This window comes from Streptomyces sp. NPDC005393 (genome assembly GCF_040606675.1).
In the GTDB taxonomy this organism is placed as follows: Bacteria; Actinomycetota; Actinomycetes; order Streptomycetales; family Streptomycetaceae; genus Streptomyces.
In genome coordinates this window covers 1-52409 of record NZ_JBEXFG010000047.1, presented here as the reverse complement: position 1 = coordinate 52409, position 52409 = coordinate 1, and the positions used below count along the sequence as shown (strand labels likewise).

At 72.1% G+C, this 52409-nt stretch carries 38 protein-coding genes and 11 pseudogenes; 23 read left to right on the top strand and 26 right to left on the bottom strand.

Annotation, left to right across the window (positions count from 1 at the left end; genetic code table 11):
- The 3 genes from ABZS71_RS29085 to ABZS71_RS29075 all read left to right on the top strand — a co-directional run.
- On the top strand, nt 1–1576 hold a 1576-nt coding region (locus tag ABZS71_RS29085; protein ID WP_356214842.1), incomplete at its 5' end, for a tetratricopeptide repeat protein.
- A gap of 154 nt (nt 1577–1730) precedes the next feature.
- Nucleotides 1731–4655: a BTAD domain-containing putative transcriptional regulator gene (locus ABZS71_RS29080; RefSeq protein WP_356214840.1), complete on the top strand. Its 2925-nt coding sequence runs from the start codon at nt 1731–1733 to the stop codon at nt 4653–4655.
- 219 nt (nt 4656–4874) lie between these two features.
- Nucleotides 4875–5198, top strand: a complete 324-nt coding sequence (locus tag ABZS71_RS29075; RefSeq protein WP_356214838.1) for a hypothetical protein — start codon at nt 4875–4877, stop codon at nt 5196–5198.
- A 533-nt stretch (nt 5199–5731) separates the two neighbouring features.
- Here the strand turns inward: ABZS71_RS29075 and ABZS71_RS29070 are convergent.
- Nucleotides 5732–5993: pseudogene (locus tag ABZS71_RS29070) on the bottom strand (AMP-binding protein); the annotation flags it as partial.
- Between ABZS71_RS29070 and ABZS71_RS29065 the strand changes: the two are divergent.
- Nucleotides 5994–6188 (top strand): annotated as a pseudogene (locus ABZS71_RS29065) (enoyl-CoA hydratase/isomerase family protein); the annotation flags it as partial.
- Nucleotides 6189–6196: 8 nt separating this feature from the next.
- On the opposite strand, the gene ABZS71_RS29060 reads toward ABZS71_RS29065, so the two are convergent.
- The 4 genes from ABZS71_RS29060 to ABZS71_RS29045 form a co-directional block, all read right to left on the bottom strand.
- Nucleotides 6197–6730 carry a hypothetical protein gene (locus ABZS71_RS29060; RefSeq protein WP_356214836.1) on the bottom strand — a complete coding sequence of 178 codons (534 nt, stop codon included), beginning with the start codon at nt 6728–6730 and terminating at the stop codon, nt 6197–6199.
- Between the two features lie 158 nt (nt 6731–6888).
- Nucleotides 6889–7470 (bottom strand): hypothetical protein, encoded by a 582-nt coding sequence (locus ABZS71_RS29055; RefSeq protein ID WP_356214834.1) that lies wholly within the window; start codon nt 7468–7470, stop codon nt 6889–6891.
- Between the two features lie 193 nt (nt 7471–7663).
- The gene (locus ABZS71_RS29050) at nt 7664–10303 is read right to left on the bottom strand and encodes a PQQ-binding-like beta-propeller repeat protein (RefSeq protein ID WP_356214832.1); all 2640 of its coding nucleotides are present in this window, start codon (nt 10301–10303) and stop codon (nt 7664–7666) included.
- A 196-nt stretch (nt 10304–10499) separates the two neighbouring features.
- Nucleotides 10500–11348, bottom strand: a complete 849-nt coding sequence (locus ABZS71_RS29045; RefSeq protein WP_356214830.1) for a VOC family protein — start codon at nt 11346–11348, stop codon at nt 10500–10502.
- Nucleotides 11349–11691: 343 nt separating this feature from the next.
- Here ABZS71_RS29045 and ABZS71_RS29040 point away from each other — a divergent pair, with 343 nt between their 5' ends.
- Nucleotides 11692–12339 (top strand): TetR family transcriptional regulator, encoded by a 648-nt coding sequence (locus ABZS71_RS29040; protein ID WP_355854253.1) that lies wholly within the window; start codon nt 11692–11694, stop codon nt 12337–12339.
- A 431-nt stretch (nt 12340–12770) separates the two neighbouring features.
- Here the strand turns inward: ABZS71_RS29040 and ABZS71_RS29035 are convergent.
- Nucleotides 12771–13052, bottom strand: a pseudogene (locus tag ABZS71_RS29035) (nitroreductase family deazaflavin-dependent oxidoreductase); the annotation flags it as partial.
- Between ABZS71_RS29035 and ABZS71_RS29030 the strand changes: the two are divergent.
- Together ABZS71_RS29030 and ABZS71_RS29025 are read left to right on the top strand one after the other, a co-directional pair.
- Nucleotides 13048–13533: pseudogene (locus ABZS71_RS29030) on the top strand (acetyl-CoA acetyltransferase); the annotation flags it as partial. The pseudogenes ABZS71_RS29035 and ABZS71_RS29030 sit on opposite strands and share 5 nt — an antisense overlap.
- 61 nt (nt 13534–13594) lie before the next feature.
- Nucleotides 13595–14284, top strand: coding sequence for a pyridoxal 5'-phosphate synthase (locus tag ABZS71_RS29025; protein WP_356214828.1), 690 nt, complete (start codon nt 13595–13597; stop codon nt 14282–14284).
- Between the two features lie 28 nt (nt 14285–14312).
- On the opposite strand, the gene ABZS71_RS29020 is transcribed toward ABZS71_RS29025, so the two are convergent.
- From ABZS71_RS29020 to ABZS71_RS29010, 3 genes and pseudogenes are all read right to left on the bottom strand, one after another.
- Nucleotides 14313–15539 (bottom strand): cytochrome P450, encoded by a 1227-nt coding sequence (locus ABZS71_RS29020; protein ID WP_356214826.1) that lies wholly within the window; start codon nt 15537–15539, stop codon nt 14313–14315.
- A 393-nt stretch (nt 15540–15932) separates the two neighbouring features.
- A pseudogene (locus tag ABZS71_RS29015) lies at nt 15933–16226 on the bottom strand (roadblock/LC7 domain-containing protein); the annotation flags it as partial.
- 18 nt (nt 16227–16244) lie between these two features.
- Nucleotides 16245–16463 (bottom strand): annotated as a pseudogene (locus tag ABZS71_RS29010) (zinc ribbon domain-containing protein); the annotation flags it as partial.
- 267 nt (nt 16464–16730) lie between these two features.
- Between ABZS71_RS29010 and ABZS71_RS29005 the strand changes: the two are divergent.
- From ABZS71_RS29005 to ABZS71_RS28990, 4 genes and pseudogenes are all read left to right on the top strand, one after another.
- The gene (locus ABZS71_RS29005) at nt 16731–17891 is read left to right on the top strand and encodes an NAD(P)/FAD-dependent oxidoreductase (protein WP_356214824.1); all 1161 of its coding nucleotides are present in this window, start codon (nt 16731–16733) and stop codon (nt 17889–17891) included.
- 219 nt (nt 17892–18110) lie between these two features.
- Complete coding sequence (locus ABZS71_RS29000) at nt 18111–20363, top strand: acetate--CoA ligase family protein (RefSeq protein WP_356214822.1); 2253 nt, start codon at nt 18111–18113, stop codon at nt 20361–20363.
- Nucleotides 20364–20462: 99 nt separating this feature from the next.
- Nucleotides 20463–20648, top strand: a pseudogene (locus ABZS71_RS28995) (enoyl-CoA hydratase/isomerase family protein); the annotation flags it as partial.
- Nucleotides 20649–20779: 131 nt separating this feature from the next.
- Nucleotides 20780–21013: pseudogene (locus ABZS71_RS28990) on the top strand (cyclase family protein); the annotation flags it as partial.
- Between the two features lie 301 nt (nt 21014–21314).
- Here the strand turns inward: ABZS71_RS28990 and ABZS71_RS28985 are convergent.
- Together ABZS71_RS28985 and ABZS71_RS28980 are read right to left on the bottom strand one after the other, a co-directional pair.
- Entirely contained in the window at nt 21315–21881 is a 567-nt protein-coding gene (locus tag ABZS71_RS28985; RefSeq protein WP_356214821.1) for an ATP-binding protein, read from the bottom strand.
- Between the two features lie 443 nt (nt 21882–22324).
- A pseudogene (locus tag ABZS71_RS28980) lies at nt 22325–22765 on the bottom strand (acyl-CoA dehydrogenase family protein); the annotation flags it as partial.
- Between the two features lie 238 nt (nt 22766–23003).
- On the opposite strand from ABZS71_RS28980, the gene ABZS71_RS28975 reads away from it, so the two are divergent.
- Together ABZS71_RS28975 and ABZS71_RS28970 are read left to right on the top strand one after the other, a co-directional pair.
- Nucleotides 23004–23387 (top strand): hypothetical protein, encoded by a 384-nt coding sequence (locus tag ABZS71_RS28975; RefSeq protein WP_355856089.1) that lies wholly within the window; start codon nt 23004–23006, stop codon nt 23385–23387.
- A gap of 7 nt (nt 23388–23394) precedes the next feature.
- Nucleotides 23395–23511, top strand: a pseudogene (locus ABZS71_RS28970) (IS630 family transposase); the annotation flags it as partial.
- Between the two features lie 7 nt (nt 23512–23518).
- On the opposite strand, the gene ABZS71_RS28965 reads toward ABZS71_RS28970, so the two are convergent.
- The gene (locus ABZS71_RS28965) at nt 23519–26569 is read right to left on the bottom strand and encodes a protein kinase (protein WP_356214844.1); all 3051 of its coding nucleotides are present in this window, start codon (nt 26567–26569) and stop codon (nt 23519–23521) included.
- Between the two features lie 146 nt (nt 26570–26715).
- Nucleotides 26716–28713 (bottom strand): serine/threonine-protein kinase, encoded by a 1998-nt coding sequence (locus ABZS71_RS28960; RefSeq protein WP_356214819.1) that lies wholly within the window; start codon nt 28711–28713, stop codon nt 26716–26718.
- A 200-nt stretch (nt 28714–28913) separates the two neighbouring features.
- Between ABZS71_RS28960 and ABZS71_RS28955 the strand changes: the two genes are divergently transcribed.
- Nucleotides 28914–30047 carry a serine hydrolase domain-containing protein gene (locus ABZS71_RS28955; protein ID WP_355856083.1) on the top strand — a complete coding sequence of 378 codons (1134 nt, stop codon included), beginning with the start codon at nt 28914–28916 and terminating at the stop codon, nt 30045–30047.
- 19 nt (nt 30048–30066) lie between these two features.
- Here the strand turns inward: ABZS71_RS28955 and ABZS71_RS28950 are convergent, their stop codons facing one another.
- Nucleotides 30067–31773 (bottom strand): glycerol-3-phosphate dehydrogenase/oxidase, encoded by a 1707-nt coding sequence (locus ABZS71_RS28950; protein WP_356214817.1) that lies wholly within the window; start codon nt 31771–31773, stop codon nt 30067–30069.
- 200 nt (nt 31774–31973) lie between these two features.
- Here ABZS71_RS28950 and ABZS71_RS28945 point away from each other — a divergent pair, with 200 nt between their 5' ends.
- Nucleotides 31974–33245, top strand: coding sequence for a nucleotide sugar dehydrogenase (locus tag ABZS71_RS28945; protein WP_356214815.1), 1272 nt, complete (start codon nt 31974–31976; stop codon nt 33243–33245).
- Between the two features lie 403 nt (nt 33246–33648).
- Here ABZS71_RS28945 and ABZS71_RS28940 read toward each other — a convergent pair whose 3' ends face one another.
- Nucleotides 33649–35832: a DUF6049 family protein gene (locus ABZS71_RS28940; RefSeq protein ID WP_356214813.1), complete on the bottom strand. Its 2184-nt coding sequence runs from the start codon at nt 35830–35832 to the stop codon at nt 33649–33651.
- Between the two features lie 373 nt (nt 35833–36205).
- A complete protein-coding gene (locus ABZS71_RS28935; protein WP_356214811.1) occupies nt 36206–37363 on the bottom strand; it encodes a rod shape-determining protein in 1158 nt (385 codons plus the stop codon).
- Nucleotides 37364–37452: 89 nt separating this feature from the next.
- Between ABZS71_RS28935 and ABZS71_RS28930 the strand changes: the two genes are divergently transcribed.
- Nucleotides 37453–37908, top strand: a complete 456-nt coding sequence (locus tag ABZS71_RS28930) for a hypothetical protein (protein WP_355856068.1) — start codon at nt 37453–37455, stop codon at nt 37906–37908.
- Nucleotides 37909–38113: 205 nt separating this feature from the next.
- Entirely contained in the window at nt 38114–38740 is a 627-nt protein-coding gene (locus tag ABZS71_RS28925) for a hypothetical protein (RefSeq protein WP_355856065.1), read from the top strand.
- A 78-nt stretch (nt 38741–38818) separates the two neighbouring features.
- Here ABZS71_RS28925 and ABZS71_RS28920 read toward each other — a convergent pair whose 3' ends face one another.
- From ABZS71_RS28920 to ABZS71_RS28905, 4 genes are all read right to left on the bottom strand, one after another.
- Nucleotides 38819–39946 carry a GuaB3 family IMP dehydrogenase-related protein gene (locus ABZS71_RS28920; RefSeq protein ID WP_355856062.1) on the bottom strand — a complete coding sequence of 376 codons (1128 nt, stop codon included), beginning with the start codon at nt 39944–39946 and terminating at the stop codon, nt 38819–38821.
- A 303-nt stretch (nt 39947–40249) separates the two neighbouring features.
- Complete coding sequence (gene guaB / locus ABZS71_RS28915; RefSeq protein ID WP_356214809.1) at nt 40250–41752, bottom strand: IMP dehydrogenase; 1503 nt, start codon at nt 41750–41752, stop codon at nt 40250–40252.
- A 124-nt stretch (nt 41753–41876) separates the two neighbouring features.
- Complete coding sequence (locus ABZS71_RS28910) at nt 41877–42488, bottom strand: sigma-70 family RNA polymerase sigma factor (protein WP_356214807.1); 612 nt, start codon at nt 42486–42488, stop codon at nt 41877–41879.
- A gap of 290 nt (nt 42489–42778) precedes the next feature.
- Complete coding sequence (locus ABZS71_RS28905) at nt 42779–43390, bottom strand: response regulator transcription factor (protein ID WP_003948568.1); 612 nt, start codon at nt 43388–43390, stop codon at nt 42779–42781.
- 396 nt (nt 43391–43786) lie between these two features.
- On the opposite strand from ABZS71_RS28905, the gene ABZS71_RS28900 reads away from it, so the two are divergent.
- Complete coding sequence (locus ABZS71_RS28900; RefSeq protein WP_355856053.1) at nt 43787–44101, top strand: WhiB family transcriptional regulator; 315 nt, start codon at nt 43787–43789, stop codon at nt 44099–44101.
- Between the two features lie 154 nt (nt 44102–44255).
- On the opposite strand, the gene ABZS71_RS28895 is transcribed toward ABZS71_RS28900, so the two are convergent.
- Nucleotides 44256–45146 (bottom strand): LysR family transcriptional regulator, encoded by an 891-nt coding sequence (locus ABZS71_RS28895; protein WP_356214805.1) that lies wholly within the window; start codon nt 45144–45146, stop codon nt 44256–44258.
- A gap of 79 nt (nt 45147–45225) precedes the next feature.
- Between ABZS71_RS28895 and ABZS71_RS28890 the strand changes: the two genes are divergently transcribed.
- Both ABZS71_RS28890 and ABZS71_RS28885 read left to right on the top strand, forming a co-directional pair.
- The gene (locus ABZS71_RS28890; protein WP_356214803.1) at nt 45226–45933 is read left to right on the top strand and encodes an MOSC domain-containing protein; all 708 of its coding nucleotides are present in this window, start codon (nt 45226–45228) and stop codon (nt 45931–45933) included.
- A 9-nt stretch (nt 45934–45942) separates the two neighbouring features.
- The gene (locus ABZS71_RS28885; protein ID WP_355856044.1) at nt 45943–46716 is read left to right on the top strand and encodes an SDR family oxidoreductase; all 774 of its coding nucleotides are present in this window, start codon (nt 45943–45945) and stop codon (nt 46714–46716) included.
- A gap of 139 nt (nt 46717–46855) precedes the next feature.
- On the opposite strand, the pseudogene ABZS71_RS28880 reads toward ABZS71_RS28885, so the two are convergent.
- A pseudogene (locus ABZS71_RS28880) lies at nt 46856–47295 on the bottom strand (DMT family transporter); the annotation flags it as partial.
- Nucleotides 47296–47515: 220 nt separating this feature from the next.
- On the opposite strand from ABZS71_RS28880, the gene ABZS71_RS28875 reads away from it, so the two are divergent.
- Entirely contained in the window at nt 47516–48157 is a 642-nt protein-coding gene (locus ABZS71_RS28875) for a hypothetical protein (protein WP_355856038.1), read from the top strand.
- Between the two features lie 10 nt (nt 48158–48167).
- Here ABZS71_RS28875 and ABZS71_RS28870 read toward each other — a convergent pair whose 3' ends face one another.
- Complete coding sequence (locus tag ABZS71_RS28870) at nt 48168–48509, bottom strand: hypothetical protein (protein ID WP_355856035.1); 342 nt, start codon at nt 48507–48509, stop codon at nt 48168–48170.
- A 273-nt stretch (nt 48510–48782) separates the two neighbouring features.
- On the opposite strand from ABZS71_RS28870, the gene ABZS71_RS28865 reads away from it, so the two are divergent.
- On the top strand, nt 48783–49691 hold the full coding sequence (locus ABZS71_RS28865; protein ID WP_356214801.1) for an oxidoreductase: 909 nt from the start codon (nt 48783–48785) through the stop codon (nt 49689–49691).
- Nucleotides 49692–49695: 4 nt separating this feature from the next.
- Here the strand turns inward: ABZS71_RS28865 and ABZS71_RS28860 are convergent, their stop codons facing one another.
- The 3 genes from ABZS71_RS28860 to ABZS71_RS28850 form a co-directional block, all read right to left on the bottom strand.
- Nucleotides 49696–50532 carry an arylamine N-acetyltransferase gene (locus ABZS71_RS28860; RefSeq protein WP_356214799.1) on the bottom strand — a complete coding sequence of 279 codons (837 nt, stop codon included), beginning with the start codon at nt 50530–50532 and terminating at the stop codon, nt 49696–49698.
- A 79-nt stretch (nt 50533–50611) separates the two neighbouring features.
- Entirely contained in the window at nt 50612–50824 is a 213-nt protein-coding gene (locus ABZS71_RS28855) for a DUF397 domain-containing protein (protein ID WP_355856112.1), read from the bottom strand.
- Nucleotides 50825–50834: 10 nt separating this feature from the next.
- A complete protein-coding gene (locus ABZS71_RS28850) occupies nt 50835–51686 on the bottom strand; it encodes a Scr1 family TA system antitoxin-like transcriptional regulator (RefSeq protein ID WP_355856029.1) in 852 nt (283 codons plus the stop codon).
- A 163-nt stretch (nt 51687–51849) separates the two neighbouring features.
- On the opposite strand from ABZS71_RS28850, the gene ABZS71_RS28845 reads away from it, so the two are divergent.
- The gene (locus ABZS71_RS28845; protein WP_356214797.1) at nt 51850–52311 is read left to right on the top strand and encodes an ATP-binding protein; all 462 of its coding nucleotides are present in this window, start codon (nt 51850–51852) and stop codon (nt 52309–52311) included.
- The last annotated feature ends 98 nt before the right edge of the window (nt 52312–52409 follow it).

Genomic DNA, 52409 nt, shown 5'->3' with positions numbered 1-52409 from the left:
GGCGGCCTGCGCCTTTCTGCCGCTCGCGATCCGCATAGCGGCCTGCCGGCTCGCCTCGCGCCGCACCTGGACGGTCTCCGTGCTCGCCCGCAAGCTCGCCGACGAGCGCCGGCGGCTGGATGAGCTGCGGGCCGGGGATCTGGCCGTCAAGGCGACCTTCGAACTCGGCTACGGACAGCTCGAACCCCCGCAGGCACGCGCGTTCCGGCTGCTCGGGCTGGTCGGCGGGCCCGATATCTCGCTGCCCGCCGCCGGCGCGGTCCTCGGCCTCGACGAGGAGGACACCACCGGCCTCCTCACCTCGCTCCAGGACATCTCACTGCTGGAGTCGGCGGTGCCGGGGCGCTACCGGTTCCATGACCTCGTACGGCTGTACGCGCGGGCGTGCGCGGAGCGGGAGACCCAGGACACCGCGGAGCGCGACGAGGCGCTGTCGCGGCTGCTGGACTTCTACCTCGCCACGGCGGCGCGGGTGTATGCCATGGAGCGGCCCGGCGACCGGACGGTCGGCCATTTCGAGGCCACCGGCCATCCCGGTCTGTGCTTCGCGACCTCGGGAGCCGCGCTGGACTGGCTGTTCGCCGAGGCCGACGGGCTGATCGCCTGTGTGCTCCAGTGCACCGGGGCGGGCACCCGCCGCCGCGCCGCGGACCTGTTGATGGGCGCCCTCGACCTCGCGGAATCCGGTGCGAAGTCACGCCAGTACGAAACCGCGGCACGGGCGGTCAGCGAGGCGGCCCACACCGCGGAGGACTTCCGTACAGAGGCCCGCGCCCGGTCGGCGCTGGGACATCTGTACAGCTTCACCGGCCGGTTCGACCGGGCCGACCGGGAGCTGCGGTGCGCACTGGAGCTGGACGGCGAGGATCCGGTCGTCGCCAGCCGGGCCGCCAACCAGCTCGGCATCGTCGCCTCCGGCCGGGGGCGGTACGAGGACGCCGAGAGATACCTGGGGCAGGCGCTCGACGCGTTTCGCGCCGAGGCCAATGAGGCCGGGGAGGCGAGTGCGCTGGCCAACCTCTCCCGCCTCCATGTGAACCGGGGCCGCACCCGGACCGGTGTGGAACTGGCCGAGCAGGGGCTCGCCATCTACCGAAGGCTCGGTGCGCCGCTGCGGCTCGCCAACGGGATGTACACGCTCGGGATAGCGCTGACGCGCGCCCACCGTCTGGAGGAGGCACTCGTGCAACTCACCCAGGCGCTCGAACTCTTCCGCGATGCCCGCCAGCCGCTGTGGGAAGGCATGACCCAATTCCGGCTGGCCGAAATTCACCTTGCCGCGAACCGCCCCGCCAAGGCGGTGGAGCACGCCGAACACGCGCTCGCGCTGGGCGGTCTCGGCGGCGAGTGGCGGCGCTTCTGCTTTCTCACGGTGCTGGCGAAAGCCCTGATGGCACTGGGGCGGCGGAGCCGTGCCCAGGAGTGCCGGCGCCAGGCGCGGGCGATCCGGGAACGGCTGGGCTCCCCGGAGCCCGAGGAGGTGCGCCAGTTGCTGTCGGACCCGGCGCCGGGCTTTCCGGCGGAGCCGGACCCGTATCCAGGCCAACGCGGCTCGCTATGGACTCCCGGCCCCTGACCGAAAACCGATCGACCGATCTGACGCCTCGCCAGGATGTCGTCCCCTCCTTACTCTTGCGGGCCTTGTGGAGAGGCCCGGCCCCTACTGACGTAAGGGGTACCGGCAAGGCAAACTGGCCCGTGCAACCGGGAGGCAGAGGCAGGGGGAGACCATGGCCGGCGAGAAGGAGCGCGCGCAGGAGCAGCCCTTGCGCTTCACCGTGCTCGGACCGGTACGGACCTGGCGGGGCGAGCAACAGCTGAGCACCGGCTCACCGCAGCAAAGAGCCCTGCTCGCCGCTCTGCTGCTGCGCGGCGGGCGCACCGCCACCGCGCCCGAGCTCGTCGACGCCCTGTGGGGTGACGATCCGCCGGACGCGGCCATCGCGGCGCTGCGCACCTACGCCTCCCGGCTCCGCAAGGCGTTCACCCCGCAGTCGGACATCCTGGTCAGCGAGTCGGGCGGCTATGCGGTCCGGTTGGGGATGGGGGCGCTGGACACCGAAGTCGCCGAGCGCCTGGCCGTGGAGGCGGAGAAGGCGCGGCATTCTGGAGACCGGGCCCGCGCCCATGAACTCATCGGCAGGGCGCTGGACCTGTGGGACGGCGAGGCGCTGGCCGGCCTGCCGGGGCCGTACGCGGAGACGCAGCGCGCGCGGCTGTCCGAATGGCAGCTCGTCCTCACCGAGACCAGGCTCGATCTCGATCTGGAGCTCGGCCGTCACACGGACGTGGTCTCCGATCTCACCGCCCTCACCGCCGCCCATCCGCTCCGGGAGCGGCTGCGTGAGCTGCTGATGCTGGCGCTGTACCGCAGCGGGCGCCAGGCCGAGGCGCTGGCCGTGTACAACGACACCCGGCGGCTGCTGGCGGAGGATCTCGGTGTGGATCCCTGCCCCGCGCTGTCCGAGCTCCATCAGCGGATTCTGCAGGCGGACGCGGAGCTGGCCGCACCCGTGGACGAGCGTGCGTACGCGGGACCCACCTTCGTACGGCCGGCCCAGCTGCCGGCCACGGTCGCGGACTTCACCGGACGGGTCGCCTTCGTCGGCGAGCTGAGCGACCAGCTCGCCACTGCCGAAGGGCGTGTCATGGCCGTGTCAGCGGTCGCGGGGATCGGGGGCGTCGGCAAGACGACGCTCGCCGTCCATGTGGCCCACACGGCCAAGCATCACTTCCCCGACGGGCAGCTCTATGTCGACCTCCAGGGCGCGGGACCGGTGCCCGCGGAGCCCCGAGCCGTCCTGGGCGCCTTCCTGCGCGCCCTCGGCATCCCGGACACCGCGATCCCCGAGGGCGTCCAGGAGCGCGCCGCGCTCTACCGCTCGGCGCTGGACGGCCGCCGGGTGCTCACGCTGCTCGACAACGCGCGCGACGCCGCACAGGTACGGCCGCTGCTGCCCGGCACCGAGGGCTGCGCCGCGCTGATCACCAGCCGGACGCGCATGGTCGACCTGGAGAGCGCGCATCTGGTCGACCTGGATGTGATGAGCCCCGAGGAGGCGCTGATCCTCTTCACCCGGATCGTGGGCGAGGAGCGGGTCAGCTCGGAGCGGGACGCGGCCATGGACGTGGTGGCGGCGTGCGGCTTCCTGCCGCTGGCCATCCGGATCGCGGCGTCCCGGCTCGCCTCGCGCCGCACCTGGACCGTCGCCACACTGGCGCGCAAGCTCGCCAACCAGCGGCGCCGGCTGGACGAGCTGCGGGCGGGCGACCTGGCGGTGCGCGCCACCTTCGAGCTGGGATACGGCCAGCTGGAGCCGGCCCAGGCGCGGGCCTTCCGGCTGCTGGGCCTGGCGGACGGCCCGGACATCTCGCTGGCTGCCGCGGCCGTCGCCCTCGACCTGGACACCTTCGCCGCCGAGGAGCTCCTGGAGTCCCTGGTCGACGCCTCCCTGCTGGAGTCCGCGGCGCCGGGCCGCTACCGCTACCACGATCTCGTACGGCTCTACGCGCGCGACTGCGCGGAGCGGCACCAGCCGGCCGCGGACCGTGAGGCGGCGCTCTCACGGCTGCTCGACTTCTATCTCGCGACGGCGGCCCGGGTGTACGCCATGGAGCGGCCGGGCGACCGGCTGGCCGACCATCTGGCCCCCACCGACCACCCCGGGCTGACCTTCCCCCACCAGGACGCCGCCCTGGACTGGCTGTTCACCGAGGCCGACTGCCTGCTGGCCTGCGCCCAGCAGGCCGCCTCCGGACCCACCCTGGGCCGGGCGGCGGACGTGCTGGCCGCCGCCATGGACCTCGCGGAGTCCGGCGCCAACGCCCCGCGCTACGAGGCCGTCGCCCATATCGTCAGCGAGGCCGCGCACGAGGCCGGGGACACCCAGGCCGAGGGGCGCTCGCGCACCTGCCTCGCCAAGGTGCGCAATCTGACCGGCCGGCTCCCGGAGGCCGACGCGGAGGCGGAGCGCGCCCTGGCCCTGGGATCCGCGGTCAAGGACTACGTGGCCATGGGCCGCGCCCTCACCGAACGCGGCATCATCGCGCACCTCAGCCGCACCCGCTGGGATGACGCGGAGCGCCACTTCCTGCAGGCCATCGAGGCGTACCGGGCCGTGGACGACCGCCCCGGCGAGGCCAGCGCGCTGTGCAATCTGTCCCGTGCGTACGTCGAGATGAACCGCATCGAGAGCGCGGTCGAACTGGCGCGGCAAGGCGTCCGGATCTACGAGAGCCTGGGACGCACGCTGCGGCTGGCCAACGGGAAGTACGCGCTCGGCATCGCCCTGACCGGTGCCGGGAGCCTCGCCCAGGCGCTGGAGCAACTGACCGAGGCGCTCGGGCTCTTCCGTGAGCACCGCCAGCCGCTGTGGGAGGGCATGGCCCACCAGCGGCTGGCCGAGGCGCAGTTGGCCATCCGGCGCCCGGCGGAGGCGGCCACCCATGCGGAACAGGCCCTGGCCCTGCGCGGTATCGGCGGTGAGTGGCGGCGGGCGATCGTACTGACGCTGCTCGGCAAGGCGCTGCTGGAACTCGGCCAGAACGGACGCGCGGAAGCCTGCTGGCGAGAGGCGCTGTCGATTCACGAGCGGTTGGGTGCGCCCGAGGCGGAGGACGTCCGTAGCCTGCTGACGCCCGCGGCCGCGGCATAACGTCGCGGCCGGCCGCTCCTCCTGACCGTTCATCAATCGTTTATCGCCGTGCGGCAGTCTTAATACCGGTCGATCCGTCCCCGCGGGGGGCAGACGGGTCGGTTGTGAGGTCACACCATAAGGTGGGCGGCCCTTTTGAGCGCCCGTCCGGCGACCCACGGGGGAGTCGCTGGGCGGGCGTTAACGGTCCCCGCCGACCAGCATCCGATGGAGCTCAGCGTGACGAACGAAGACAAGAAGCCAGAGTCCGACGTTTACCGGCCGCTGGAGGCCGACCCGCCGCCCTCTTCCGTGACCACCCAAGGCGAGGGCCACACGCCCGCGCCGCCGCGGCTGCTGACCCAGGGCGAGGGGCACACACCGGCCCCTCCCCAGCTGTCGACCCAGGGCGAGGGGCACACGCCGGCCCCTCCCCAGCTGGCCACGCAGGGCGAGGGCCACACACCCGCGCCCCCGCAGCTGGTCACGCAGGGCGAGGGCCACACCCCGGCGCCGCCCAGGCTGACCGCGGGGGAAGGCCACACCCCCTCGGAACCCCAGTAGGGACACTCCGAACGTCGCCCGCACAGAAGAGGTAACACCGGGGGCCGAGGTCGATGACGTGGAGGGGACGTCATCGGCCTCGGCCCCTCGGCACGCCACCACGCGAACCCCTTTCCGCCAAGCTTCGGCCACTTCAGGCCAGATGACCGAACATGTGTACCCATCATTGGCCTCTTTGCCGTACAAAAGTAGATAATCACCCCCCGTACTGGAGGAACTGGAATGAATCGCGCCACAAAGTACATTGCGACCTTGTTTATTGCGATAGTTGCCACGGCCGGAGCCGCGAGCCAGACGGCCGCCTTCGCTGTGGCGAGCGACAGTCACACCCCGATTGTCGGCGCGGACCGTGGCGCATATGTCACCACCGCCGCCGCGGGCCCGCAGGGCGAGGGCCACGCCCCGGTGGGAAGCCCGAGGTAAGCGCCGCGCACCGGCCCCTCGGGGCCACGGGGGGCCGGGCGGACACCGCCCGGCCTCCCTTTTTTTAGCCGTCACGCCCGGGGCACAGGCTGAGCACGTCGCATTGCGGGATCACCCGTGCGCAGCCAGCCGTCCGGGGTGATCGCCCGGGAGGTGGCGGCGGGGTCCTCGAAGCAGCGGCGTGTGACGTGGTAGCCGCGTACCCAGACCTCGCCCGGCCGCCCCGGGGCACCTCCGCCCCGCCGGGGGCGACGACCTTGAGCTCGGTGTCCGGGATGGGCCGGCCGGACGTGGCCGAGTGGTCTCGGGCGGGTCGCCCCGGCGGCACATGGTGACGGTGCCGGACGCCTCCGTCAGTCCGTATGCCGTGAGCGCGCCGCCTCGGTCATCGCCGCGTACCCGACGGAGGCGGTGCAGGGGACCGTACGGGCGCTGTGGGCGGCGAAGGAGGCGGCGCTGGCCCAGGCGCTCGCGCAGGCCCCGCAGTTGATCGCGCTGGGGAATCTGCCGCCGGAGCGCCAGGCCGGGCTGTTCGCGGCCCGCACGCCCGGCTTCCGTATCCGCTGACTCCCGACTCAGCTGGTGGTGTACTTGGTGGCCAGGCTGACCTGGCAGGTGTACTGGGTCCGCTTGGTGATGGTGTAGCTCGCCGTGGCGGTGAAGGTCTGGCTCTGGCCGGGCAGGACGGTCACATACTGGCTGTCGTAGCCGAGCAGCCCGTCGTCCGCGTAGTCGTTCCACTTGACGCTGACCGCGTAGCGGAAGCTCTGGGTGGAGTCGGTGTTGGTGACCGTCACGTCGTACTTGAACTGGCTGGTCGACTGGTCGTAGCGGCAGTTGGTGCCGCTGGTCTCGCTGGTCGCGTCCGGGTTGTAGGTGGGCGGCGCCGAGTAGGAGTAGGAGGGCGCCGGGTTCTCCGGGGTGTACGACGGGAGTGTGTCCGAGGGCAGACCGCTCGCCAGATCGGTGGGAAGACCGCTGGGGGCGGACGCCGGCAAGTCGCCGCCGCTGCCGCCCGAGGTGAACCCGCCGAGGCCGCTGCTGTGGCTCCGGCCCTTCTTTCCGCATCCGGTCAGCGCCATGAGCCCGACCATGGCGACAGCGAGCATGCGAATGGAGCGGCGTTGCATGGAATTACCCCCGTGGAAAAGACACAATCAAGCCAACCAGGAACCAGTTGACGAGTGCACGCCACCCTAGCAACGGGGTTTCCTACCCCAAGTCACTTCGGGGCCCCGCCTGGCCTGCACCGGCCCTCGCCCGGCCTTCAGAAGACGGAGACGACCTCACACGTCACGACGGTTCCGGACGGCGAGGGATCATCGAGCGGAACCCGCACGCTCTTGGTCTGCCGTGCGGGGACCCGTACGTTGGCGCTGCCCGAGGTCACGGTCGTCCCGTTCTTGTCCTTGAACTCCATATCGACGATGTAGGTGTCGGACGAGCCCGAGCGGTTGCGCACCTTCACGATCGCCGCCGGGTAGCCGCTCTTGTCCTTGCCGGCGCAGGTGACCACGGTCGCCTTGGGCTCGTCCGACGACGAGGAACTGCCCGAGGAACCGCTGCTGGACGCGCTGTCCCCGTAGTCGTCATCGTCGTAGTCGCGATAGGGCGTGCGGTAGCGGGAGCCACCGGAACTCGAACCGGTGCCGGCGTTGTAGTCGTCGGAGTCGGAGTAGCCGCCGGAGCTGGAACCGGAACCGGACCCCGAGCTGGAGCCGGAGCTGGAGCTGGAGCTGGAGTGATGCGAAGCGGAACTGGAACAGCCACCTCCTCCGCCGCCGCCATGACCATGGCTATGGCCGCGCCCCTTGAACCCGGTCAGGGCCACCAGCACGACAGTGAGCACAGCACCCAACCGCAGACCACGCCGCATCACTTACCCCGTTCCCCCGAAGAATTCAGCACTCGACCATCGACCTCCCGGCTCCCGGGAGGTGATGAACGCCCGTCACCGTAGCAGGAGTTGTCAGGGACACGGCCGCCTGTCCCGAGCAGCGCCCCTCCCCACGTGCCGCGCCCCTCCCCGACGTGCCGGGCCCTCAGGACCGGCCGGCCGAGGGGCGCGACTGGCCGGTGCCCTTGACCGCGTCCAGCGCGTAGACACAGCGGTCCTTGCTGCACGCGTACACCACGCCCCCGGCGGCCACCGGGGATCCGGTGATCTCGCCGCCGGTCGCCAGCTTCCAGCGCAGCTGCCCGCCCGCCGCGTCCACCGTGTAGAGGCAGTGGTCGGCCGAGCCGAAGTGCACCCGGCCGTCCGCGACCACCGGCGAGCCGATGACCTCGCCACCCGCCGCGAACCGCCACTTGGGCGTGCCGGTCACCGCGTCGAGCGTGTAGAGGGCGCTGCCGCTGCCCAGATGGACGGAGCCGTCGGCCACCAGCACCGGTTCGATCGACTGCCGCGCCTCGGTGGCGATGCGCCAGCGGTCGCGTCCGTTCGCCGCGTCCAGGGCGTAGACCGTGCCCAGGTAGTCGGCGATGTAGATGCCGCCGCCGGTCACCGCGGGCCCCGGCGCGTACGCGGGGGCGCACAGGAAGACGGCGGGCGCCTCGAAGCGCCACCGCACCTCCCCGCGCGCGATGTCGATCGCGAGCACCCGTGTGCCCGCCGACACATAGACCACCCCGTCGGGCGCCGACAGCAGCCGCAGCGGAACCCCGCCGCACGACGCCGCGTCCCCCACCGGGTACGACCAGCGCTCCGCGCCGGTGCGCGCCTCCAGGGCGCGCAGCCGCGCGTCCGACCACACATAGACCGTGCCGTCGTGGATGACGGGACCGGACTCGGGCGTCTCGAAGTCGGCCTGGAGGCCCTGCATCTCCCACAGCAGCTCGCCGTTGGCCGCCTCCCACGCCTGGACGCCGCCGCCGCGCGTACCGGTGATGACCGTGCCGCGGTCGACCTTGAGGGAGTAGACCCAGCCGTCGGTCGACAGCCGCCAGCGCTCGGCGCCGTCCTCCGCGTCCAGCGCGTAGAGCGTGGGGCCGTCGGAGGCGTGGATCCGTCCGTTCGCCACGGCCATCGCCCAGGCCACGTCGCGCGTCTTGAACTGGCGGCGCCCGGTGGCCACATCGAGCGCGTGCACCTCGAACGAGGTCACATAGAGCAGATCGTCGGCGACCGCCGGGGTGCCCCATACGTCGTTCGACATACGGAACCGCCAGGGGCGCCAGCGGCCGGGTCCGGCGCCGCCGCCCGGCGGCTCGGCGGAGTCGGCCGGCGGGGAGTGGGTCGTCGGCGGAGCGGCGGCCGCGGCGGAGCCGTCGCCTCCGTTCAGCCCGCCGCCCGTCACCCCGCTCGGCGGCCGCACCCAGCCGGTGGCGGGCCCGGTGGCAGGCTGCGGCGGCTGCGGCTCGCGCGCGTCGGCGGCCCGCAGCCCCGGGCCGATCGGCACCTTCGAACCGGGCAGCCGCACCGGCCCGTCCGCCCCGGCGGGCAGCGGGGCAGGCGGCGCGGCGGACGGGGGCCCGGCGGGGGCCGCGTGCCTCCCCGGGCCGATGGAGCCCAGCGCACTCGGCGGGCTCGCGGCCTCCGGCGCGCGCAGACCGCCGCGCGGATCGCCGACGCCCACGGGCTCCCAGCCGCCCGCGCCGGCGGGCGCACCGGCGCCGTGCCGGCCACCTCGGCCGTCCGGGGAGGCGTCGGGGGCGGGGGCGTACGAGGGCGGAGGCGTGGGCGGGCGCTCGGGCGGCAGCGGGGGGGAGGAGTGGCCGCCGCCGCTCCCGGACCCGGGACGGCCGCCCCCGGCCGCGGGGCGGGCGGCACCGCGCACCTGGTTACGGCCGCTGCGCTTGCGCTCGATGAGGGCGACGGCGCCGGCCGGCAGCCAGGCCGAGGCCGTACCGCTGTCGTCGGCGTTGGAGGCGAACAGATGCGGGGCCAGCTGCGACTGGAGATCGGCCGGGGAGGGCCGCCGGTCGGCCTCCATCTGCATGCACGACTCGATGAGCGGCCGCAGCTCGTCCGGCAGCCCGACCAGGTCAGGGCCCTCGCGCAGCAGCATGAACACGGTCTCCACCGGGTTCGCGCCATGGAAGGGGGCGTGGCCGGTGGCCGCGAAGGTCAGGGTCGAGCCGAGCGAGAAGATATCGCTCGCGCCCGTCACACTGCGCGAGTCACGCGCCTGCTCGGGCGACATATAGGCGGGGGTGCCGACGGCGACGTTGGTCATCGTCAGCCGGGTGTTCGAGACGCCGGACGCGATACCGAAGTCGATCACGCGTGGGCCGTCCTCGACGACCAGCACGTTCGACGGCTTCAGATCCCGGTGGACCAGGCCCGCGCCGTGGATGGACTGCAGCGCCTCGGCGACCCCGGCCGCCAGCCACCGCACCGCCTGGGCCGGCATCGGCCCGCACTCATTGATTATTTCCTCGAGGGAGGGCGCCGGTACGTAGGCCGTCGCCAGCCACGGCACCGCCGCGCGCGGATCGGCGTCCACAACCGCCGCCGTATAGAAGCCGCTGACCGCGCGAGCCGCCTCCACCTCACGGGTGAAGCGGACGCGGAACAGCTGGTCCTCGGCGAGCTCGGTCCGGACCGTCTTGATCGCGACCCGTCGGCCCGATGCCGAGCGGGCCAGATAGACCAGCCCCATGCCGCCCGCGCCGAGCCGACCGAGCACCTCGAAAGGGCCGATCCGCCTCGGATCGTGCTGCGTCAGCTGCTCCACCACTTGCCTGCCACCTCCCCGTGGGGGCTTGAAAAAATACAGCCCCGTGCAGCGTCTCACCGACAAACCAACCGGCGGCACGCATCCTGCATTCTCTCTGGCGAAGGCGGCGGTTGCGAACCCGGGGGCGAATCGTCGTGTCATCGGGCGATACGGAGCCGGGGCCCTTCCTGTTCGACGGCGGGCCGCCGAGGAGCCCTCAGGCCCGCCCCGCCCTGCTCTCGCCCGACGATGAGCCCGTCGCCGAGGTGTCGATCACGGCGAAGACCGCGCCCTGATTGTCCGCAAGGACCGCGAAACGCCCGTACGGCGTATCTTCGGGGTCATTGAGAACTCGCCCGCCCAGCCGGTGGGCCGTGCGCAGCGCGTCGTCGCAGTCGGCCACCACAAAGTACGTCAGGAAGTGGGCGGGCAGCTCGGCCGGGTACCGCTCGCCGATCACGACCCGGCCGCCGATCGCGTGGCGCGGGCCGGTGGGCTCGCCGCGCGGCGACCAGAGGACGCGGTCGACGCCGCCCGTCCCGGGGTCGCCGGTCCCGGGGTCGCCGGAGTCCGGGGCGCGCTCCATTCCGTACCCGAAGACCGCCCGGTAGAAGGCGTCCACCGGCCGCGGCTGACGGGTGTGGACCTCGGTCCAGCCGTACGAGCCGGGCGCGCCGCGCCGCCCGAAGCCGGAGTGGCTGCCCGCCTGCCAGAGCCCGAAGACCGCGCCGCCGGGGTCCGCGGCCGTCGCCATGACACAGGAGTCGTCGATCCACACGGGCGGGGTGATCACCCGCCCGCCGGCCTCCCGGATCCGGGCGGCGGTCGCGGCGGCGTCGGCGGCGGCGAAGTAGATGCTCCAGACGGTGGGCAGACGGCCGTCCGGCTTGGGGACGAGCCCCGCGACGTCCTTTCCGCCGAGGAGGGCGCGGGTGTACGTGCCGTAGTCGGTCGCGCTCTCCTGGAAGGTCCAGCCGAACAGCTCGCCGTAGAAGCGCCGGCCCGCCGCGAGGTCGGGGAGCAGCACATCCGCCCAGCAGGGCACGCCTTCCGCGAATGCGGCCATAGCCCGGGTCCTCCCACGTCCTCCTGTTTGCAGCATTTACTGCGTTTGCCACGCTAACGGGCGATCGCCCGGTGCGCCCGCCCCCGAATTCGAGATATTCGGTCAATCCTTGGCGGTCTCGCGCAGGCCGGGCGGGTCATCCACGAAAGTTATCCACAGCCTGTTGATAAGATGATTCACTCGTGTGGGTGAACGGTCATTGCGCGGTTCAACAGAGGCCCGGATCGGTCGGAATCGGCCATTCCGACCAGCTCCGCGAGGCTCACAAACCACCTCATCCCGCGCTAACCCCATTTGCACGCAGCCGAATCGCGCTCCGATCACCCCTCGGTAAGCTGACGGCATGACAGGACAAGTACGCACCGTCGACGGGCGGGTGGCCGGTCGTCGCGGGCAGGCGACGCGGCAGAAGCTGCTCGACTGCCTCAGCGAGATGCTCAGCACATCTCCGTACCGAGATGTCAAGGTCATCGATGTCGCACGTAAGGCAGGCACCTCACCTGCGACGTTCTACCAATACTTCCCCGATGTGGAGGGCGCCGTCCTCGAGCTCGCCGAGGAGATGGCGAAGGAGGGCTCGGTCCTGACCGATCTGGTCGCCGGCCGCTCCTGGGCCGGCAAGTCCGGCGCGGCAGCGGCGGAGGATCTGGTCGAGGGCTTTCTCTCCTTCTGGCGCAAACACGACGCCATCCTGCGGGTGGTCGATCTTGGTGCGGCGGAAGGGGATAAACGGTTCTACAAGATCCGTATGAAGATCCTCAATCCCCTGACCAACACCCTCACGGACGCCATCAAGGAGCTCCAGGCGAAGGGCCGGTACGACAAGGACGTCAACCCGGCGGCCGTGGCGGGCTCGCTCGTCGCGATGCTGGCCGCGGTCGCCGAGCACCAGAGGGGGTTCCAGACCTGGGGCGTCAAGCAGGCCGACCTCAAGCCGAGCCTGGCCCTGCTCGTCCACCTCGGCATCACCGGCCGCAAGCCGCCGAAGTAACCCGCGCCCCACGCCGGCCCGCCCCGGCCGGCGGGCCGGCGGGCCCGCACGTCCTGTCATGCCGCGGCGGATCACTCCCCAGTGATCCGCCGCGACCATTCCCGTGCGTACGCCCACCCACCGGCCCCCGGGCCCGGCCCCCGAGCCCGGCCCCCGGACCTCGGACCCCGGCCCCCGGGGCCGGGGTCACCCCGCCTCGGCCCCACCCACCGTCGGCGGAGGCATGGCCCCCGCCCTCGCCGACGGCCCACCCGCGTCTTCAGCCCGACACCCCGCGCAGACCCGGCAGTGGGCGCCCGACCCGTAGGGCCGAGCCCCGGCACCGCACAGGCCCAGCCGTGGGCAGCCGGGCGGGCGGTTTCGGCCCGGCCGGCGGGCGGGGCCCGAAGGCCGTTCCGGGGTCCAGGGGCGGCCCCCCTGGGACGCCCCGCTCAGGCGTCGGGGCGCCGGTGCAGGCGGAAGAGGCGGATCCGGCGTTCCACCCGCGCCTGATAGGTCGCATACGGCGGCCAGAAGGCCACAACCGCCGCCCAGGCCGCCTCCCGCTCCGCCCCCTCCAGCAGCCGCGCCCGCACCGCGATGTCGCGGCCCCGCCGGCTGATCTCCGCGTCCGGGTGGACCAGCAGGTTCGCGGTCCACGCCGGATGACCGGGACGGCCGAAGTTGCTGCCGATCAGGATCCACGTAGCGCCGTCCTCCTCCGGCATCACGGCGAAGCCCCCGGTGTGGGTGCTGGGTTCGGGCACCGCGCTCTCGCACACCACCCTGTCCGAGTGGGGGGACTTCACGGTCTCGCCCGCGGCGGCCTCGGGGCGCGCGGCCTTCGGGCGGGCGGGGGTGCGGCCGTCGGAGACCGATGTGGCCGAGCTCTATGACGCCTTCACCTATATGACCCTGGTGACCTTCGAAGACCTCGGCTTCTGCGCCAAGGGCGAGGGCGGCGCGTTCGCGGCGCTGGGGCGGCTGACGCTCGGCGGCGAGCTGCCGACGAACACCGACGGCGGGGGCCTGTCCGCCTGCCACCCCGGGATGCGCGGGCTGTTCCTGCTGGTCGAGGCGGTACGGCAGCTCCACGGCGAGGCGGGCGAGCGGCAGGTCCGCAAGGCGGGCGGGCGGCTGCCGGAGCTGGCCGTGGCGTCGGGGACGGGCGGCTGGTTCTGCTCATCGGGCACGGTCGTCCTGGGCCGCGGCTGACATGCCCCGCCGTCCGCCCCGCTTGCCCCGTCCGGTCGCGGGGTGATCGGATGGGGATCCGATGAGCGACGACGAGGATGAAGCCTTCCGCCGACTGCTGCGCGGGCTGCGCGTACCGCACGCGGGCGAGCTGCCCGTCTTCGACCCGGCCACGGCCCCGGACGCCCCGCTTCCGCTGTTCCGGCAGTGGCTCCGGGAGGCCGCCGATGCGGGCGAGCCGGGCCCGCACACGATGATGCTCGCGACGGCCGATGCTGACTGCCGCCCCTCCCAGCGCACGGTCATGCTGCACGACGCCGATGAGCGCGGCTGGCACTTCGGCACCCACCGCACCAGCCGTAAGGGCCGTGAGCTGGCCGAGCGCCCGTACGCCTCGCTCGCGTTCCACTGGATGCGGATGGGCCGTCAGGTGCGGATCGCCGGACGGGTGACGGAGGCGGGGCCGGAGGCGAGCGCGGCGGATCTGCGCGGCCGGTCCCCCGCCGCGCTCGCGGCGGCGCTGGCGGGGGCCGGGCGCCAGAGCGAGGTGCTCGGTTCGTACGACGAGCTGCTCCGGGCCTTCGAGGAGGCGTACGAGCGCGCGGAACGGGAGCCGGACGCGCCCGCCCCGACCTGGACGCTGTACGTCCTCGCGGCGGACGAGGTCGAGTTCTACCAGGAGGAGGCGCGGCGCCGGCACGTACGGCTCCGCTACCGCCGCGCCCCGGGGGAACGCGGCGGCGACTGGCACCGCGAACTGCTGTGGCCGTAAGGCCCGAGCCCTAAGGGCCGGGACGGGCCTAGCCCAGCCGGACCGGAAGCGCCCGGTGCCCGTTGACGATGACCGACGGTGAGCGCTCCAGCGGGGCGTCCGGGTCGGCGAGCCGGAGCCCCGGGAAGCGGGCGAACAGCTCGCGCAGGGCGATGGTCGTCTCCAGCCGGGCGAGCGCGGAGCCGGGGCAGCTGTGCGGGCCGTGGCCGAAGGAGGTGTGGCGGGGGCGGCGGGTGATGTCGAAGCGGTCTGCGTCGGCGCCGTGCTGGGCGCGGTCGCGGCCCATGCCGCCGTACGAGATCACCACGGACTCGCCGGCGCGGATGAGCGTCCCGGCGACCTCGATGTCCTCCGTGGCGAAGCGGAACAGGAAGTTCAGCGCCGGGGGGTCCAGGCGCAGGCTCTCCTCGACCACATCGTCCCAGGTGTAGCGGCCGGTGTGGACGAGTCCGAGCTGCGCGGGGTCGCTCAGCAGGGACCGTACGGCGTTGACGATCGCATGGACGCTGGTCTCGTGCCCGGCCGTGATCATGGTCTGGAGGGTCGCGATCAGCTCCTCGGCGGCCTCGTCCGACGGTGCGTCGCCGAGCCGGGCCAGCAGGGCGCTGGTGAGGTCGGCCCCGGGCGCGGTGCGCTTGAGCTCGACCAGCCGGGCGATATAGCCGCGCAGCCCCGCCAGCGTCTCCTGGACCGTCTCGGGGGCGGAGCTGTCGTCGAAGTAGCTGTCGTACAGCGTGCGCAGCGGGCCGTGCCACTCCACCGGCATCCCGAAGAGCTCGCCGACCACGGTGATGGGCAGCGGGAAGGCGAAGGTGTCCTTGAGGTCCACGACCCCCTCGGCGTCGGCCGACCGGGCCGTACGGTCGAGCAGCTCGCGGGTGATCTCCTCGACCCGGTCGCGGAGCTTCTCGACGCGCTGCGGGGTGAACTCGCGGGCGACCGGCTGGCGCAGCCGCCGGTGCTCGGCGCCGTCCGTGCTCACCATGCTGGTGCCGATGTCGACCAGGCCGATCATCGGCCAGTCCCGGGGTGTCTCGCCGCGCGTCCAGGCGCCCCACTGGTTGATGTCCTTGACGAAGCGGGCGTCCCGCATCACCGCGCGGGCGGGCGCGTCATGGGTGACGGCCCAGGAGCGTATGGCGCCCGGTAACTCCACCCGGGCCACGGGCCCGGCGGCGTAGAGCAGTTCGCTCTCCTCGGCGGATGTGCGGGTGCGCGGTTCGAGCGGGACGAGTCGGTCCTCGATCAGTCCCAACCGAAGCCTCCGGAGTATGAGTGGGCGGGGTGAAGGTGACGGGAAGCGCGGTCAGACCGCGCATCCACGCGGAGGGGCGCCAGGGGAGCTCGTCGGCGGGCACGGCCGGCTCCACGTCCGGCAGATGCTCCAGCAGCGTCTCGACGGCGGTGTGGGCGACGACCTCGGCGATCCACTGCCCCGCGTACGGGCAGCGGGGCTCGCCGTGGCTGTACGGCATAGAGGCGTTGTGGCCCTCGGCGCCGGCCTGCTCCGGGCGGACGTACGGATCGGTGTTGGCGACGCCGGCGAGGCCGAGCGGCACCAGGTCACCGGCGAAATCCGTACAGGCGCGGCTACGTCCCCCCGTTGCGGCGAACAGCCGGTCCGGCTGTTCATGGACGTCCCAGCGCATCATGCCGACGAGTCGCCCCCCTCCCCGGGAGCGCGCTGCGGCGAGGTGATGTACGCGTCGAGCCCGTCGGCCAAGGCGGACATGCTGTTGCCGATGATCCCGGGGTCCGCGTCCTCCTCGGCGAGGACGGCGAGATGAGCGCCGCCCGCCTCGACGGTCATCAGCAGCGAACCGCCGACCGCGACCAGGGAGTGTTCGACGCTGCCCGTTCCGTCGCCGAACTTGGTGGACACCGTCCTCGCCAGGCTCTGGATCCCCGAGGCGATGGCGGCCAGCGTCTCCGCCTCGGACCGGGCCACATCGGCGGAGCGGAGGTCGTTGCGGTGCACCACGGACCACGTATAGAGGGTCGCGGCGCCGCTCACCTCCTCCCAGCCGACATCCTCGCTCCAGCAGTACGGACAGAACTCGCGCGGGTAGCGATGGGCCCGGCCGCAGGCGGCGCAGCACCGGATCAGCAGCCGGCCCTCGGCGGCGGCGTCCCAGTACGGGCGGGTGAAGGCGTCGGTCCCGGGCAGATCGAAGCGCATCTCGTCTCCTCGTTCACCGCGATGCTGACGTCTCGTCAGTTTCGGTGAGCGGGCACGTCACCCACAAGGGGCCGAGCGCCGGGGACGGGGCGGCGGGACGGCGGGGCGGCGGGCGGACGTGCGGCGGGACGGCGGGGGACGGCCGTGGCCCCACGGGTCGAATCGTGACTCAGCGGAACGGGCCGTGACCTATCCGCAATCGATTCGGAATCACCTGACCGGATCACTTTGACCGAAACCCGTCAAATACCGGCTACGCTCGCCCGCATGGCCGACAGCATCCCCCCTCGATCCTCCTCACCCGTGTATGTGATCGGCGGCGGACCGGGCGGGCTCGCCACCGCCGCCGCGCTCGCCCAGCGCGGCATCCACGCCGCGGTGCTGGAGAAGTCCGACGCGATCGCCGCCTCCTGGCGGAACCACTACGACCGGCTGCGCCTGCACACCACCCGCCGGCTCTCCGGCCTCCCCGGGCTGCCGATCCCCCGGGCCTTCGGACGGTGGGTCGCACGCGACGACGTGGTGCGCTATCTGGAGCGCTACGCCGAACATCACCGACTGGAGCTCGTCACGGGGGTCGAGGTCTCGCGGATCGACCGGGCGGCGGACGATACGGAGTGGGTGCTGCGGGCCACGGGCGGACGTGAGCTGTCCTCGCCCGTGCTCGTCGTCGCGACCGGCTTCAACCACACCCCACGCATGCCGGACTGGCCGGGCCGCGGCGCCTTCACCGGCGAGCTGCTGCATGCTCACCGCTACCGCGACGCCCGCCCGTACGAGGGCCGGGATGTGCTGGTGGTCGGGGTCGGCAATACGGGCGCGGAGATCGCGGTCGATCTCATCGAGGGCGGTGCGGCGCGGGTGCGCCTGGCGATCCGTACCGTGCCACACATCCTGCGCCGCTCGACGGCGGGCTGGCCCGCCCAGGCCACCGGCATCCTGGTGCGCCGGCTGCCGCGGCGCGCCGTGGACGGGGCGGCGCGGGCGATGTGCCGGCTGACCATGCCGGACCTGTCCGAACACGGGCTGCCCCGGCCGGACACCGGGCTCTACACCCGGGCACGGGAGGGCGCGATCCCGGTGCAGGACGTCGGGCTGGTCGACGCGGTACGGACGGGACGGGTCGAGGTGGTCGCGGCGGTCGACTCCTTCGACCAGAACAAGGTGGTGCTGGCCGACGGCTCACGCATCAGCCCCGAGATCGTGGTCGCGGCCACCGGCTACCGGCGCGGCCTGGAGGACCTGGTCGGCCATCTGGGCGTGCTCGATGACCGCGGCCGCCCGCTCGCGCACGGCCGGCGGACCCTGAAGGCCGCCCCGGGCCTGCACTTCACGGGCTATGCGAATCCGATCAGCGGCATGCTGCGCGAACTGGCCATCGACGCACGGAAGATCGCCAAGACGGTCGCCCGCACGACGGCGGCGTAACGACGCCATGGCGGTGGCATGGCGAGGGCATGGCGGTGGCGTAACCCCGACCGCGCGACGACGCCGTGACGGCGGCGCGGCCGGACGCCGTTACCCTGCGTGTTCTCCTCGTACCGAGCATTCCTGACAGGCTGTCAGTTCAGTAACCTGACTATTCAGTAATTTGCCTGGGCGTCAGTTACCTGGTTATTGGCCAACGAGCAGGAGTGGCGGATACCAATGCTTGGATCGACCTACGGCACGCTCACCACCAACTCCCGTCAGGCCCACGCCGTCGCCTGCGGACGGGCCCCCGGCCCCGCCGTCCATGTCCACAGCAGGCCCTCGGCGGCCGGGAACACCGGGGACGCCGCGGTGGACACCGATGTCAGCGGGCGCCCCCTGCACTCCGCCGTCCCCGATCTGGACCGCTTCTTCCACCCCGAGTCGATGGCCCTCGTCGGCGCCTCCGACGCCGAGGGCCGGCCCCACACCGGTATCACCCGCCGGCTCATCGCCTGGGCCGAGCGCGTGGGCGCCCGGCTGCACCCCGTACACCCCTCCCGTCCCGCCGTCTTCGGCATCCCCTGCGTACCGTCCATGGCCGATCTCCCCGGACCGGTCGACCTCGCCGTCCTCCTCGTCCGCGACCCCCTCCCGGTCATCGAGGAACTCGACGGGACCAAGGTGAAGTTCGCCGTCGCCTTCGCCTCCGGCTTCGCCGAGACCGGCCCCGAGGGCGCCGCCGCCCAGGCCCGGCTGGCCGCCGCAGCCCGCCGCGCCGGGCTGCGGCTCCTCGGCCCGAACACCAACCTCAACGCCTTCGAGAGGTTCCGCGACGATCTCGATGGGCCCGCCATCGCCCTCATCACCCAGTCAGGCCACCAGGGCCGCCCCGTCTTCACCCTCCAGGAACTCGGCATCCGGCTCAGCCACTGGGCCCCGACCGGCAACGAGGCCGATCTGGAGACCGCCGACTTCATCTCCTACTTCGCCACCCGGCCCGAGGTCGGAGCCATCGCCCTCTACGCGGAAGGGCTCAAGGACGGCCGCGGCTTCCTCCTCGCCGCCGACCGGGCCGCCCGCGCCAAGGTGCCCGTCGTCGCCGTAAAGGTCGGCCGCACCGAGACCGGCGCCCGCACCGCCGCCTCCCACACCGGCAAGCTGACCGGCTCGGACGCGGTGGTGGACGCGGCCATGCGGCAGTTCGGCGTGATCCGGGTGGACGGTCTGGACGAGCTCCAGGACACGGCGGCGCTGCTCGCCCGCGCCCGCCCGCCGCTCGCCGAGGGCGTCGTGGTGTATTCGATCTCCGGGGGCACCGGCGCCCACTTCTCCGACCTCGCGACGGCGGCGGGGCTGCCGCTGCCCACCCTCTCCGCCGAGAAGCAGACCGAACTCCACCAGTGGATACCCGGCGAGCTCAGCGTCGCCAACCCGGTCGACAACGGCGGCCACCCGGTGGGCGACTGGCGCGGCCGGAAGATCATCGACGCGATCCTCGCCGATCCGGCCGTGGGCGTGCTGATCTGTCCCATCACCGGCCCCTTCCCGCCGATGAGCGACAGACTCGCGCAGGACCTGGTGGACGCGGCGGAACAGACGGACAAGCTGGTGTGCGTGGTGTGGGGCTCGCCGGTCGGCACCGAGGACGCCTACCGCACCACCCTGCTCGGCTCCTCCCGCGTCGCCACCTTCCGCACCTTCGCCAACTGCATCACCGCCGTCCGCGCCTATCTGGGACACCACCGCTTCACCGCCGGCTACCGCTCCCCCTTCGACGACGCCCCGCGCACCCCCTCCCCCTCGGCGCGCAAGGCGCAGGGCCTGCTCCACCCCGGCCAGCAGCTGAGCGAGCACGCGGCGAAGCAGCTGCTGCGGGCGTACGGCATCCGGGTGCCGCGCGAGCAGCTGGTGACCAGCGCCGCCGCGGCCGTCCGCGCCGCCGGGCTCGTCGGCTACCCCGTCGTCATGAAGGCGTCCGCGCCGCGGCTCGCCCACAAGACCGAACTGGGCCTGGTCCGGCTGGGGCTGACCTCCGCCAGCCAGGTCCGCGACACCTATCGGGAGCTCACCGACATCGCCCGCTACGAGGGCGTCGAGCTGGAGGGCGTGCTGGTCTGCCAGATGGTCGACCGCGGCGTGGAGATGGTCGTCGGCATGACGCACGACAGCCTCTTCGGCCCCACCGTGACCGTGGGCCTCGGGGGTGTGCTCGTCGAGGTGCTCCAGGACACCGCCGTACGCGTCCCCCCGTTCGGCGAGGACCAGGCGCGCGCGATGCTCGCCGAACTGCGCGGCCACGCCCTCCTCGACGGCGTCCGCGGCGCGCCCCCGGCCGATGTGGACGCCCTCGTCGAGGTCGTCCTGCGCGTCCAGCGCATGGCCCTGGAACTCGGCGACAACCTCGCCGAACTCGACGTCAACCCCCTGATGGTGCTGGAACGCGGCCAGGGCGCGGTCGCGCTGGACGCGCTGGCGATCTGTCGCTGAGCCGCGCGGCGGCCGTAGCCCGAGGAGCTCCCCCATGACCTCTTCCTCCCCGATTTCCCCCTCGATTCCTCCCCCGAGGAATCGCTCGATTCCGTTGTACTGCACGCCACTGACAACGGCGTCGCCCGGATCACCCTGAACCGCCCCTCCGCGATGAACGCCATCACCCTTGACCAGCGCGAACGCCTGATTTCCCTTTTTTCCCACGCCTCCCGCGACCCGGCGGTCCGGGCCGTCGTGCTCACCGCCACGGGCCGGGGCTTCTGCGCGGGCGCGGACCTGCGCAGGCGCGTCAACAACTGGGGCCGCTGGGGGCCGCGGACGAGATCGGCACGCTCAACCTGATCACCGCGAGGTGGTCCGGGATGCCGCCGCGACGGTACGGACCGGCCGCCGGGTCCCGCTCGCGGTGCCGCGCCAATGACACGCTCACCTTCAAGATCTTCCCGCCCGAGATCGAGGATCTATGGATGCCCGTGCACGCTCTCGATCTCGTGGAGATGGGCATGGTGCAGGGCCAGAACTGGAACCTGGAGGAGTTGTCCGAGGCATGCGCCGAAGCGGGGCGCTATGCCTTTCTGCTGTCGGCCATGCCCGAGCCGTTCGTCGGCGGGACGGGCGCGCCGGTCGCGCCGGTGGCGATCCTCTGACCGCCGCCGGGGTCTCAGCGCCGCCAGGGTCCGAGCGCCGCCGGGGGCTCAGCACCGCAGGCGGTCCGAGCGGCGCGAGGGGGGACGGGCGGGTCTGTCGGGCGGCGGTGCGCATATGCACACCCCGAGCACGGCACGGCGCACCGCCACCCGGCTCCGGCGCGAGCCCTGGTCAGCCGCCGGGCCGCGACCCGCACTCGCCAAGGAACGACCCCCATGGGCACACGGCCCACAGAGCCAACAGAGCCCTCGGCGTCCCCTCGCCACGAATCGCTGATCCTAGAGTGATCACCCGACCACGTCACGTCAACACCTGGTCTGGACTTTGTCGAGTTCGCCCCATCGGTGATGGCGTGTGGGAGGCGCTGCGCCCCTTCAGATGCGGCTCCTCGCCCTTCCTGCGGTCGATTTCGCACCAGATACGCTTGCCCGCACCCTCGGGCTGCCAGCCCCAGCGGTCCGCGAGACCGTCAACCAGCTCCAGACCGCGCCCGTTGGTGGCTTCCTCATCGGCGCGGCGCTGCCGGGGTGCGCGGGCGCTGGCGTCGGCGACCTCCACCCGGACGGTCCCCAGACCCGAACCCCGGCCCGCGAACGGACCCGAACCCCCGCCGCTACCCGCGCCGCTACCGTTCCCGCCACCGCCGCCTGCCGCCTGCGCGGGGAAGAGCATCCGCAGCACGGCGGGACAGCCCGTGTGCACCACGGCGTTGGTGACGAGTTCGGAGATGAGCAGGATCAACGTCTCGGCGAGCGGCTCATCGGCCCCGATCCCGGACCCGGCGAGCCGCGAACGCGCCCACCGACGGGCACGGCTCACCTCCGCGGGGTCGGGCCTGACCTCCATCTGCATCTGAAGCACCTGCACCGCTCACACCATCCGAACCGGCGGACACATCGCCTCGTACCTCCAAGAGGTCACGGACCGTGACTCACTTGCGAGACAGCATGGTTGACGTACAGTCACCCCAACAAGCGCTTCGGTCATATTCCAGCGCCAAGGAGTATGCGTGAGGCATACTGTGCGACGCACATGACGAGGACTCGAACAGCGAGCTTTCGCCGCAGCACACCCCGGGCGAGCGGGACACATCAGCGTGCCCGGAGTCGCCCCACGGGCAACACCGGGATCGTCGCACCCCATAAGCGCTCGCACCCAACGGAGAGTACCCGAGCTCGGGCCCGACTCCCCCCTGTGACGAGTCACGCCTAGGAAACAACCCGGTATCAACGCTCGGTCACCTCGGAGGCTCTGGGGATTCCCCAGAGAATGCGACATCCCAACAATTCAGGCGTATCCCCAGAGCCCCGCTACAAACATGTTTCAACGGTCGACAACAGACCGGCCGCGAGTTCCTCCTCCGCCGCTGCTGCCGTCTGCCACTGCCCAGCTCGCACCCAGGCCCGCTTGAGATGGAGATGGACGTCCGCCTCCCAGGTGAACCCCGTCCCACCGTGCACTTGTAGACAATCCCGGGCATTGCGGACAGCAGCCTCGTCGGCCAGCAGCTTGGCCGCCGCGATGTCACCAGGGTCTTCCGTGACCGCGGCGGCGTACACCACACTTCTGGCCGCTTCCGCGCGCACCAGCATGTGCGCGCACAGATGCTGTACGGCCTGGACGGCGCCGATCGGTCGGCCGAACTGGGTGCGCTCCCTGGCGTGGCCGACCGCCGTCTCGACCGTACGGAGGGCGCTGCCGAGCTGCAGCGCGGCGGTCAGCAGCGCGCCCTCCCGGCGAAGCCGGGCCGCCTATCTCGGCGATCCCCCGTCGAAGCCGAGGGACCGGGGCAGGGGTCCGGGCGCGCAGCCGCGCCCGGCCGGGGCCCGGGCGCAGCGCCGGGCAGGGGTTCGGGGGCGTCCCCCGGCGGGGCCGGGGGACGGGAGCGCGCTGGTGCCGTATCAAGCAACGTTCGCCCTCTTGTACGTGAACCCGAACGGTGGTCCGTAGAGTCTCCGGGCCACTCAAGGTCAACATGAGGAGACTCAAGTGCACCCACTAGCCGTCGAACAACACTTCCGGATGCGGGCGGGCCGCCTTCAGGGTTGGGGTATCGGGGTTCTGGTCTGCGCCTCCCTGTTCTGGGTCTACGCCGCATGGCAAGTGCTCACTCCGTACGGCTCCACCTACAACGCAGTGGACTGCCCCGCACCGGTCAACTCCGAACCCAGGGACCTCTACTACGACGATTCCTCCGGTTATAGGCACGAAAATGCGCTGCAATGCGCCTCCGACCGGGACTGGCCCGAACCGCTGGCCGCCCTGGTGGTCTCCGTGCCCCTCTCAGCCATAGGCGCCGCACTGTTGACCGCCGGAACGGTCAGCGTCCGGCTGCGCCACCACGACGACCTACTACAACGAGCTCAGAACTGAGGCAGCGGACCATGCCGGCCACAAACAACAGGGCAGCATGATCGGCCGCTGCATCATCCGGCGAAACCGCCATGCCGACGACCGACGCCTACGCGCCGTCGTCGACAGGGCGAACGTTGCTTGATCCGGCACTAGCTGGTGGTGCTGTACGTCGCCGTTGCCTGTTCGAAGTAGCGGGTCACCGCGCGGCGTTCATCGGAAGGGCCTATGACCAGGACCACGTGGTAGCGGCCGTCGATCAGCATCGCGAGGTTGCGTGCGTAGACGTTGCGGCCGCTGCTGTCGCGCCAGCTGAATTCGCCCTCCGCCATCGCCGTCTGGCCCACGTCGATCCGTCGGAGGCCCGAGGACGAGGCCCAGGAGGAGCTGCGGAAGGCGGCCAGTTCGGCCTCGCGGTCCTGTTGGTAGGCCATCGGGTCGCCGCCGAACGCGGACTCCTTGTCCCGGCCGGCCACCACCACCAGCTCGAAGTCGCCGCCGATGTAACGGATCTGGCCGCGGGCGTTCTCACCGCGGCGGGCCCAGTTCTCGTGGACGGCGACCTTGAAGCCCTTGGGGTCCTTGCGGACCTCGAAGCCCTTCGCCAGGCCGCCGGGGGTGGTGGACTGCGGTTCCTGGGAGTCCGCCTCGGCCGTGTTGTTCTGCGGGTCCTTCGGGTCCTTCGGGTCCGCCGGGGCTCCCTCGGAGGCCGGCGGGGCCGCGCTCTGCGCGCCCGCCGTGCCCGTACGGTCCTGGCTGCCCGTGTCCTTGTCCCGCGGCATGAACATCATCGCGTACAGCACCGCCGCCGCCAGAACCAGCAGGATCAGCAACAGCAGCACCCGCCCCAGCCTGCGCGGCTTGGGCTCGGCCGACTCCTGGGCAGGCCGTTGGCGCGGCTGCGGCCGCGGCGGCTCCTGCCGTTTCGCCCGCTTGTGCCGGCCGTGCTCGGCGGGCGAGGCCGCCGCGGCCGACCTCGCCGGGCGGCGGCCCCGGCCCTTGCGCACCAGCCAGCCGCGGCGGCGTACGACCGGCAGCCGCCGCGGGTCGGACGCCCCGCCCGGCCCGATCGACGGCGCCGTGACCGTGCGGCTGCCCACATCCGGCTCCGGCGCCGACCGGATCAGCGACCGCAGCCAGCCGCGCAGCTCCTCGAAGTCCGGGCGCTCGGTGGGGTCCTGGCGCATCAGCGACTCGACGACCGGGCGCAGCGGACCGCACTCCTCCGCGTACGCCGGCGCCTCCGCGCACACCAGCTGCACCAGTTCGGCGGCGTTCTCCTCCGGGTACGGGGCATGGCCCTGTACGGCGCGGAACAGCAGCACGCCGAGCGCCCACAGGTCGGACGCCGGGCCGACGGGGGGCGCCAGCTGCCAGTTCTCGTGTACGGGGCCCGCCTGCTCGGGCGCCCATCGCTCGGTGACGGCGCCGACCACGACGATGCGCGCCTGCCGGGCCCGTTCGGCGGCGAGCGTGGTGGCGGGGCCGCGCTCGGCGACGCCGCCGGTGTCCCATGAGCGGCCGGTGTCCCATGAGCGGCCGGTGTCCCATGAACCCCCGGTGTCCCACGAGCCGTTGCCCTCGGCGGGATTCGGCCGCGGCACCGGGGCCTCTTCGGGGTGCGGCGCTCCGGGCCGGCGCGCGCCGCCCGGGGCGGGGTCGTGGCCGGGGGCGGGGGCGGTCTCCGGGCGGGCGCCGGGGGTGGCGGATGCGTCGACGTTCGCGCGGGCGGCGGATGCGTCGACGTTCGCGCGGGCGGCGGCACGCGCCCCGGCCGCGTAGGCGGCGATGGCGCTGGCGCGCGCGGCCCGCGCGGCCGCGCTCTCCGCGTCCCCCAAGCCGCCGCCGGCCGGTTTGCCTTCTCGCGCCCCCGGCACCCCAGGCCAGGCGCCGTTGAGCCCCGGACCCGGCCCCGGCCGACGCGGCGCGGGAAACCCGCTTCGGCTCGCGTCGGAGGCGCCACGCGGCCCGGGGAAGCCGCCCGCCGCGCCTTGATCGCGGTACTGCGGACCCTGCCCGCCGGCACCCGATCCGCCCGGCGCGGGGAAGTTTCCCGCCGCTCCCTGATCGCGGCACGGCGGAGCCTGCGCCCCGGAACCCGCACCCGGCGCGAAACCACCCGCCGCCCCCTGGTCCCGGTACTGCGGGCCGGCCGGCCGGCCACCGCCCGGACCGTCGCCGTCGGCCGCGCGGGCCTCCGGGATGGCAGCACCTCCACCGCGCCCCGGCGCCGCGAAACCACCGCCCGGCCCCTGGTCGCGGTACGCGGGGGTCTGCGCCCCGGAACCCGCACCCGGCGCCGCGAAACCACCCGCCACCCCCTGGTCCCGGTACTGCGGGCCGGCCGGCCGGGCACCACCCGGGCCCTCCGCCGACCGCGCCTGCGGTAGGGCATGTCCGCCCCGCCCCGGCGCCGCGAAACCACCGCCCGGCCCCTGATCCCCGTACACCGGGCCGGACGGCCGGGCACCACCCGGGCCCTCGCCCTGCGCCGACCGCGCCTCCGCGATGGCCGCGTGGCCGCCCCGCTCCGGCGGAGCCGCGCCCGCATCCGTACCCTCAGCCGGATCCGGCCCCGGCCCGGACCCCTGCCCGGAGGGCACCGGAGCCGGGTCGTATCCGCACAGCGCCTCTTCCGCCGCGCCCGCCGCCAGGCCCGTCAGCATCGCGCGGCCGTCGTCGCACAACAGCACCGTACGGGCGGTGATGTTGCGGTGGATCCAGCCGGTCGCGTGCAGCGCGCGCAGCGCCGTGAGGATGTCGTTGGCGACCTCGGCGGCGCGGTGCGGGGTGAGCGTGCCCTCCGCGAGCAGCGCGGCGAGCGGGCGCCCGGCGACCAGTTCGCTGACGATCCACAGGCTTCCGGACTCCGCGAAGACGTGGAAGACCTGGCCGAGCCGCGGATGGTCGGGGATCTGCGCGGCGGCGGTCGCGGCGACGATCGCGCGCCGTACGGCGGGATCGCCGCTCACCGCCGCCCCCGCGCCGTTCAGCTGCCGGGAGCCGGGCCGGCCGCCGCCCAAGCGGCCGTCCTCGTCGACGACTTCCGCGTCGATGACCTCCGGCAGCGGTATCTGCCGCAGATGGACTTCCTGTCCGCTGTAGGTGTCGAAGGCCCGGGTCTCGACGAACTCGTACTCGTCGGCGGGCGGCAGGGGCAGGCGATAGCGGTCGGCCAGCACCCGACCCGCGTACTCGTCCACGACCGCCTCCCCAAGCGCGCGATCCACACCCTCATCCGCACAGCACGAAACCGTCAGTTGTGGTCATATTGCCGGTCCATACGGCTGCGCACGGTCCACGGCCTCTCACGATACGTGCCCGCACGACGCTTCGCCGAGAGGAGCGCTCAGTCCGTGATGTCGAAGGTTTTGAAGGCGGTGTCGCGGAGCGTCGTGCACTCCTTCTCATTCCACTTGCCCACCTCGCAAGTGATCATGATGGAGAAGCCGTGGCTGTCGTCCACCTTGAAGCCGCGGTTGAGCACCCGCACCCGCTTGCCGTCCTGATCGCGCTCGAACTCCCAGTCCGCAACGGTCGGATAGCCATGCCAGTCGATCGACTTGATGCCGAGCCCCTTGTACCCGGACATGGTCGCCTTGGCGTTGCGCTCGCCCTTACGCCAGTCCGCCGCCGCGTCCGTCCCCGGCGAGTCGGTGAAGTCGATCTGGATACGCGGAATGGGCGAGCCGCCGTAGTACTTCCGGCTGCCGGCGTAGCTTCCCGAGTGGACCGACCAGCCCTTGGGCATCGCCATGGTGAACGGGAAGTCGGGGCTCTTGACGGTCTCGTAGCCGCTCGGCAGCGCGTCGCCGCCCTTGCCCTTGCCCGAGCCGTCGTCCCCGCCCTTGCCCTTGCCGGAGTGGTCGTCCGATCCCTTGGACGCGTCCGAGCCGGGCTGTCCGGTCGACGTGTCCCCGGAGGCGTCCGCTCCCGGGGACTGGCTGGACGACTGGCCGGACTTGTCGGGGTTGTCCTTGTCCTTCTTCTTGTCGTCCGACGCGCCGGCCGAAGCGGACTTGCCGCCACCGGACTTGCCCTTGGCGTCGTTGCCATCGCCCCCGCCGCTCAGGACGATGGCGAGCACGGTGCCCACGATGGCGAGGGCGACGACCACCGCGATGATGATCAGCGTGCGCTTGGGCACCACATCGGTGATCGAGGCGCGGGGCGGTACGGGGGACCGCGGTGCGGACGCGGACGGCGCGGGATCAGCCTTCGCCGCGGCACCAGCGGCACCAGCGGCACCAGCGGCACCAGCGGCACCCGCGCCGGAACCAGAACCCGAACCCGACCCGGCAGCCTTCGGCTTCTCCTTGGCCCCCAACTTCTTCGCGGCCTCGGCCGCCGCCGCGTTGCGCACCGACTTCAGCGCGCCGCGCCTCCGCTCCGAGACAGCCGCGTCCTTGGTCTTGGCCTTGGCCTTGGTCTTGGCCTCCTCCGACAGGGCGGGCGGCAGGCTCATGGTGCGGGTCGCGTCCGCCGGGGCCTTGGTCCCGGCGCCCTCCGGGGCGCTCAGCGCGTCCTCGAGCAGCGCCCGTGCGCCGGCGTCGTCGAGCCGCCGCTCGGGGTCCTTGGTGAGCAGGCCGTAGATGACCTCCTCCAACGGGCCCGCGTTCTTCGGCGGGTCCACCGGCTCGGTCATCACGGCGGTCAGTGTCGCTATGGCGGTGCTCTTGTCGTACGGCGGTACGCCCTCCACCGACGCGTACAGCAGCCCGCCCAGCGACCACAGGTCGGCCGGCGGCCCCGGCTTGTGGCCGCGGGCCCGCTCCGGGGAGATGTAGGAGGGCGCGCCGACGAGCATGCCGGTCGAGGTGACGGAGGGGTCGCCCTCGACCTGGGCGATACCGAAGTCGGTGAGGACGACGCGGCCGTCGTCCGAGATCAGGACGTTGGACGGCTTGACGTCGCGGTGCAGGATGCCCGCCTGGTGCGCGGCGCGCAGCACATCGAGGACGGCGAGCCCGACCTCGGCGGCGCGGCGCGGGGTGAGCGGGCCGTCGTCGCGTACGGCGTCGGCGAGCGAACGCCCCTCGATGAGCTCCATGACGATCCACGGCCGGTCGTCCTCGTCGACCACGTCATAGACGGTGACGGCCCCGTTGCTGCGGATCCGGGCGATCGCCTTGGCCTCGCGCAGCGTACGCGTGATGAGCCGTCTCTTCTCGTCCTCGTCGATATGGGACGGGAAGCGCAGCTCCTTGACCGCGACCGTACGGCCGAGGGTCTCGTCGCTCGCACGCCAGACCGTGCCCATGCCGCCCTGACCGAGAATCTCCCCGAGCCGGTACCGCCCGGCGAGGAGGCGCCCAGTCGAACCCTGCGTCTTCTCAGCCTCCGACATGCGACCCCTCTGCAAATCAACCCACCCTGAACCCACCCTGGGAGAGCGACCATTGTCTCTCATCCGCGGACCCGCGGAAGTCCGGGGTCCGGGGCGCGGCGCGGCGGCCGCCGCGGCACCTGCGAACATCTGTGAGTACGCAGGGAACGGAGGCCCGTGTCATGCCCATCTCCGCCATACGATGGCACAGGCGGAGCCGGATGCCGACCGCCGTGGCGCTGACGGCCGCCCTGGCCGTCGCGCTGTCCGGCTGCGGAGACGTTGCGCGGACGGGTCGGCGCACGGGTGCGGACGCGAGCGCGGAGGCGTCCCGTGACGGCGCCGTGCGCGCTGCCGTACGCCGTCTGGTGGCCGAGGGCGACGCGCCGGGGGCCGCGGCGCTCGTCCGGAACGGGGACGGCGGGACGCGGTTCGTCGCGGCGGGGGTCGCGGACGTCCGCACCGGGCGGCGGATCCACCGGAACGACCACTTCCGCGCGGGCAGCCTCACCAAGACCGTCATCGCGGCGGTGACGCTGCGGCTGGCCGCCGAGGAACGGCTCGGGCTGGACGACAGCGTCGAAGAGCACCTTCCGGGACTGGTGCGCGGACAGGGCAACAATGGCCGAAAAGTCACCCTCCGCCAGCTTCTCACCCACACCAGCGGGCTGTTCGACTACACGACGGACCCCGCGCTCGCGCGTCAGTTGTCCACCGAGCCCGGCCGCACCCGCACCCCCGCCGCCCTGGTTCGGACCGCCCTCCGCCACCGGCCGTACTCCGCGCCCGGGGCCGAGTGGCGCTACTCCAACACCAATTACCTGCTGCTGGGCATGGTCATCCAGCGGGTCACGGGCCACTCCTACGCGAGCGAGGCCAAGCACCTCGTCCTCGGTCCGCTCGCCCTCACCGGCACCTCCTTCCCCGGCACCCGCACCGCCCTCCCCACCCCGCACGGCCGCGCCTACTCCGGCGAGGACGGCGCCCGGCGCGACGTCACCGCCCTCAACCCCTCCTCGGCGAGCGCCGCGGGCGAGCTGATCTCGACCCTCGACGACCTCTCCCGCCTCCTCACCGGGCTCCTGCGGGGCACGGCGGTCCCCCGGGCCCCGCTGCGCCCGATGCGGGACACCTCCGCCTCCGGCGGCCAGTACGGCATGGGCCTGTTCCCGGTGCGGCTGTCCTGCGGGGTGACCCTCTGGGGCCACAACGGCGAGATCAACGGCTCCTACGCGCTCGCCGTCGCCACCCCCGACGGCCGCCGCACCTTCGCCTACCGCCTCAATTCCACCACCCGCCCCACGCTCTCCGCCGAAACGTCTCTCCTCAAGGACGAGTTCTGCCCAGGTCAATGAGGACCCGCGCGCACGCCCGCTACAGCGGGATGATGTCCGGCGCGCCCAGCCGGGCCGCGTCGGCCGTCAGATCGTCCGGCTGGCGCTGCGATTCGCGCTCCGCCTCCACCCGCTTCTCGTAGTGCTGGACCTCCTTGTCGATCTGCTCCCGGCCCCAGCCCAGCACGGGCGCCATCAGCTCGGCCGCCTCCCGGGCGCTGCGCGTGCCGCGGTCGAAGGTCTCGATGGAGATGCGGGTGCGGCGGGTGAGGACGTCGTCCAGATGGCGGGCCCCCTCGTGGGAGGCGCCGTAGACGATCTCGGCGCGCAGATAGTCGTCGGCGCCGCCGAGCGGTTCGCCGAGCGAGGGGTCGCGGGCGATGAGCTCCAGCACCTCCTGCGCCACCGCGCCGTAGCGGTTGAGCAGATGTTCGACGCGTGCGACATGCAGCCCGACGCGCACGGCGATCCGCGCCCGCGCGTTCCACAGCGCCTTGTAGCCCACGGCCCCGACCAGCGGGATCTCCTCGGTGACACAGGGCCCGACCCGGCGGTCGAGCCCGTGGACGGCCGCGTCCACGGCGTCCTTGGCCATCACCCGGTACGTCGTGTACTTGCCGCCCGCGACCACCACCAGGCCCGGCACCGGATGGGCGACCGTGTGCTCGCGCGAGAGCTTGCTGGTCGCTTCCGACTCCCCGGCCAGCAGCGGGCGCAGCCCGGCGTAGACGCCCTCGACGTCGTCGCGGGTCAGCGGCACCGCGAGCACCTCGTTGACATGCTTCAGCACATAATCGATATCGGCGCTGGAGGCGGCCGGGTGCGCCTTGTCCAGGTCCCATTCGGTGTCGGTGGTGCCGACGATCCAGTGCCTGCCCCACGGGATCACGAACAGCACGCTCTTCTCGGTGCGCAGGATCAGCCCGGTGGAGGAGTGGATGCGGTCCTTGGGCACGACGAGGTGGATGCCCTTGGACGCCTTCACATGGAACTGGCCGCGCTCCCCGATCAGCGCCTGTGTCTCGTCCGTCCATACCCCGGTCGCGTTCACCACCTGGCGGGCGCGGACCTCGAATTCGCCCCCCTGCTCCAGATCGTGCACCCGGGCACCGACAACGCGCGCGCCCTCCCGCAGGAAGCCGACCACCCGCGCCCGGTTGGCGACATGCGCGCCGTACTTGGCCGCCGTGCGCACCAGCATGGCGACGAAGCGTGCGTCGTCCTCCTCGGCGTCGTAGTACTGCAACGCCCCGACCAGGGCGTCCTTCCTGAGGCAGGGCGCGACCTGCAGCGCCTTCGTCCGTGTCAGATGGCGGTGGACGGGCAGTCCGCGGCCGTGCCCGGAGGAGATCGACATGGCGTCGTAGAGCGCGACGCCCGTCCCCGCGTAGAGCCGCTCCCAGACCCGGTGCTTCAGCGGATACAGGAACGGCACCGGCTTGACCAGGTGCGGAGCGATCCGATCGAGCAGCAGCCCGCGCTCCTTCAGGGCCTCCCGTACGAGCGCGAAGTCGAGCATCTCCAGATAGCGCAGCCCGCCGTGGATCAGCTTGCTGGACCGGCTGGAGGTGCCCGAGGCCCAGTCGCGCGCCTCGACCAGACCGGTCTCGAGTCCCCGGGTCGCGGAGTCCAGCGCGGTGCCCGCGCCCACCACTCCAGCGCCCACGACCAGCACGTCCAGCTCACGGTCCGCCATTCGGGCGAGCGCCTCACCGCGCTCGGCCGGTCCCAGTGCCGGTGTCCTCACCGCTGCCTCCCGTTGTGATCGACGTCACGCCGCTCGCCTGACGATTTTCCCGGCTTTCTCCTCGCCGTGCCATGGCGCCGCTGCGCCCACTGCCGCAACACCGCGTCAACACCCCCTGCCAATACTGAATACGAGTCATATTTCCGCTTAGTCTGCCTTTGCGCCATCCGGAATCGCCTCGGGAAGGACGGCTCGAAGTCATGCCCGCAGATCTCGCCGTCATCGGACTCGGCCATCTCGGTCTCCCTCTCGCCCAGGCCGCCACCGCCGCCGGGGTGCGCACGGTCGGCTATGACCCCGATCCGCGCGCCGCCGAGGATCTCCGGGCCGGCCGGCTGCCGTCCGGGGCGTGCGACGGCTTGCTCTCCCCCGCCGACCTGCGCCGGATGGTCGCCGGGGGCTTTCGGATCACCGCCGACCCCGCCGAGCTCGGCCGCGTCCGCACCGCCGTGATCTGCGCCCCGACCCCGCTCGGCGACGACCGCCGGCTGGATCTGTCGGCGGTCGGCGAGGCGGCCCGTACGCTCGCGGCGCGGCTGCGCCCGCACACCACTGTGCTGCTGGAATCGAGCGTGTACCCCGGCACCACCGAGGAATTCCTGCGTCCGGTTCTGGAGGAGGGGTCCGGGCTGCGGGCCGGGCGCGACTTCCACCTCGCCTACTCCCCCTGCCGCCACGACCCCGGCAACCGCGCCTACGGCCCCGCCAACACCCCCAAGGTCATCGGCGGCCTCACCGCCGCCTGCACCGAGGCTGCCGCCGCCTTCTACGGCCGGTTCACCGAGAAGGTCGTACGGGCCCGGGGGCCGCGCGAGGCCGAGACCGTCAAGGTCCTGGAGACCAACTACCGGCACATCAACATCGCCCTGGTCAATGAGATGGCGGTGTACTGCCATGACCTCGGCGTGGATCTGTGGGACGTGGTCCGCTGCGCCGAGACCAAGCCGTTCGGCTTCCAGTCCTTCCGGCCGGGCCCCGGCGTCGGCGGCCACGGCGTACCGGTCGACCCCGACCACACCACCTACCAGCAGCGCGGGCTCGGCCTCCCGCTGCGCATGGTCGAGCTGGCGCAGCAGGTCAACGGACGGATGCCGCGCTATGTCACCCAGCGCTGCACGGCCCTGCTCAACGAGTACGGCAAGTCGGCGCGCGGCGCGCATGTGCTGCTGCTGGGCGTCGGCTACAAGCCCGATGTGGCCGACGAGGAGGGCTCGCCCGCGCGCGAGATCGCCTCGCGGCTGATGGAGCTGGGCGCCCGGCTCAGCTACCACGATCCGCATGTGACCCGGTGGCGGGTGCTCGGGCGGCCGGTGGAGCGGGCGGACGCGGTGTACGAGGAGGCGGCCGACGCCGATCTGACCGTCCTGCTCCAGCACCACCGCACGTACGACCTGCAGGGGCTCGCCGTGAAGGCCCAACTGCTGCTGGACACGCGCGGGGCGAGCCCGGCGGGGACGGCGCACCGGCTCTGAGCGGTCGGGCGGGCGCCTCGGCCGGGGGCGGGGTCGGCGGTTGGGGCTGGGGGCGGCGGTTGGGTGCGGCGCCGTCTCGCGCCTTCGGCGCCTTTGAGCATGGGTCAGGGGGTGCCGGGCCCGGGCCCTCGTCGCCGGCTGCCGGGCCAGTGTGGGTAGAGGCCGGTGGCGGCTCCTGTGCCCGAGGCTGAGACCGGTCCGGACAGCGGGGAGCGGGTGCGCCTCCCGGAAAACGATGGACAAAGTAGTTGCGCCAGATCAAGCGTTTCCAGGGGGTACCGGGAGGCGCGAGGGACGGCGACGCGGCCCGGCCCCGGCGACCGGCCCATGCTCCATTGCGCCGAAGGCGCGAGACGAAAGCGGCACCCGACTGAGCCGGGCAGCCCGGGCGGCCAGGCCACCCTCATGCCCCACCGGCCCGCGCACGCCGCAGGCGGAGCGAGCCCGCCAGCACGATCAGCGCCACCCCGCCCACCACGAAGGCCACCGCCCCTGACGGCACGGAGCGGACGTCGGCGGTGAACGTCATCGGCGTACCCCAGGGCCTCCCGTCCGAGCTGGTGTAGAGCCGCGCCGTCAGCCGGACCGGACCGTTGGCGTGCGCGCTGACGCGGATCCGTACCGTACGGCTCACCGCCCTCGACGCCCGTACGGTCACCGCGCGGTCGACCGCCGTCAGCCGTTCCGGGCGGCTGGAGAGGACCCGGAGCTCGACGCCGGTGAGCCCCTGCTGCAGGCCGTTGTCGACCGTGACCGGGATCGTCGCGGACCCGCCGGCCACCACCACCGTGGACTTCGGCACCAGCCGCACCGACGTGATCGAGGCGGTCAGATAGCGGGCCACGCCCCGCTGGTACGCCGCCGCCCCCGCCGCGTCGCCCCGCCACGCGGTCGACACCGACCGCGCCAGCGCGGCGCGTACGGAGGCGGCGGTGGCCCGCGCGTCGGACAGCACCTTCGACAGCGCGCGCAGCCGCCGCCGGTCCCGGGCGACGGCCGCCAGCCGGGCGGGCGGCAGTTCGGCGGCGCGCAGCGCGACCGGATAGCCGTCGAAGCCGCGCAGCCGCCCCGCCTCCGGCTCCCGCAGCGCCACCTGGAAGCGGGCCGGCGCCAGCCAGCCCGCCTTCTGGCTCGCGGCCAGCACCGAGAGCAGCACCCGCCCGGTCCCCACCGGCATCCGGCGCGGGGGCACGACGACCAGGTCGCGCCGGGCGTACGGCAGCTCCCGTACGGCCGTCAGGGTCTCGGCCAGCAGCCGCTGACGCAGCCGCAGCCGGGCGGACGCCCCGGCGGCACCGGGGCCACCGACGCCCGGCCGGCTCGCGAACAGCAGGGACGCGATGGTCGCGTCGTACCTCAGCGCGGTCGTCCCGCCGCCGAGCGAGACGGCGGCGTCGTCGGTGGCCCTGGAGGTGACCAGCGCGCCGGAGGAGCTGATGCCCTCGCCGGAGGCGAGCACCGTGCCCAGGCCGAGCCCCTTGGCGTATCCGGCGATCCCGCCGTCCAGCATGCCGCCGGCCGGCCAGGCCACATCGCCGCGCGCGTGCGTGCCGAGCGCCCGGTCCACCACCGCCCGGCCGGTCCGGGACGCCCGGTGCAGCAGACCGGCGAGCGAGGCGCCGCCGCCGCGCGCGAGCGAGGCCAGATCGGGGTCGGCATACGGCAGCGCGATCACGTCCCGGCCGCGTACGGCCTTGCGCAGCGCCGCCAGCCAGTCCGCCGCCGCGTCCCCGCCCTTGCCGTCGGCGGCGTCCTGCGGATCGGTGCCGCCGGGCGTACGGGCCACCCGGTAGCCGTCGGCCATGGCCTGGGCCTGAACGATCAGGTCCGGATCGACCACCCAGGTCACCGGCTGGTCGTCGCCGAGTTCGACCAGCCGCCGCAGCCGCCCGCCGGGGCCGAAGGCGGCGGTCAGCGCGTCGTCGCGGAAGACCGGCAGCACGCGGTCGCGGGTGCGCTGGGTCAGGGCCTCCATATGCGGGGCGTCGGTGAGGGGCCACAGGACGGTGGTGTGCAGCGGCTCAGGATCGGTGCCGTCGGGGTAGGCGGGCAGGAAGGTGCGGGTCAGCCCGAGCACGGTGCCGTCCGCGCGGACGACGTCCACGGTGAGCGCGAAGGCCCCCGCGCCGTCGAGCCCGAGGTCGGGCACGGGCACGGTGAGCCGGAAGCGGCGCTCGGCGCCGACCGGAAGCGAGGCGAGCCCGGCGGTGTGCCCGGGAACCCGCGGCCCGTCGGTGCGGCCCAGCTCGGCGCGCCCGGCCACGGCGGCCAGCCCGCTCCGGGTCCCGATCGCCCCCGCCTCCCCGATCCGCACCCCGACCCGCGCCCCGCCGACCCGCCGCCCGGAGGTGTTGGTGACCGCCCCGCTGATCGTGAGCTCACCGCCTTGCGGAACCACCGAGGGGTTCAGGGAGTCCAGTTCGACGGCGAGGGGATACGAGGACGCCGGGCGCCGCGCCGAACCGTCCACGCGGCGGACGTATGCCGAACCGGCCGCGGCAGGCGCACCGGGCAGTAACAGGGCGACCGCGACCAGGACCGTGACGAGGGCGACACTCGCCCGTCCGCACGCCCCACCGCGCCCCACGACCACCACCTCGACGCCCGCACCTCCCGTCCACCCAGCGCCGCCGGAACCGACGCGACGTCACCAGCCCACCACGCCCCACCGCCTGCCGCACCCCAAGGGACCCCACCCGGCAAGCCGCCTCGGTCGGCCCGGCCGGCCCCGGAGGCGGCCGGGCCCGCCGGAAGACGGGAGCACCCCGGCCCACCGGTGCCGCCGGGCGGCCGTGACCATCAGGGCGACCGGAGCCACCGGACGGACCGGTACGGCCGGGGCGGCCGTGCACGCGTGGTCGTCAGGCGATCGGCGCCGCCGAGACCACCGCGGCAGTCCGGATCGCCTCAGCTGCCCCGCGCCGCCAGGCGACCCCAACGACCCAAGCCACCGGAACGCGTTACACCCGCACCGCATGCGACCGCATTGGGCGAGCCTCCATCGCCGTCCGCAACGAGGCGAAGTCCTCGACGCAGCGGCCCGTGCCGATGGCGACGCAGTCCAGGGGGTCGTCGGCGACCAGGACCGGGATGTCCAGTTCGCGGCCCAGCCGTACGTCCAGGCCGCGCAGCAGCGCGCCGCCGCCGGTGAGGACGATGCCGCGGTCCATGATGTCGCCGGCCAGCTCCGGCGGGGTCTCGTCCAGCGTGGACCGTACCGCCGCGACGATGCTGTCCACCGGCTCGGCGAGCGCGTGCCGTACCTCGTCGGCGGAGAGTTCAAGAATCTTCGGCAGGCCGGTCGCCTGGTCGCGGCCGCGGATGGCGCAGCGGTCGGGCGGCAGAAGCGCCTGGGTGTCCTCCGGGTCACCGCTGTCGCCCGGGACGAACACCTCGACGTTCCGCTCCGGCCGCCGGACCGACGTCGAGACGCGCGGCGCCGACAACGACCCGCTGGGCGAGGCGGAACCGATGGAGACCTTGATCTCCTCGGCGGTCCGCTCGCCGATCGCGAGCGCGTACTGCTTCTTCACATACGCGCTGATCGCGGTGTCCATCGCATCGCCCGCCACCCGCACCGACCGCGCGGTGACGATGCCGCCCAGCGAGACGACGGCGACCTCCGTCGTACCGCCGCCGACGTCGACGACCATGCAGCCGGTCGGCTCGCTCACCGGCAGTCCGGCACCGATCGCCGCCGCGATGGGCTCCTCGACCAGATGGACTTGGCGCGCCCCGGCCTGGGCGACGGCCTCCATCACCGCGCGGCGCTCAACGCCCGTGATTCCGGAGGGAACACAGACGACGACGCGCGGGCGGGCCAGCCGACGGCTGCCGGTGACCTTCTTGATGAAGTACCGCAGCATGCGCTCCGCGATCTCAAAATCGGCGATCACGCCATCGCGCAGCGGACGAACGGCGACAATGTTGGCCGGCGTCCTCCCCATGGTCTCCTTGGCCGCCGAACCGACCGACAGCACACTGCCGTCGAGCGTGTTGACGGCCACGACCGACGGCTCGTTGAGCACGATTCCCTTGCCCCGGACGTACACCAGCGTGTTGGCGGTGCCGAGGTCGATGCCCATGTCTCGTCCCGTGAACGACTTGTTCTGCGCCATAAGTTGACATTATTGCTTATGCCGGATTCTGTCCCGGCACTGATGTCATTGGCGCCACCGCGCGGGCCGACCGCTGCTACCTTGCGGTCATGATCGCGACCGCATCCGCGCCCGCATCCTCCGCGGCTCAGGCGGCCCGACCCGGCCGTGGCCTCGCCGCGGGCATCGTGGCGGCGCTGCTCGGGGCCCTGGTCTTCGGGATCATCCAGGGCAAAATCGGCCACCGCGGTCAGGAAGTCGGCTACTGGGCCCTGTGCATCGGGCTGTTGATCGGCGCCGTGGTCGGCAAACTGGGCGGCCGGGTGCCGCTTCTCGCTCTCATCGGCATACCGCTCGCCCTGGTCAGCGTCTCGCTCGCGCAACTGATCGGCGTCGCCGTGCAGATGGGAGACCAGAGTTCATGGCCCACCGCGGACACCCTGATCGACCATTTCGGCCTGGTGGCCGACTACTGGCGTGACCGGATCCTGGGACGCAACGACATCACGTTCTACGCCGTGGCGGGAGTGGAAAGTTACCTGGTCGCGAAGCGGATCACGGAATAGCGGAGCAATATCCCCATATGCCGGGACAGTGTGTCTCCGTCCGGTCCCAGCCATGTCACGGACGTCAGAAACGACTTGTCTGGTTGTCATGGCCTGCTGTTACTTTTACGGCGCGAACCTTTCCTCCGCGTTCCCGGTCTTAGCCAGGTAAAACGGCTTCGGCCGTCCCCGAACGCGGGTCATCACCTTCATCCCCGGGGGATTCATGAGCCAGAACTGGCAGCAGCCACAGCAGCCAGGCGGTTACCCGCAGCAGCCCGCTCAGCCTCAGCAGCCCGGTTACGGCTACCCGCCGGCCCAGCCCCAGCAGCCGCAGTACGGCGGCGGCTTCCCGCCGCCCCCGCCGCCGGCCGGCCGGCCGGGCAACCCGCTGCTCGCGGTCGGTGCCGCGCTCGTGGCCACTGTCGTCGGCGCGTTCCTCTACGCCTTCCTGCTCAGCGCGATGGCGGACACGGACAAGACCCCGCCGGAGGTCACGCAGTTCGCCTACGCCGGTGTGGTCGTCGGCGCGCTCATCGGTGCCGCGGTCGCCAAGCTCGGTGGCCGTAACCCGGCCCTGTGGGTGGTCGGCGCGGTTCTGGCCCTGGCCGCTGTGTTCCTCGGTGAGCTCTACGGCTACGCCATGATCCTGCACGATGTGATGAGCAACTACGCCGACAAGATCGGCGGCGGCGCCAGCAGCCAGGTGCTCTCCTCGAACGACATCTTCTTCGACCACTTCAGCGACCTGTGGAAGTCGTGGAAGGAAGACTCGGACGCGCTGACCTACGTCTTCATGGCCCTCGCCCCGGTCGCGGCGGTCAGCACCGCCTACCGCATCAGCAACCGCTGAGCCCAGCAGCACCCAAGGGGGGAATGCCCCGACCGCGGCGCGGTCGGGGCATTCCCCTTGTGCCCTCAATACCCGAGGTCAGGGCTTGTCGTGCTGCGACGGGGCGACCGTCACCTCGACGCGCTGGAACTCCTTCAGCTCCGAGTAGCCGGTCGTGGCCATCGCGCGGCGCAGCGCACCGAAGAAGTTCATCGAACCGTCGGGGGTGTGCGAGGGGCCCAGCAGGATCTCCTCCGTGGTGCCCACCGCGCCCAGGTTCATCCGCTTGCCGCGCGGCACCTCGTCGTGCACGGCCTCCATACCCCAGTGGTGACCCCGGCCCGGTGCGTCCGTGGCGCGTGCCAGCGGCGAGCCGATCATCACGGAGTCCGCGCCGCAGGCGATCGCCTTCGGCAGATCGCCGCTCCAGCCGACGCCGCCGTCGGCGATCACATGCACATAGCGGCCGCCGGACTCGTCCATGTAGTCCCGCCGGGCGGCGGCGACATCGGCGACCGCGGTCGCCATCGGCACCTGGATGCCCAGCACATTACGGGTGGTGTGGGCGGCGCCGCCGCCGAACCCGACCAGCACACCGGCCGCGCCCGTGCGCATCAGATGCAGCGCGGCGGTGTAGGTGGCGCAGCCGCCCACGATCACCGGCACATCCAGCTCATAGATGAACTGCTTGAGGTTCAGCGGCTCGGCGGCGCCCGAGACATGCTCGGCGGAGACCGTCGTGCCCCGGATCACGAAGATGTCGACCCCGGCGTCCACCACGGCCTTGGAGAACTGCGCCGTGCGCTGCGGCGACAGGGCGGCGGCGGTCACCACGCCCGAGTCGCGCACCTCCTTCAGACGCTGGCCGATCAGCTCCTCCTTGATCGGCTCGGCGTAGATCTCCTGCATCCGCGTGGTCGCCGTGCGCTCGTCCAGCTCGGCGATCTCCGCGAGCAGCGGCTCGGGGTCCTCGTACCGGGTCCAGAGCCCCTCAAGGTTGAGCACGCCGAGCCCGCCGAGCTCACCGATGCGGATCGCGGTCTGCGGCGAGACCACCGAGTCCATCGGCGCGGCCAGGAACGGCAACTCGAAGCGGTAGGCGTCGATCTGCCAGGCGATCGAGACCTCCTTGGGGTCCCGGGTGCGACGACTCGGCACGATGGCGATGTCGTCGAACGCGTACGCCCTGCGGCCGCGCTTGCCGCGCCCGATCTCGATCTCAGTCACGTGGGTGCCTTTCCCTGTTCACTACAGCCGTCCCAGTATCCCTGCCGGGCACGGGCCCCTGCCCGGCCCCTGCCGGGCAGGGGCCCCTGCCGGGTCGCGCCGGGCCCGCGAGCGCGGCACTCCCCCAGCTACCGCTGGGAGGTGCCCCGGGCTCGCTGCGTGGCGGTCGGGTCGCCGGCATCCCGCGTCGCCTCGCGCCGGGCCCGGCACCCTCCCAGCTACCACTGGGAGGTGCCCCGAGCTCTGCGTGGTCGTCGGTCGCCGACACCATTTCCGCGTCGCCTCCGTCCGGCGGCGTGACTCCTAGCGGCCGGAGTAGTTGGGGGCCTCGGTGGTCATCTGGATGTCGTGCGGGTGGCTCTCCTTGAGGCCCGCCGCGGTGATCCGCACAAAGCGGCCCTTCTCCTTCAGCTCCGCCACGTTCGCCGAGCCGACATAGCCCATCGACGCCCGCAGACCGCCCACGAGCTGGTGCGCGACCGAGGCCAGCGGGCCCCGGTAGGGCACCTGGCCCTCGATGCCCTCGGGGACCAGCTTGTCCTCGGAGAGCACGTTGTCCTGGAAGTAGCGGTCCTTGGAGTACGAGCGGGCCTGGCCGCGCGACTGCATCGCGCCCAGCGAACCCATGCCCCGGTACGACTTGAACTGCTTGCCGTTGATGAAGACCATCTCGCCCGGCGACTCCTCGCACCCGGCGAGCAGGCTGCCCAGCATCACCGTGTCCGCACCGGCCGCGATCGCCTTCGCGATATCGCCCGAGTACTGCAGACCGCCGTCGCCGATCAGCGGCACCCCGGCCGCGTGGCACGCGCGCGCGGCCTCGTAGATCGCTGTCACCTGCGGCACACCGATGCCGGCGACCACGCGGGTGGTACAGATGGAGCCCGGACCGACGCCGACCTTCACCCCGTCCACCCCGGCGTCGATCAACGCCTGGGCGCCGTCCCGGGTCGCGACATTGCCGCCCACCACATCGACCGCGATGTTCGACTTCACCTTGGCGATCATGTCGAGGATGCCCCGGCTGTGGCCATGCGCGCTGTCCACCACCAGGAAGTCGGCCCCGGCCTCGACGAGCGCCTGCGCCCGCTCGTACGCCTCGTCGCCGACGCCGACGGCCGCGCCCACGATCAGCCGGCCCTCGGCGTCCTTGGCCGCGTACGGATACTTCTCGGCCTTCACGAAGTCCTTGACCGTGATCAGGCCCTTGAGCACACCCGCGTCGTCGACCAGCGGCAGCTTCTCGATCTTGTGGCGGCGCAGCAGCTGCATCGCGTCCTCGCCGGAGATCCCCACCTTGCCGGTGACCAGTGGCATCGGGGTCATGACCTCGCGGACCTGACGGCCCCGGTCCACCTCGAAGGCCATGTCACGGTTGGTGACGATGCCGAGCAGCTTGCCCGCCGCGTCCGTCACCGGGACGCCGCTGATGCGGAACTTCGCGCACAGCGCGTCCGCCTCGTGCAGCGTGGCGTCCGGCCGGACCGTGATCGGGTCGGTGACCATGCCGGACTCGGAGCGCTTGACCAGATCGACCTGGTTGGCCTGGTCCTCGATGGACAGATTGCGGTGCAGCACGCCCGCGCCGCCCTGCCGGGCCATGGCGATGGCCATCCGGGACTCGGTGACCTTGTCCATGGCGGCGGACAGCAGCGGCACATTCACGCGCACATTCCGAGAGACCCTGGACGAGGTGTCGACCGCATTCGGCAGCACCTCGGAGGCGCCCGGCAGCAGCAGCACGTCGTCGTACGTCAGCCCGAGCATGGCGAACTTCTCAGGCACTCCGTCGACGTTGTCAGTCATGACACCCTTTCCATGGTCTTGCCCCAGCGCGGACTCCCATGCTAACGGCCATCCCGGGTGCCCCATTCCGCCCTGTGGATAACTCCTCAGCCGCCTGATAAAGACCGTACTGGCCGGGGCTCGCCTACTGCTCGGCGAGGGCGCGCAGCCTGCTCAGGGCCCGGTGCTGGGCGACCCGCACCGCTCCGGGCGACATGCCGAGCATCTGCCCGGTCTCCTCCGCCGTCAGCCCGACCGCGACCCGCAGCAGCACCAGCTCGCGCTGGTTCTCCGGAAGGTTGGCCAGGAGCTTCTTGGCCCACTCCGCGTCGCTGCTCAACAGCGCCCGCTCCTCGGGGCCCAGGGAATCGTCCGGCTGCTCCGGCATCTCGTCCGAGGGGAAGGCCGTGGAGCCGGGGTGGCGCATGGCGGCCCGCTGCAGATCGGCGACCTTGTGCGCGGCGATGGCCACGACGAACGCCTCGAAGGGCTTCCCGGTGTCGCGGTAGCGCGGCAGCGCGCACAGCACCGCGAGACAGACCTCCTGTGCCAGGTCGTCCACGAAGTGGCGGGCATCCCCCGGAAGCCGGGACAGTCTCGTACGGCAGTAGCGCAGGGCCAGCGGATGGACATGGGCCAGCAGCTCGTGGGTGGCTCGCTTGTCTCCCTCGACGGCGCGCCCGACGAGGGCGCCGATCGCCCCTGTGGCCCCGGGGGTACCGCCCTTGGGGGCCCCTGGGCTCTCGTCGTCACGCATCCGTCCATGGTGCCTTGGGCTCGGTGGCTCCGTGGCACCGCGTCCATAGTTGTGCGCTGAAGCGTTATGAGCAGGTGCGCCGGTAGTCGTCACGTCCTGCGCTCTCCCCTCACGCCCGACCGACTCGTCCCCGAGGAACTCCACACCTTCAAGGATGCGGCATCGCGCGGGGAACCGATACAAGCCACTGCGCCGGCGCTCGCCGCGCACGCGCTCGCCCCGCCCGCCACCCGACGGGCGGGGACCTTCGCGCCCCCGCTGCGCAGCACGTCAGAACGGTCGGCCCGCGGTCAGCGGACCAGACCCCAGCGGAACCCGAGGGCCACCGCATGCGCCCGGTCCGAAGCGCCGAGCTTCTTGAACAGCCGGCGCGCGTGCGTCTTGACCGTGTCCTCGGACAGGAACAGCTCACGGCCGATCTCCGCATTCGACCGGCCGTGGCTCATGCCCTCCAGCACCTGGATCTCCCGCGCGGTGAGCGTGGGCGCCGCGCCCATCTCGGCCGAGCGCAGCCGGCGCGGGGCCAGCCGCCACGTGGGGTCGGCGAGCGCCTGCGTCACCGTGGCGCGCAGCTCGGCGCGCGAGGCGTCCTTGTGCAGATAGCCGCGGGCACCCGCGGCCACCGCCAGCGCGACCCCGTCGAGGTCCTCGGCGACCGTGAGCATGATGATCCGGGCGCCGGGGTCGGCGGAGAGCAGCCGCCGCACGGTCTCGACTCCGCCGAGACCGGGCATCCGTACGTCCATCAGAATCAGATCCGAACGGTCGGCGCCCCAGCGGCGGAGGACTTCCTCGCCGTTGGCCGCCGTCGTCACTCGCTCGACGCCGGGCACGGTCGCCACCGCGCGGCGCAGCGCCTCTCGGGCAAGCGGGGAGTCGTCGCAGACGAGGACGGATGTCATGGCCGCCCTCCGCAGCTGATGCGCGTCACCTTGAGCCTCCAGGCTGGTACATATCGTCACCTGTGCGATCGACAGCCCCGGATATCTGTCCGAGAGCTTTACCCATCAACCGCCTCCGCACTCTCAACGACGGTCACCCGAAAGAGTTACGGGGTTCGGCGGCCACCTTCGACACTCTACGTGAGGGGGCGGACACGGAGCCGCTCATCGCGCAGGTCGCGCCGCTGCACCGCTCCTCGGCCCCATATCCCCTTCGGTGGCATTTGGCGACATTGCTTCCAATTTGCGGGTCTCTGTGGCTAGATTCGCAATGAGTCATATTTTCATCTGCTTACCCGGTAGGTGTACGACCCAGGACGCAGCGTCCGCAGCCGATCGCTTCGAGGAGATAAGGCAATGGCAGATTTCTCCCGTCTTCCCGGTCCGAACGCCGACCTGTGGGACTGGCAGCTCCTGGCCGCGTGTCGCGGGGTCGACAGCTCGCTCTTCTTCCACCCGGAGGGAGAGCGCGGCGCCGCCCGCACCGCGCGCGAGATGTCGGCGAAAGAGGTGTGCATGCGGTGCCCGGTCCGGGCGCAATGCGCGGCTCACGCACTCGCCGTACGTGAGCCGTACGGCGTGTGGGGCGGACTGACCGAGGACGAGCGCGAGGAGCTCATGGGACGGGCGCGCCATCGCGCGGTCGCCACGTCGGGGGCGCCGGGATCCTGACCGGAGCCCTGTCCCGCCCAACTGAAGAAACGTTCCGTCACCGACCGCGACCGTTAGCCGGTCGGGGGTTTTCGTACGTCTGAGGCCGGTTCTCCGGCCGCGCGCCGGAACGCCCTTCGGGCGTGTCCTCAATCGCCGGACAGGCCGGATTGCGTCAGCGGGCGGCCGCCCGCTCCAGGTGGTCCAGGGTGGCCGCCACCGCGGAGACTCGGGCCAGGTCCGGGAGGGTCAGGGCCACCACTTCGCGGCGTACCGGGGGTTCCACCCGCAGCGTCGTGGCGCCCTTGGCGCGGACGGACTCCAGGGCCAGTTCCGGGAGCACCGCGACCCCCAGACCGGCCGCCACCAGGCCGATCACCGCCGGGTAGTCGTCCGTCGCGAAGTCGATCCGCGGCGTGAAGCCCTCGGACTCGCAGATCTGCACCAGATGGCGCCGACACCTCAGGCAGCCCGCGATCCACGGGTCCTCGGCCAGGTCCGCGATGCCCACCGTTCCGGCGCCCGCCAGTTTGTGGCCCTCGGGGACGACGCCGACCAGCCGGTCGGCGAGGATGGGGCGGACGACGAGGTCTTCCCACTCGGCCTCGGTCTGGGGGTAGCGGAAGGCGAGGGCGATCTCGCAGTCGCCCGCGCGCAGCATCTCGACCGAGCGCGGCGGCTCCGCCTCGACCAGGGAGATCTGGGTGCCGGGGTGGGCGGCGCGCATGTCGGCGAGGGCCGTCGGGACCAGGGTCGAGCTGCCGCTGGGGAACGACACCAGCCGTACCCGCCCCGCCCGCAGCCCGGCGATGGCCGCGACCTCCTCCTCGGCGGCGGTGAGCCCGGCCAGGATCCCGGCGGCGTGCCGCGTGAGGGCCCGGCCCGCCTCGGTGAGCCGCATCTCCCGGCCGGTGCGGACCAGCAGTGGGGTGCCCGCGGCGGCCTCCAGAGCCTTCATCTGCTGGCTGACGGCGGGCTGGGTGCAGCCCAGGTCGCGGGCGGCGGCGGAGAAGGAGCCGGTGGCGGCCACCGCGCGCAGCACCCTGAGATGACGGGCCTCGATCATGTGTCGATCATAAGGGACCCTTGGGTTCGGGCCCCGATATTGCGTCGACGCTTTGATCGCACTCGTCTACCGTTCGTCCATGCCGCATTCCTCACGTTCCGTGCTCACCGTGAATCTGGGCCGCGCGATGGCCACCGACTACACCGACTGCCCCGACGGCACCGGTATCGACAAGCGCCCGGTCGACGGCCCGGTGCGGGTCTCGGCCCCGGGCCCGAAGGGCGTGGGCCGGAGCGGCCTCGCCGGTGACATGGTCTGCGAGACCCGCTACCACGGCGGCGACGACCAGGCCGTCTACGTCTACGCCCGCGAGGACCTCGACATCTGGGAGCGCGAGTTGGGGCGCGAGCTGGCGAACGGCGTCTTCGGCGAGAACCTCACCACCACCGGTATCGACGTCAACGGCGCCCGCATCGGGGAGCGCTGGCGGATCGGCCGCGAACTGCTGCTGGAGGTGACCTCTCCGCGCATCCCCTGCCGTACGTTCGCGGGCTGGCTGAACGAGAAGGGCTGGGTCAAGCGGTTCACGGCCGCCGCCGTCCCCGGGGCGTATCTGCGGGTGCTCGAACCGGGCGAGGTCCGCGCCGGCGACCCCGTCGAGATCGTTCACCGGCCCGACCACGAGGTAACGGTCTCCTTCCTTTTCCGCGCCGAGACCACCGAACGTGCCCTGCTGCCGCGCGTACTGGCGGCGGGCGACGCGCTGCACCCCGAGGCGCGCGCGGCGGCGCTCAAGTACGAGGCCAGGGCGGCCGCGACGGCTACGGAGGCGAGCCACGGCCGATAACGTGCGCCTATGACGACTGCACTGATTACCGGAACCACGGCGGGCATCGGCGCCGCCTTCGCGAGCCGACTCGCGGCCGACGGGCACAACCTGGTGCTCGTCGCCCGCGACGAGCAGCGGCTGCGGGAGCAGGCGACCGATCTGCACGACCGGCACGGCGTGGAGGCCGATGTCCTGGTCGCCGACCTCTCCGAGGACGACGGGATCAGCGCGGTCGAGAAGCGGCTCGCGGACCGCACCCACCCGATCGATCTGCTCGTCAACAACGCCGGTTTCGGCAACCGTGACCGCTTTCTGGAAGTCCCGGTCGCCGATGAGCTGCGCATGCTGAAGCTCCACTGCGAGACCGTGCTGCGGTTGACCAGCGCGGGGGCCGAGACGATGCGGAGCCGGGGACGTGGCGGGGTGATCAACGTGGCGTCGATCGCGGCGTTCTTCCCTCGTGGGACGTACGGGGCGAGCAAGGCGTGGGTCGTCCAGTTCACCCAGGGCGCGGCGAAGGACCTCGCGAGCGAAGGAGTGCGGCTGATGGCGCTGTGCCCCGGCTTCGTCCGTACGGAGTTCCATGCGCGGGCCGGGATCAAGCCGGACAACGTACCGAGTTGGATGTGGCTGGACGCGGATCGGGTCGTTACGGCGGCCCTCAAGGACTTCGGGCGCGGGAAGACGCTGTCCATTCCCGACCCGCGGTACAAGGCGCTCACGGGGCTTGCGCGGCTGGTGCCGAGGGGGGCGGTGGCGGCGGTGTCGTCGAACGTGGGGCGGGCGCCGGCCAAGGGCTAGGACGTTTCTTTCGACATATCGAACAGTGCGTCGCCGATCGCGGCGGCGCACATCCTCGGCTCCGCAACGGCCGGGCCGACAGGGGCGGTCGGAGCGGGCGAAGCCGACGACTTGCTCGGCTGCGCCCCCTTCCGTCGCCGACCCCGGCGAGGACGACGACCATGCCCACCGCCACCCGCGGGCTGACCTCCTCCGCCAGCACGATCGCGCCCAGCAGCACGGAGACCACCGGCAGCAGATACCCGACCACGGCGGCATTCGTCGCGCCCTCGTCCGCGATGACCCGGTAGAGGTCAGATGGAAGGTGATCCCGGTGCAGAGGACGCCGAGGACGACCACCGCGATCAGGGGCGTCGTGTCCATGTGCACCCTTTCGAGGCCCCCGACCGGCAGTGCCACCGCGGTCAGTCCCGCCGCGGCGACCAGCTGGGCCGCGGAGAGCGAGATCGTGGGCATGCCCTTGCCGACGAGGTGGCGGCCCATGTAGGTGAAGGCGACGGCATAGCTGGCGGCGGCGCCGAGGATGGCGGCGGCGCCCCAGCCGATGGAGCCGGTCTGCTGCCAGGGGGCGAAGATGAGTCCGGCTGGGAGACCGCGCGTGCGGCCGGCGATCTCACGGAGCACACCCTTGGCGCGGAGCACCGTCTTGTACTGACGGTGCGCTCAAGGGCCGGTCGGTCGCTCTTCCGGCTGAGCAGATACGCCAGCCTCCTTTGAGCCACTGGTTGCGAATCCTCATCAATTAGCGAACTGAAAGACTGCCCCGGCCGTATACCGCTGTGCCGTGAGAAAGGACGTCATGACCCCGCCAATCGCCCTCCCGCCGCCACCCCCCGCTCCGGACCAGCGGCCGTGGACCGACCGTGCCGGGCTGCTCGACGACCGGGCGCGGGCGATGGGGGTTCTGGCGCGCTGGTACATGGCGCCGCACCGGGCGCTGCTGCTGTGGCTGCTGACGGTGGTGTTCGCGCTGGGGTGGGCGCTGGCGGTGTCGGGGTTTCAGTTCCTCGTGACCGGCGAGATCGTGGAACACATCCTGGGCGTGCTCTTCCTGGGGCTGGCGCTGGGGGCGACGGTGCCGTCGAGCGTGGGTGTGGCGTCCGGTATCCGCCGCGACGTCTTCGTGGGCGCGCGCCTGCGCGACTGGGCGGCGCTGGAGCGCGACCCGGGTTCGCTTCCGCACTGGCGCGTCTCCGGCAGCGCCCTTCTCTGGCTGGTGCCGTCGATCGTGCTGTGCTGCCTCGGGCTGGTCCTGGGCGCGGGCGCGGCCGTCTCCGACAACGGCGCGGAGAACTTCAGCATGGTGCTGGGCATCGCCATCGCCTTTGCCGTGGCCGGGGGGCTGGGCGTGGCCAAGGCGATCGACTACTACCGTCTCGTCAGCCGCGAACTGAGCCCGGCGCGCCCGGAAGACGCCGACTCCGGGGCGAGCGAGGGCTGAGGGCACAACGTCAGGCGTCCCCGTCCTCGTCCCGGTCTTCTTCCGAAGGCTTCTGCAGCGACTGGAAGCGGTGCAGCAGGTCCAGATAGCGCGGGCTCAGGCTCTCGCCGCGCTGCTTGGTCGCCTCCTCGGTACGGGTCAGCAGCTGCCGGACCCGTACGGCGTCCATATAGGCGTCACGCTGAAGCTTCTTGTACGCCGCGGCGGCCGGGCCCTTGTGATCGGGCTCGGCCGACCGCACCAGGTGGTCGAGGCTCTCGATCTTCTCCTCAAGGTAGTTGAGCATCTCCTCAAGGTCCGTGACGAGATCCGACAGTTCCTGATCCGTCACGGGCAACTTGTCTTTACTCATGCCTCATTCGCCCCTGCCCACCCTCCACTCGCCCCGATCAGCGGGATGATCGTGCCATGGGCGGGACCCGGCCCATAGGGCTACCCCGGGTTTCGTGCGGACCAGGTGACGAGACGACCCAGGCGTGCGCCACCGCGTAGGCCCATGATCCGCCCCTGATATCATGTCCATGAGCACGTGAGCCTTCTTGGCGCGGAATCACTTCCGCCGGGAAGGCTTTTTTCATGCCCCGGTTCGGTTAGGCCCCATGACTGCGAGGACGTGCGACTCATCATGACCACAGAGACCAACACCGCGGCAGCCGCGGGTACCTGGAACCTCGGCGACTTGACCGTCAACCGCGTCGGATTCGGCGCGATGCGCCTGACGGGCAGCGCCGCCTTCGGCCTCGGTACGCCGAGCGACCGCGACCGGTCGGTCAGCGTGCTGCGGCGCGCGATCGAGCTCGGCGTCAACCACATCGATACCGCCGCGTTCTACTTCTCGCCGCTGCGGTCCGCCAACGAGCTGATCAACCGGGCGCTGGCCCCCTACCCGGACGACCTTGTCATCGCCACCAAGGTCTGGGCGGGCAGGGACCCGTCGGGCGAGTGGTGGTGGGCCACACCGGACCAGTTGCGCGGCCAGGTCGAGGAGAACCTGCGCCAGCTGGGCCGTGACCACCTGGACGTCGTGAACCTCCGTATCCCGCCCAGCCGAAAAGCCGACTCGATCGCCGATCATTTCGGCGCGCTGGCCGACCTTCGCGAGGCCGGGCTCATACGTCACCTGGGCATATCCAATGCCACGTCCGAGCATCTGGCTGAGGCCCAGGCCATCGCGCCAGTGGTCTGCGTGCAGAACTCCTACGGTGTGGGCGCGCCGGCCGGCGAGCAGGAGTTCCTGCGGGACTGTGGCGAGCAGGGCGTGGCCTTTGTTCCGTTCTTCGCGGTCGCCGGTTCCGGGCGCGAGGCAGGGGCGATCGCGGCCGAGCACGAAACCGTGCTCGCCGTCGCACGCGCACACGATGTGACGCCCGCGCAGGTCCGGCTGGCGTGGACGCTGCGGCAAGGACCGCATGTGCTGGCCATTCCAGGGACCGGGAATCCGGACCACCTCGTCGAGAACGTGGCCGCTGGAGCGCTGAGGCTCTCGGACGACGGCGTCGCACAGCTTCAGTCCCTCCAGCAGGCCGGCGAGTAGGCCGTCAAGCCGGGAGTTCCGTGTCCGAGGGCAGCTCGATGCCGAAGTCGGCGGCCAGGACGCGCAGCACCTCGTCGTTGCCGGCGAGTTCGCGCTCCTTGCGGGTGCCGTCGGAGTGGGTCTCGCTGAGGGTGCGGGCGGAGAGCTGGAGGTGGCGGTCGAGGGTGGTGCGCTGGGCGCGGAGGGTGTGCTGGAAGGGCGAGCGCGGGTTGGTGGCCACGTGCCAGTTGATGACCTCGTAGTCGGTCGCGTCGAAGGGCTCGCGGGTGAAGGCGTACTGGTCCTCCCAGACGCCGTCCTGGAGCGCCTGGAACACCCACAGGTCCTCCAGACCGCCGGAGTGCGGCTCGCGGACGTAACGGTGGCGGCGGGTACCGTCGCGCAGCTCGGTGTCGGTGATGAGCGGAACGGCCTCCAGGAGACCGCCGATGCTGCCGAAGCCCACATCGGCGATATAGCGCTGCGGCTCGCCCGGGATCCCGACCAGCAGCAGCATATGGGTGCGCGGACGGACCGTACCGGGCTCGGCACCGACCCGGACGCGGGCGGCCAGGCCGGTGATGCCGAAGCCGAGGGCGCGCAGGGCGGCGGCGAGCAGCGTGTTGTGCTCGTAGCAGTAGCCGCCGCGCCGGCCGCGGACCAGCTTGGCCTCCAGATCGGGGAGGGCGAGGGAGGGGGCCGAGCCCAGCAGCGGCTGGAGGTTCTCGAACGGTATGGACGTCACATGCGCCAGATGCACCGCGCGCAGCGTCTCCACGGTCGGCTCCGGCGGCCGGTCGCCGGACCAGCCGATACGGGTCAGATAGGCGTCGATGTCGAGGTCCGTACGGTCGAGATCCATACGGCCGACCGTAACGCTTTTGGGGCGGTACGGGCCCCCCTCCGGGGCGGACTTCGCCTGGTCCCGTGGACGTAGGACCTCAGGGCCTCGCATCCGCTGCGAGGTGGTCGAACTCGCCCGCCTTGATGGCGTGCAGGAGGGCCTGGAGCTTCGCGGGGGTGGTGGTCAGGACGGTGCCGGGGTCATCGCTCTCGCGGAGGGCGATCGCGTCGCCTATCGAGGCGAGCTCTATGCAGGAGTTTCCGTCTCCCCCGCCGGAGTAGGAGGATTTCTGCCAGGTGACCTCGACCATCTCCACGCTTTCATCTCTGTTGAGCGGCGTCACGAATGAAATCACGCGACGCTTCGGCCGAGAGCGCCACCTCGGCCGTACGCTCCAGAACTCCCCGGTGGGTGGCGAGCTGGGACCGCGCGTCCAGGAAGACCGGACCGTGCGCGGTGTCGAGCTGGGCGGTGTCGAGCTGGGCGACCTGGCCGGAGGCGTAGGTGACCGAGATCCCCGGCACATGGAACCCGCCGGCGGCGAAGGGCAGGACGCGCACGGTGACGTTCTTCCGCTCGGAGGACTCCAGCAGGCTCTCCAGCTGCGCGCGCAGCACCGCGTTGGTGCCGAACCGCATGCGCAGCGCGGCCTCGTGGATGATGAAGGTGCAGGAGGGCGGGTCGTCCCGGTCGAGGATGTCGCGGCGCTTCATCCGGTGGGAGAGCCGGCGCCGCAGATCGGTGGGTGACCACGGGGGGACGGTCGCGCTCAGCACGGCGCGGGCGTACTCCTCCGTCTGGAGCAGACCGGGGATATGCATTATTTCGAGTACGCGCAGGCTCGCGGCGTAGTACTCCAGCTCGGCGAGGTCGAGTCCGCCGGTGGCGATGAAGCCCCGGTACTCCTCCCACCAACCGCCCTTGCGCTCATGGGTCATGGCGACGAGCGCCTCGACGTAGGCGGCGTCGGGACAGGCGTAGATGGCGGCGAGCGCCCGTACGCGCTCCTCGCTCACGCCGAAGCGGGCGAGTTCGAGGTTGGTGATGTGGGTGCGGTTGATGCCGAGGCGGTCGGCGGCCTCCTGGATGCTGAGGCCGGCGTCCTCGCGCATCCGGCGCAGCTCGGTGCCCAGCCGGAGCTGACGGGCGGTCGGGGCGCTCCTGGGCGGCATGGGTCCTCCCTGTCCTCACCCTGATGGGCTAATTGTCGAGGAAATTCACCGGGGCCGTAGCAGTTGTTTGCGCCGCTGCCCTACCGTGGGTGATGCATCCGCTACGAAGCGTTGATCGGCGTAACGCTACGCGCACTGTGGCCCCCTCGCAGGGAGTTGACCCATGGATTCCGACCACGAGTCCGACGACCGTCCCCCCGCCTCAGCCTCAGGATCCGGCGCGGAAGATCCGTACATCTACACCCTCCAGAGCAACCGCCGGGCCACCTCACCCAAGATCCTGCGCGACTTCGTCGCCTGCGTGCTCAACTCCACCGGCCAGGAGGAGCTGGTCGACGCGGCGACCGTCTGCACCTCGGAGCTGGCCACCAACGCCTATCTGCACGCCGAGGGCGACTCCCTGATGCTGCGCGTGCTGATCGAGCCGCCCAGCCTGCGCGTCCTGGTCTACGACGCCTGCACCGCGCTCCCCACCGCCGCCCGTCTCCCCGCCCCCGACCACCTGGACGGCCGTGGCCTCGGCCTCGTCGCCGCCCTGTCCGACGCCTGGGGCACGGCGGACGGCGACCCGACGGGGCGCTATGCGAAGGGCGTCTGGTTCGAGCTCGCGGTCAAGGGGGTCTAGACCCAACGCCGTTCAGTTAGGCGTGGGGACTGTTCGTCAAGGCTGGTGAACGAGGCAGCGGAGCTGCTGTAGAAGAGGTTTGTCCTCCAAGACATCCT

What these genes read in the sequence shown, in the direction of transcription:
- ABZS71_RS29080 (WP_356214840.1), top strand. Translation starts at nt 1,731, where the DNA reads ATGGCCGGCGAGAAGGAGCGCGCGCAGGAGCAGCCCTTGCGCTTCACC.
- ABZS71_RS29060 (WP_356214836.1), bottom strand. Translation starts at nt 6,730, where the DNA reads ATGCTCGCTGTCGCCATGGTCGGGCTCATGGCGCTGACCGGATGCGGA.
- ABZS71_RS29045 (WP_356214830.1), bottom strand. Translation starts at nt 11,348, where the DNA reads ATGGCCGCATTCGCGGAAGGCGTGCCCTGCTGGGCGGATGTGCTGCTC.
- ABZS71_RS29040 (WP_355854253.1), top strand. Translation starts at nt 11,692, where the DNA reads ATGACAGGACAAGTACGCACCGTCGACGGGCGGGTGGCCGGTCGTCGC.
- ABZS71_RS29025 (WP_356214828.1), top strand. Translation starts at nt 13,595, where the DNA reads ATGAGCGACGACGAGGATGAAGCCTTCCGCCGACTGCTGCGCGGGCTG.
- ABZS71_RS29005 (WP_356214824.1), top strand. Translation starts at nt 16,731, where the DNA reads ATGGCCGACAGCATCCCCCCTCGATCCTCCTCACCCGTGTATGTGATC.
- ABZS71_RS29000 (WP_356214822.1), top strand. Translation starts at nt 18,111, where the DNA reads ATGCTTGGATCGACCTACGGCACGCTCACCACCAACTCCCGTCAGGCC.
- ABZS71_RS28960 (WP_356214819.1), bottom strand. Translation starts at nt 28,713, where the DNA reads ATGTCGGAGGCTGAGAAGACGCAGGGTTCGACTGGGCGCCTCCTCGCC.
- ABZS71_RS28955 (WP_355856083.1), top strand. Translation starts at nt 28,914, where the DNA reads ATGCCGACCGCCGTGGCGCTGACGGCCGCCCTGGCCGTCGCGCTGTCC.
- ABZS71_RS28945 (WP_356214815.1), top strand. Translation starts at nt 31,974, where the DNA reads ATGCCCGCAGATCTCGCCGTCATCGGACTCGGCCATCTCGGTCTCCCT.
- ABZS71_RS28935 (WP_356214811.1), bottom strand. Translation starts at nt 37,363, where the DNA reads ATGGCGCAGAACAAGTCGTTCACGGGACGAGACATGGGCATCGACCTC.
- ABZS71_RS28930 (WP_355856068.1), top strand. Translation starts at nt 37,453, where the DNA reads ATGATCGCGACCGCATCCGCGCCCGCATCCTCCGCGGCTCAGGCGGCC.
- ABZS71_RS28925 (WP_355856065.1), top strand. Translation starts at nt 38,114, where the DNA reads ATGAGCCAGAACTGGCAGCAGCCACAGCAGCCAGGCGGTTACCCGCAG.
- guaB (WP_356214809.1), bottom strand. Translation starts at nt 41,752, where the DNA reads ATGACTGACAACGTCGACGGAGTGCCTGAGAAGTTCGCCATGCTCGGG.
- ABZS71_RS28910 (WP_356214807.1), bottom strand. Translation starts at nt 42,488, where the DNA reads ATGCGTGACGACGAGAGCCCAGGGGCCCCCAAGGGCGGTACCCCCGGG.
- ABZS71_RS28905 (WP_003948568.1), bottom strand. Translation starts at nt 43,390, where the DNA reads ATGACATCCGTCCTCGTCTGCGACGACTCCCCGCTTGCCCGAGAGGCG.
- ABZS71_RS28900 (WP_355856053.1), top strand. Translation starts at nt 43,787, where the DNA reads ATGGCAGATTTCTCCCGTCTTCCCGGTCCGAACGCCGACCTGTGGGAC.
- ABZS71_RS28895 (WP_356214805.1), bottom strand. Translation starts at nt 45,146, where the DNA reads ATGATCGAGGCCCGTCATCTCAGGGTGCTGCGCGCGGTGGCCGCCACC.
- ABZS71_RS28890 (WP_356214803.1), top strand. Translation starts at nt 45,226, where the DNA reads ATGCCGCATTCCTCACGTTCCGTGCTCACCGTGAATCTGGGCCGCGCG.
- ABZS71_RS28885 (WP_355856044.1), top strand. Translation starts at nt 45,943, where the DNA reads ATGACGACTGCACTGATTACCGGAACCACGGCGGGCATCGGCGCCGCC.
- ABZS71_RS28875 (WP_355856038.1), top strand. Translation starts at nt 47,516, where the DNA reads ATGACCCCGCCAATCGCCCTCCCGCCGCCACCCCCCGCTCCGGACCAG.
- ABZS71_RS28870 (WP_355856035.1), bottom strand. Translation starts at nt 48,509, where the DNA reads ATGAGTAAAGACAAGTTGCCCGTGACGGATCAGGAACTGTCGGATCTC.
- ABZS71_RS28865 (WP_356214801.1), top strand. Translation starts at nt 48,783, where the DNA reads ATGACCACAGAGACCAACACCGCGGCAGCCGCGGGTACCTGGAACCTC.
- ABZS71_RS28860 (WP_356214799.1), bottom strand. Translation starts at nt 50,532, where the DNA reads ATGGATCTCGACCGTACGGACCTCGACATCGACGCCTATCTGACCCGT.
- ABZS71_RS28855 (WP_355856112.1), bottom strand. Translation starts at nt 50,824, where the DNA reads ATGGTCGAGGTCACCTGGCAGAAATCCTCCTACTCCGGCGGGGGAGAC.
- ABZS71_RS28850 (WP_355856029.1), bottom strand. Translation starts at nt 51,686, where the DNA reads ATGCCGCCCAGGAGCGCCCCGACCGCCCGTCAGCTCCGGCTGGGCACC.
- ABZS71_RS28845 (WP_356214797.1), top strand. Translation starts at nt 51,850, where the DNA reads ATGGATTCCGACCACGAGTCCGACGACCGTCCCCCCGCCTCAGCCTCA.